Origin of the sequence: Vallitalea maricola, from assembly GCF_036985595.1 — a bacterium.
Classification (GTDB): Bacteria; Bacillota; Clostridia; order Lachnospirales; family Vallitaleaceae; genus Vallitalea; species Vallitalea maricola.
Genome location: NZ_BTPU01000055.1, coordinates 1 through 57671 on the forward strand (window position 1 = coordinate 1; position 57671 = coordinate 57671).

General features: G+C 29.6%; 50 protein-coding genes and 1 other annotated feature (1 of these 51 running past the window's edge). Of the genes, 16 read left to right on the top strand and 34 right to left on the bottom strand.

Going from position 1 to position 57671, the window contains the following annotated elements:
• Window positions 1-68 precede the first annotated feature (68 nt).
• The 3 genes from AACQ14_RS15655 (at window position 69) to AACQ14_RS15665 (ending at window position 4823) form a co-directional block, all read left to right on the top strand.
• Window positions 69-1421: a uroporphyrinogen decarboxylase family protein gene (locus AACQ14_RS15655; RefSeq protein WP_339364527.1), complete on the top strand. Its 1353-nt coding sequence runs from the start codon at window positions 69-71 to the stop codon at window positions 1419-1421.
• A gap of 101 nt (window positions 1422-1522) precedes the next feature.
• Window positions 1523-3862: an ASKHA domain-containing protein gene (locus AACQ14_RS15660; protein WP_339364528.1), complete on the top strand. Its 2340-nt coding sequence runs from the start codon at window positions 1523-1525 to the stop codon at window positions 3860-3862.
• Window positions 3863-3899: 37 nt separating this feature from the next.
• A complete protein-coding gene (locus tag AACQ14_RS15665; protein ID WP_339364529.1) occupies window positions 3900-4823 on the top strand; it encodes a GTP-binding protein in 924 nt (307 codons plus the stop codon).
• A gap of 225 nt (window positions 4824-5048) precedes the next feature.
• Here AACQ14_RS15665 and AACQ14_RS15670 read toward each other — a convergent pair whose 3' ends face one another.
• Window positions 5049-6284, bottom strand: a complete 1236-nt coding sequence (locus AACQ14_RS15670) for an LL-diaminopimelate aminotransferase (RefSeq protein ID WP_339364530.1) — start codon at window positions 6282-6284, stop codon at window positions 5049-5051.
• Between the two features lie 29 nt (window positions 6285-6313).
• Window positions 6314-7147: a diaminopimelate epimerase gene (gene dapF, locus AACQ14_RS15675; RefSeq protein ID WP_339364531.1), complete on the bottom strand. Its 834-nt coding sequence runs from the start codon at window positions 7145-7147 to the stop codon at window positions 6314-6316.
• A 232-nt stretch (window positions 7148-7379) separates the two neighbouring features.
• Here dapF and AACQ14_RS15680 point away from each other — a divergent pair, with 232 nt between their 5' ends.
• The gene (locus AACQ14_RS15680) at window positions 7380-7901 is read left to right on the top strand and encodes a peroxiredoxin (RefSeq protein ID WP_339364532.1); all 522 of its coding nucleotides are present in this window, start codon (window positions 7380-7382) and stop codon (window positions 7899-7901) included.
• Between the two features lie 132 nt (window positions 7902-8033).
• Here the strand turns inward: AACQ14_RS15680 and yunB are convergent, their stop codons facing one another.
• Window positions 8034-8735: a sporulation protein YunB gene (yunB, locus tag AACQ14_RS15685; RefSeq protein WP_339364533.1), complete on the bottom strand. Its 702-nt coding sequence runs from the start codon at window positions 8733-8735 to the stop codon at window positions 8034-8036.
• 364 nt (window positions 8736-9099) lie between these two features.
• On the opposite strand from yunB, the gene AACQ14_RS15690 reads away from it, so the two are divergent.
• Window positions 9100-11790 (top strand): transglycosylase domain-containing protein, encoded by a 2691-nt coding sequence (locus tag AACQ14_RS15690; RefSeq protein WP_339364534.1) that lies wholly within the window; start codon window positions 9100-9102, stop codon window positions 11788-11790.
• A 138-nt stretch (window positions 11791-11928) separates the two neighbouring features.
• On the opposite strand, the gene AACQ14_RS15695 is transcribed toward AACQ14_RS15690, so the two are convergent.
• The gene (locus tag AACQ14_RS15695; RefSeq protein ID WP_339364535.1) at window positions 11929-12354 is read right to left on the bottom strand and encodes a hypothetical protein; all 426 of its coding nucleotides are present in this window, start codon (window positions 12352-12354) and stop codon (window positions 11929-11931) included.
• A gap of 345 nt (window positions 12355-12699) precedes the next feature.
• On the opposite strand from AACQ14_RS15695, the gene AACQ14_RS15700 reads away from it, so the two are divergent.
• Entirely contained in the window at window positions 12700-15435 is a 2736-nt protein-coding gene (locus AACQ14_RS15700) for a transglycosylase domain-containing protein (RefSeq protein WP_339364536.1), read from the top strand.
• Between the two features lie 111 nt (window positions 15436-15546).
• On the opposite strand, the gene spoVAE is transcribed toward AACQ14_RS15700, so the two are convergent.
• The 12 genes from spoVAE to AACQ14_RS15760 all read right to left on the bottom strand — a co-directional run bounded on the left by spoVAE (window position 15547) and on the right by AACQ14_RS15760 (window position 23741).
• Window positions 15547-15903: a stage V sporulation protein AE gene (spoVAE, locus tag AACQ14_RS15705; RefSeq protein ID WP_339364585.1), complete on the bottom strand. Its 357-nt coding sequence runs from the start codon at window positions 15901-15903 to the stop codon at window positions 15547-15549.
• A 21-nt stretch (window positions 15904-15924) separates the two neighbouring features.
• Window positions 15925-16941 (bottom strand): stage V sporulation protein AD, encoded by a 1017-nt coding sequence (gene spoVAD / locus AACQ14_RS15710; RefSeq protein WP_339364537.1) that lies wholly within the window; start codon window positions 16939-16941, stop codon window positions 15925-15927.
• Window positions 16942-16992: 51 nt separating this feature from the next.
• Window positions 16993-17448, bottom strand: coding sequence for a stage V sporulation protein AC (gene spoVAC, locus AACQ14_RS15715; protein ID WP_339364538.1), 456 nt, complete (start codon window positions 17446-17448; stop codon window positions 16993-16995).
• A gap of 23 nt (window positions 17449-17471) precedes the next feature.
• Window positions 17472-17897 (bottom strand): stage V sporulation protein AB, encoded by a 426-nt coding sequence (locus AACQ14_RS15720; RefSeq protein ID WP_423247998.1) that lies wholly within the window; start codon window positions 17895-17897, stop codon window positions 17472-17474.
• A gap of 5 nt (window positions 17898-17902) precedes the next feature.
• Window positions 17903-18526, bottom strand: coding sequence for a stage V sporulation protein AA (locus AACQ14_RS15725; protein WP_339364540.1), 624 nt, complete (start codon window positions 18524-18526; stop codon window positions 17903-17905).
• A 4-nt stretch (window positions 18527-18530) separates the two neighbouring features.
• Entirely contained in the window at window positions 18531-18674 is a 144-nt protein-coding gene (locus AACQ14_RS15730) for a hypothetical protein (RefSeq protein ID WP_339364541.1), read from the bottom strand.
• 236 nt (window positions 18675-18910) lie between these two features.
• Window positions 18911-19627 carry an RNA polymerase sporulation sigma factor SigF gene (gene sigF / locus AACQ14_RS15735; RefSeq protein WP_113671976.1) on the bottom strand — a complete coding sequence of 239 codons (717 nt, stop codon included), beginning with the start codon at window positions 19625-19627 and terminating at the stop codon, window positions 18911-18913.
• 13 nt (window positions 19628-19640) lie between these two features.
• Complete coding sequence (gene spoIIAB / locus AACQ14_RS15740) at window positions 19641-20078, bottom strand: anti-sigma F factor (RefSeq protein WP_339364542.1); 438 nt, start codon at window positions 20076-20078, stop codon at window positions 19641-19643.
• Window positions 20079-20260: 182 nt separating this feature from the next.
• A complete protein-coding gene (gene spoIIAA / locus AACQ14_RS15745; protein ID WP_273325476.1) occupies window positions 20261-20608 on the bottom strand; it encodes an anti-sigma F factor antagonist in 348 nt (115 codons plus the stop codon).
• Between the two features lie 258 nt (window positions 20609-20866).
• The gene (locus AACQ14_RS15750; protein ID WP_339364544.1) at window positions 20867-22279 is read right to left on the bottom strand and encodes a tetratricopeptide repeat protein; all 1413 of its coding nucleotides are present in this window, start codon (window positions 22277-22279) and stop codon (window positions 20867-20869) included.
• Between the two features lie 15 nt (window positions 22280-22294).
• On the bottom strand, window positions 22295-22441 hold the full coding sequence (locus AACQ14_RS15755) for a hypothetical protein (protein WP_193774394.1): 147 nt from the start codon (window positions 22439-22441) through the stop codon (window positions 22295-22297).
• Window positions 22434-23741, bottom strand: coding sequence for a bifunctional folylpolyglutamate synthase/dihydrofolate synthase (locus AACQ14_RS15760; RefSeq protein WP_339364545.1), 1308 nt, complete (start codon window positions 23739-23741; stop codon window positions 22434-22436). Before AACQ14_RS15760 ends, AACQ14_RS15755 begins: the two co-directional genes overlap by 8 nt.
• A gap of 471 nt (window positions 23742-24212) precedes the next feature.
• Here AACQ14_RS15760 and AACQ14_RS15765 point away from each other — a divergent pair, with 471 nt between their 5' ends.
• Both AACQ14_RS15765 and AACQ14_RS15770 read left to right on the top strand, forming a co-directional pair.
• A complete protein-coding gene (locus AACQ14_RS15765) occupies window positions 24213-24416 on the top strand; it encodes a helix-turn-helix transcriptional regulator (RefSeq protein ID WP_339364546.1) in 204 nt (67 codons plus the stop codon).
• Window positions 24417-24437: 21 nt separating this feature from the next.
• Window positions 24438-24845 carry a DUF443 family protein gene (locus AACQ14_RS15770; RefSeq protein ID WP_339364547.1) on the top strand — a complete coding sequence of 136 codons (408 nt, stop codon included), beginning with the start codon at window positions 24438-24440 and terminating at the stop codon, window positions 24843-24845.
• A gap of 185 nt (window positions 24846-25030) precedes the next feature.
• On the opposite strand, the gene AACQ14_RS15775 is transcribed toward AACQ14_RS15770, so the two are convergent.
• From AACQ14_RS15775 to AACQ14_RS15785, 3 genes are all read right to left on the bottom strand, one after another.
• Window positions 25031-27676, bottom strand: coding sequence for a valine--tRNA ligase (locus tag AACQ14_RS15775; protein WP_339364548.1), 2646 nt, complete (start codon window positions 27674-27676; stop codon window positions 25031-25033).
• An 84-nt stretch (window positions 27677-27760) separates the two neighbouring features.
• Window positions 27761-27979, bottom strand: a complete 219-nt coding sequence (locus AACQ14_RS15780; RefSeq protein ID WP_339364549.1) for a hypothetical protein — start codon at window positions 27977-27979, stop codon at window positions 27761-27763.
• A gap of 54 nt (window positions 27980-28033) precedes the next feature.
• Window positions 28034-28283, bottom strand: a binding site (T-box leader).
• A 224-nt stretch (window positions 28284-28507) separates the two neighbouring features.
• On the bottom strand, window positions 28508-29656 hold the full coding sequence (locus AACQ14_RS15785) for a hypothetical protein (RefSeq protein WP_339364550.1): 1149 nt from the start codon (window positions 29654-29656) through the stop codon (window positions 28508-28510).
• Between the two features lie 258 nt (window positions 29657-29914).
• Between AACQ14_RS15785 and AACQ14_RS15790 the strand changes: the two genes are divergently transcribed.
• The 6 genes from AACQ14_RS15790 to AACQ14_RS15815 all read left to right on the top strand — a co-directional run bounded on the left by AACQ14_RS15790 (window position 29915) and on the right by AACQ14_RS15815 (window position 37295).
• Window positions 29915-31039: a Ger(x)C family spore germination protein gene (locus tag AACQ14_RS15790; protein ID WP_339364551.1), complete on the top strand. Its 1125-nt coding sequence runs from the start codon at window positions 29915-29917 to the stop codon at window positions 31037-31039.
• 5 nt (window positions 31040-31044) lie between these two features.
• Complete coding sequence (locus AACQ14_RS15795) at window positions 31045-32178, top strand: GerAB/ArcD/ProY family transporter (protein WP_339364552.1); 1134 nt, start codon at window positions 31045-31047, stop codon at window positions 32176-32178.
• Window positions 32168-33592, top strand: a complete 1425-nt coding sequence (locus AACQ14_RS15800) for a spore germination protein (protein WP_339364553.1) — start codon at window positions 32168-32170, stop codon at window positions 33590-33592. Before AACQ14_RS15795 ends, AACQ14_RS15800 begins: the two co-directional genes overlap by 11 nt.
• Window positions 33593-33689: 97 nt before the next feature.
• Window positions 33690-34814, top strand: a complete 1125-nt coding sequence (locus AACQ14_RS15805) for a Ger(x)C family spore germination protein (RefSeq protein ID WP_339364554.1) — start codon at window positions 33690-33692, stop codon at window positions 34812-34814.
• A gap of 5 nt (window positions 34815-34819) precedes the next feature.
• Complete coding sequence (locus tag AACQ14_RS15810) at window positions 34820-35944, top strand: GerAB/ArcD/ProY family transporter (protein ID WP_339364555.1); 1125 nt, start codon at window positions 34820-34822, stop codon at window positions 35942-35944.
• A gap of 220 nt (window positions 35945-36164) precedes the next feature.
• On the top strand, window positions 36165-37295 hold the full coding sequence (locus AACQ14_RS15815) for a pyridoxal phosphate-dependent aminotransferase (protein ID WP_423247999.1): 1131 nt from the start codon (window positions 36165-36167) through the stop codon (window positions 37293-37295).
• A gap of 41 nt (window positions 37296-37336) precedes the next feature.
• On the opposite strand, the gene deoC is transcribed toward AACQ14_RS15815, so the two are convergent.
• Window positions 37337-37987 carry a deoxyribose-phosphate aldolase gene (deoC, locus tag AACQ14_RS15820; protein ID WP_339364557.1) on the bottom strand — a complete coding sequence of 217 codons (651 nt, stop codon included), beginning with the start codon at window positions 37985-37987 and terminating at the stop codon, window positions 37337-37339.
• 556 nt (window positions 37988-38543) lie between these two features.
• On the opposite strand from deoC, the gene AACQ14_RS15825 reads away from it, so the two are divergent.
• Window positions 38544-39824, top strand: coding sequence for a peptidoglycan-binding domain-containing protein (locus AACQ14_RS15825; protein ID WP_339364558.1), 1281 nt, complete (start codon window positions 38544-38546; stop codon window positions 39822-39824).
• A 31-nt stretch (window positions 39825-39855) separates the two neighbouring features.
• Here AACQ14_RS15825 and AACQ14_RS15830 read toward each other — a convergent pair whose 3' ends face one another.
• The 11 genes from AACQ14_RS15830 to AACQ14_RS15880 all read right to left on the bottom strand — a co-directional run bounded on the left by AACQ14_RS15830 (window position 39856) and on the right by AACQ14_RS15880 (window position 54099).
• Complete coding sequence (locus tag AACQ14_RS15830; protein WP_339364559.1) at window positions 39856-39978, bottom strand: hypothetical protein; 123 nt, start codon at window positions 39976-39978, stop codon at window positions 39856-39858.
• Between the two features lie 52 nt (window positions 39979-40030).
• Window positions 40031-43357: an NPCBM/NEW2 domain-containing protein gene (locus AACQ14_RS15835; RefSeq protein WP_339364560.1), complete on the bottom strand. Its 3327-nt coding sequence runs from the start codon at window positions 43355-43357 to the stop codon at window positions 40031-40033.
• A gap of 230 nt (window positions 43358-43587) precedes the next feature.
• Window positions 43588-45342 carry a M3 family metallopeptidase gene (locus tag AACQ14_RS15840; protein ID WP_339364561.1) on the bottom strand — a complete coding sequence of 585 codons (1755 nt, stop codon included), beginning with the start codon at window positions 45340-45342 and terminating at the stop codon, window positions 43588-43590.
• A gap of 36 nt (window positions 45343-45378) precedes the next feature.
• On the bottom strand, window positions 45379-47136 hold the full coding sequence (locus AACQ14_RS15845; RefSeq protein ID WP_339364563.1) for a B12-binding domain-containing radical SAM protein: 1758 nt from the start codon (window positions 47134-47136) through the stop codon (window positions 45379-45381).
• Window positions 47133-47642 carry a hypothetical protein gene (locus tag AACQ14_RS15850; RefSeq protein WP_339364564.1) on the bottom strand — a complete coding sequence of 170 codons (510 nt, stop codon included), beginning with the start codon at window positions 47640-47642 and terminating at the stop codon, window positions 47133-47135. The genes AACQ14_RS15845 and AACQ14_RS15850 overlap by 4 nt, the downstream gene beginning before the upstream one ends.
• Before the next feature lie 34 nt (window positions 47643-47676).
• Window positions 47677-48948, bottom strand: a complete 1272-nt coding sequence (locus AACQ14_RS15855) for a M16 family metallopeptidase (RefSeq protein ID WP_339364565.1) — start codon at window positions 48946-48948, stop codon at window positions 47677-47679.
• Entirely contained in the window at window positions 48938-50053 is a 1116-nt protein-coding gene (locus AACQ14_RS15860) for an aminopeptidase (protein ID WP_339364567.1), read from the bottom strand. The genes AACQ14_RS15855 and AACQ14_RS15860 overlap by 11 nt, the downstream gene beginning before the upstream one ends.
• Window positions 50043-51272 carry an MFS transporter gene (locus AACQ14_RS15865; RefSeq protein ID WP_339364568.1) on the bottom strand — a complete coding sequence of 410 codons (1230 nt, stop codon included), beginning with the start codon at window positions 51270-51272 and terminating at the stop codon, window positions 50043-50045. Before AACQ14_RS15865 ends, AACQ14_RS15860 begins: the two co-directional genes overlap by 11 nt.
• 3 nt (window positions 51273-51275) lie before the next feature.
• Entirely contained in the window at window positions 51276-52400 is a 1125-nt protein-coding gene (locus AACQ14_RS15870) for an aminotransferase class V-fold PLP-dependent enzyme (protein WP_339364569.1), read from the bottom strand.
• Window positions 52401-52428: 28 nt separating this feature from the next.
• Window positions 52429-53685 carry a radical SAM/SPASM domain-containing protein gene (locus tag AACQ14_RS15875; RefSeq protein WP_339364570.1) on the bottom strand — a complete coding sequence of 419 codons (1257 nt, stop codon included), beginning with the start codon at window positions 53683-53685 and terminating at the stop codon, window positions 52429-52431.
• Window positions 53686-53976: 291 nt separating this feature from the next.
• Entirely contained in the window at window positions 53977-54099 is a 123-nt protein-coding gene (locus AACQ14_RS15880; protein ID WP_339364571.1) for a hypothetical protein, read from the bottom strand.
• 266 nt (window positions 54100-54365) lie between these two features.
• Here AACQ14_RS15880 and AACQ14_RS15885 point away from each other — a divergent pair, with 266 nt between their 5' ends.
• Window positions 54366-55277 (top strand): helix-turn-helix domain-containing protein, encoded by a 912-nt coding sequence (locus AACQ14_RS15885; protein WP_339364572.1) that lies wholly within the window; start codon window positions 54366-54368, stop codon window positions 55275-55277.
• Window positions 55278-55393: 116 nt separating this feature from the next.
• Here the strand turns inward: AACQ14_RS15885 and pyrE are convergent, their stop codons facing one another.
• From pyrE to AACQ14_RS15900, 3 genes are all read right to left on the bottom strand, one after another.
• Window positions 55394-56068: an orotate phosphoribosyltransferase gene (pyrE, locus tag AACQ14_RS15890; protein WP_339364573.1), complete on the bottom strand. Its 675-nt coding sequence runs from the start codon at window positions 56066-56068 to the stop codon at window positions 55394-55396.
• A gap of 389 nt (window positions 56069-56457) precedes the next feature.
• Window positions 56458-57360 carry a dihydroorotate dehydrogenase gene (locus AACQ14_RS15895; protein ID WP_339364574.1) on the bottom strand — a complete coding sequence of 301 codons (903 nt, stop codon included), beginning with the start codon at window positions 57358-57360 and terminating at the stop codon, window positions 56458-56460.
• Window positions 57360-57671: the final stretch of a dihydroorotate dehydrogenase electron transfer subunit gene (locus AACQ14_RS15900; RefSeq protein ID WP_339364575.1), read on the bottom strand. Its footprint extends 465 nt past the window's final position; only the last 312 of its 777 coding nucleotides appear in the window; its start codon lies beyond the right edge, outside the window; it ends in the stop codon at window positions 57360-57362. Before AACQ14_RS15900 ends, AACQ14_RS15895 begins: the two co-directional genes overlap by 1 nt.

Below are 57671 nucleotides of genomic sequence, written 5' to 3' on the forward strand. Positions count from 1 at the left end.
GCTTCAGCTGCAGAAGTTGCTAAAGAACTAATATTAAACTAAAACTTAAGAGAGGTTAGGGTGTTAATATGACAGGAAAAGAGCGTGTACTTAATATATTAGAACATCAATCCACAGATAAAATACCTTGGGTTCCGTTTGTTGGCGTTCATGCAGGTTCAATAAAAGGTTATACTGCAGAAGAAGTATTAAAAGACGGTAATAAATTATATGAATCATTAATGGAAGCTCATAAATTATACCAACCAGATGGTATTCCTGTAATTTTTGATCTACAAGTAGAAGCTGAAATACTTGGATGTGAACTTGTATGGTCTGATGATTGTCCACCATCTGTAAAAACACATCCTTGTGAAGAAGAAGCAAAAATTCCATGTAAATGTAAACTTCCAACAAAAGAAAGCGGTAGAATTCCTCTTATTCTTGATGTAATGAATAGAATGAAGGAATCAGTTGGTGATACTACTGCATTATATGGTTTGATATGTGGTCCTTTTACACTAGCATCACATTTAAGAGGAAACAATCTCTTTATGGATATGATATTGGATGAGAACTATGTAAAACAGTTAATGGAATATTGTACAGAAGTTTCACTAAAAATGATAGATTTCTATACTGAAGCCGGCATGGATATAATAGCTGTGGTTGACCCACTAGTTTCTCAAATATCACCTGAACATTTTACTACTTTATGTCATGATTCATTTAGTACCATCTTTGATTATATAGAAGTAAAGAATACCAAATCTTCTTTCTTTGTATGTGGTAATGCTACTAGACAAATTGAAGTAATGTGTAAAACTAGTCCAGATTCAATATCTATAGATGAAAATGTTGATATAAAATCAGCAAAAGAAATAACAGATAAGTATAACATAACTATTGGCGGTAATATTCCATTAACAACATTGATGTTACATGGAACTCAACAGGATAATATGAAATATGTTGTTAAAATGATAGATACATTGACACATGATAACTTAATTATCTCTCCTGGTTGTGATATGCCATATGCTGTACCTACTGAAAATATAATAGCCATAGGTCAAACTATTAAAGATACTGATGCAATTCGTGAAATGGTTAAGAACTATGAATCAAAAGATGAGGATATAAATGTTGAGATACCTGATTACAAGAATCTAGAAAAACCATTTGTAGAAGTATTTACTCTTGACTCTGCATCATGTGCAGCTTGTACTTACATGATGGATGCTGCTAATGTAGCTAAAGAACATTTTGGCGATAAAATAGATTTAATTGAATATAAATTCACAGAAAAAATCAATATAGCTAGATGTAAGAAAATGGGAGTTACCAATTTACCTTGTATATATATTAATGGTGAACTTAAATGGTCTTCCATTATACCTAGCAAAGAAGAATTATTCAGTGTTATAGAATCATATCTGTAGAATTCCTTGAGAGTTAAAATATAAAGAGTTATAATGTATAATTATAATCGTATTTTAACTCTCTAACTTTATGTCTAATCGCTTATGGAGGTGATTATTGAATGGAAATTGAATTCAGTAAAATATTGAATAAAAAAGAAGTACTTAATACTATGCAGTGCTATGAGGATAGTACTAATTATAGTGAATACTGCAAAATATATGAAGAAGTAGTTGATAATTCCGTTAAGAACATTACACCAAAAGGATACTATATCATAACAGATAACGATAATTATATTGACAATAATTGTGAACAAGTGATTTTTTGTTTAGTTACTCTAGGTAGTTTTATTGATGAAGAGATAAAACGTTATTTTGATAACAATGATTATCTAAAAGGTATGATGTTGAATACTATAGGTGACCAAATGTTATTTGACATAAGTAATTCTCTATTCAAATTACTGCAAAAAGAGCAAAGTGACAATGGTATCAATCTGACATCAAGAATAGAACCTGGCTCTAGTGAATCAAGTATCAAATTCCAAAAGACTATACTGGATATGATTAATGAAAAAGAATCCACTGACATTACTATAACATCAGGATATATGTTCTCTCCTACTAAGACTTTATCTTACTATTATGGAGCCTCAGCAAATATACCTCCTACTACAGTAGACCACGATTGTAGTAAATGCAGTAATTTGACCTGCCCTTTCAGAAAATATAATTTAATAATAAAACAAGGAACAAAGTCACATAGATATCAAGTGAAAAAAGGTGAAAATCTTTTAAACGTAATTAGACATTATAACTTCCCTATTGAAGCATATTGTGGTGGTAAAAAAGTATGTGGTAAATGTAAAGTAAAACTTTTAAAAGGTAATATAGAATTATCAGATGAAGAAAGAAGATTCCTTACAGATAGTGAGATTGAGGAAGGAATAATTCTATCTTGTTTCCATAGTATTGATAATGATATAACTATAGAATTAAAAGAAGAAGCTGCTACATCAAAAATACAGACTGACTATAAAATTGGTAATATCAAAAACCCAAAATATAAATTACTTAAAATTGATGGGATAATAGAAAGCCCAGATAATAATAAGAGTGCCATAGAACTAATTAATGAGAAGTTAGTGGCAAATTATAAATATTCTCTAAATGCAGTGAAAGGACTATCTAATATAGATAATCTAAAAAAAGATATCTATCTGTTATCTAAAAACAATAAAGAAATACTTAAAGCTGCTGATAATGAAATTACTGCATATGGTGTAGGTATTGATATTGGTACTACTACTATTGTAATTACACTTATAGACCTACTGAAAAATAAAGAAATAGGTATCTATAAAAATGTTAATCCTCAAAAGGCTTATGGCGCAGATGTAATAAGCAGGATTAATTACGCTATAAAAGATAATCAAAACATTCAGACCGAATTGATATGTAATGAAATCAGTTCTGGCATAAAAGCTATTGTTGATAAATATGAATTAAATGAAAAAGATATACTGGAAATTACTATAAGTGGAAATACGACCATGCAGTATCTGTTGACTGGTATAAACCCTTATAAATTATCCATAAGTCCTTTTACAACAATGGACTTATCTCTTAATGAATATTTGTACAGTCAACTATTCGGAGATAATCTGCTTGATTGTACTGTTACTCTATTACCTGGAGTTTCCGCTTACATTGGCTCTGATATAACTGCAGGTTTTTATTATAGTGATCTTATCAACCAAGAAGGAAACATTCTTTTTATTGATATAGGTACCAATGGAGAAATAGCATTGAAGACAAAGGATGATTCTATTATCTGTGCTGCAACTGCAGCAGGACCTGCTTTTGAAGGTGCTAATATTAAATGTGGTATGGGAAGTATTGATGGAGCCATATGCAATATTAGCTTGGTTGATGATAAATTCAAATATGATGTTATTGGTAACAGTACTCCAAAAGGTATCTGTGGTTCAGCCCTTGTAGATATAACTGCCCAGTTGCTTGATACTGATGTAATAGATAATACAGGAAAACTAAATATTGATGAAGTTATACTATACCAAGATAAGCAAACTGAAATAGGATTATATCAAGAAGATATCAGACAGCTCCAACTTGCCAAATCTGCTATTTCAGCAGGAATAAGTGTATTGATAGATGAAGCTTCTATATCCTTTGATGATGTTGATAAAGTTTTTCTAGCTGGAGGCTTTGGCAGCAATCTTAATATTGCTAATGCTATAACAATAGGACTACTTCAAAAAGAATTAAAAGATAAAGTTGAAATTCTCGGTAATAGTTCATTAGGTGGTTGTGTCAAGTATCTCCTAGATGATAACAGTTCCAATAATTTTGATGAAATAAAATCAAAATGTAAATATATCGAATTGTCAACTAATATGAAATTCAACGAAGAATATATTATGAACATGTATTTCTGATATAACAATTACTTTTATATTATAAAGGATGATTTTCATGACAAAAATATATCTCATTACAGGATTTTTAGGTTCTGGTAAAACAAGTTTTCTGCAAAATGTTTTAGATTCCGAAGAAGCTAAATCAGGTGTTTTAATGAATGAATTCGGTTCTATTAGTATAGACAGCTCTGTAGTAAGCAGAAAAGATATGGATATGATAGAGCTTACTAACGGTTCTATTTTTTGTAGTTGCCTAAAAGATAATTTTATAGAAAGTCTTCGAGCTCTTTTAGAAAAAAAACTGGACAATATCTATATTGAAAGCTCTGGGTTAGCGGATCCTGCCAATATGTTAGCTATAATTGACCTATTAAAAAAACAATGTAGTAATGATTTTTCCTATGAAGGAGCTATTTGCATAGTAGATGGCTTGCATTTCATGAAAGAAATAGATATGATGGTCAGCGTAGAAAATCAAATCAAACATAGTAAAATCATTTTAATTAATAAAATGGACTTGATAAATACTGAAAGAGCTGCTGAAATAAAAAATAGGATACGTTCAATTAATGACCAAGCTTCAATCTATGAAATAACTCATGGTAAAATTGATTTTGAATTACTGAAATTTTCATCTGTCATTAATAATCAAATTGGTGAAACTTCAAATACAACTGAAAACAAACCTAAGACCATAATAATAAAGTTGAAAGATAACAATATAGAACTTGAAGCAATAATCAAAGTTCTTAATACTCTAAAAGAATTCTGTTACCGTATTAAAGGATTTGTAACTGTTAAAGATATTACGTATAAGATTGATACGGTAAATGAAAAATTAGATGTTATTCAATATGAATCAAAGGGGTTAGTTGACCAGACATTAGTGTTCATATCAAAAATTGGTGTTGGTATTGTTTCTAAAATACTGAAATCTACTAAAGAAACTCTGAAAGATAAGATTGAAATTATTTCTTAACAATAGGTGTTCCATCAAGGAACGCCTATTATTAATTGTAATCTTATGTATAAGAATATCACTTTTTTATAATATATGTATCGATGTAGGTCAATTATAAAGAAACTGAAAACAATTAATAAATAAGGACGTCACTTTATAGGAACGTCCTCTTATTTATAAATTTTTATAATTAATAGCAAGAATTATTATTTCAATTACACATTTAATTTAATTCAATTCTAATCAAAAAACAAATTCTACATCAGATAACCTACTGTATATTTCATCAATTACTTTCTTCTCTTCTTTCTCTGTATCTGCTATAAATGTAACAGAGAATCTTACAAATGCTCCTGCATCATCCCATGGTACAGTCGATATTAATCTTTCTCTTATTAAGAATTGCGAAAAATCTTCGGCACATTCAAAAGCAATTCCACCTTTTACACCTTTAGGAATCTCAACATATAAATAGAAAGAACCACTTGGTTTTTTTGCATTGAACCCAATCTTATTAAGAACTTCAACAAGCATGTTGTGTCTTCTTGAATACTTCGCTGCAGTCTTTTCAGTAATCTCTGGATGTTCAAGAGCATAGATACCAGCTTTTTGGATAGCTTTGAATTGTCCGGAATCATTATTATCCTTTACAGCCGCAAAAGCACTCACTATTTTTTCATTACCTGCTACAAAAGCAATTCTCCAACCAGTCATATTATAAGCTTTAGATAGTGAATGAATTTCTATTCCTACCTCTTTAGCTCCATCTACACTTAAGAAACTTAATGGTTTGTTTCCATCAAATGTCAAAGCCGCATATGCTGCGTCATGTACAACAATCAAATCATTTTCTTTTGCAAACTTAATAACTTCTTTAAAAAATTCCTCAGTTGCAATTGCTCCTGTTGGATTATTTGGATAGTTTAAATATAGTAGCTTAGCCCTTTTTAATATATCCTTAGGTATGGAATTTAAATCAGGTAAGAAGTTGTTTTCTTGAAGCAGACTTAGATTGAAAACTTCTCCACCAAGCCATTTTGTCATAGTTCCCATTATTGGGTAACCAGGTACAGTCATCAAAGTAACATCTCCCGGATTGATAAATGCCTGAGCCATCATAGCAAGTGCTGGTTTTGAACCTATGGCATGATTAACCTCTGTCTCACAGTTGATATCTTTTACTTGATAAACATCTTCTAAGTACTTTGCAGCGGCTGATTTGAATTCTGGAACTCCATTATCAGCATAATTTCTATTTTCCCACTTGGATGCTTCTTCTGACAATACCTTAACAACACCTTGGTCTGCCATTGAATCCGGTTCACCAACACCCATATCAATGATTTCCATATCTGGATGTTCGCTTATTGCAGCAGCTTTAGCTCTTTTTATTTTTTCAAATTTGTATATTACAGTACTCTTTCCAAATTGATTTCCACCTATTCTGTCTGCTATTAATTCTTGTATATAAGTCTCCATTTAGTTTTCCTCCCGTTTAATTACTATTACTATAATAACCATTCTCCTTCAAATGTAGTTACTGCTTCACCTGACATATAGATATGATTACTCTCTTTATCCCATTCTATTAATAAATCTCCACCTATTAATTTAACAACAGCTTTTCTATCAGTTAAATTATTAAGTACTGATGCTACTAGAGTAGCACAAGCTCCAGTTCCACATGCTAAAGTTTCTCCAGACCCTCTCTCCCATACACGCATCTTAATAGTTTTATTGTCTATTATTTGTGCAAATTCCACATTTACTTTCTTAGGGAATTTTTCATCTATTTCAACTAACTTACCTATATCCTCTACTTCAAAAGTATCTGTATCATCAACATAAGTTATAGCATGAGGATTACCCATGGAAACACAAGTAAATTCAAATGTTTTACCATTAACATCTATCTCTTCCCCAATTACAGGATATTTATCACTAATTACAGGAATATCTTCAGCCTTTAATATTGGTTCTCCCATATCAACTTTTGCATATGTGACCTTTTCATCAACAACTGTCATATCTAGTATCTTGATACCAGCTAGTGTTTCAATTGTTATACTAGTCTTTTCTGTCATCTTATTATCATAAACATACTTTCCTACACATCTGATAGCATTTCCACACATCTCAGCTTCTGAACCATCTGCATTAAACATTCTCATTCTAAAATCAGCTTTGTCTGAAGGCAATATAAGTACTATTCCATCAGAACCTACTCCAAAATGTCTATTGCTCATTTTAATGGATAGTTCAGTAGGATTATCTACTTCTACTTGGAAACCATTAATGTAAATATAGTCATTTCCACAACCATGCATTTTAGTAAATTTCATATTAACACCTCGCTATAATTTATTTTGATTTCTTAATATATTTCGCTTTCATAAAAATAGTGGTTCTAATTACAAATACTATTTTATTATAGCATAAATAATTTTATAAAATCAAGGCTAAATAAGGATTAAATTACTGTACAACTATCTTATGCATTAATAATAGAATAATATTCCCCTAAAAATGTAATACTCTTATAAAAGGTTAAAAATTATCATGAGGAGGAATTATATGGATAGGATAGTTGGCAAAAAAGCTCCTTGCTTTGAAATGGCAACAGCCCTAGGTGATGGAAGTGACTTTGGTAAAGCAAAGCTGGAAGATTATAAAGGTAAATGGTTAGTATTATTTTTTTACCCCTTAGACTTTACATTTGTTTGTCCTACTGAAATTACAGGTTATAGTAAGAAAATAGAAGAGTTCAAGAAACTTGGAGCAGAAGTTTTAGGTGTAAGTGTGGATAGCGAACACTCTCACAAAGCTTGGATAAATGGTGATCTTGGTAAAATTAATTTTCCTATAGCTTCTGATATGACAAAATCAGTTTCAAGGGACTATGGTGTATTACTTGAAGATGAAGGGATAGCCTTAAGAGGATTATTCATTATTGATACAGAAGGTGTGGTAAAATATAGCGTTATACATGATCTTAATGTAGGACGTTCTGTAGATGAAACCCTACGGGTTTTGCAAGCTTTACAAGCAGGTGGTCTATGTCCAGTTGATTGGGCTCCTGGAGAAGATATGTTGTAAATGTACTATAGACTTTGTTTATCAATTAACCCAAGTCCATGGACAGCTTAGTCCAGGTCTTTATATCTAAACAAAGTCTATTTTTCTAAAAGCTATATATAAGATATTGAACAATATTGGATTAATTCTTATTTAATCTCCTGGTGCTACATCCAATATGTTACTTTCTGGAACATTTACATAATTAGGAGGTACTGTTCCGCTTAAGATTCTATCTACTAGAGTTACCTGTTGACATACTGTTACTTTTTCAGATGCAAGAGGAACAACAACCTGCATAGTGGTTTCTATATTAAGCCATACTCTATGATTTATTTGATTTATCCCTGTTGATCTAAATTCCCTATCATAATTTATAGTGGCTGTACCAAAAGGAAGTATTTCTACCTCTATATTAGGACCTGTATTTGCAAATATATTAGACCCTATGAGATTACCAGATGGTATCGGTATAGTTTCATCTGTATATTTATCCACTTCTTCAGATATCTTATTGATAACATCAGCACATATTTCATTTATGGTTATAGTATCAACACTACAAGATACTATCTCCCCTTCTTCATTATAGAAATACGTAACTAACTCATCCGTATTTATCTGTTTCTCTTCTAATGTTTTTCTAACTGCATCATTTATGGACTGTGTAGCTATTGTTTTGATTTTCAACTGTGACATAGCTACTACAATAGGTAATATCTGTTTATCTAAATATGTATATACAAAAATAAAACTAAGACTTATTACTGCTATAAGTATACATATATATGCACCAAAACGTTTTTTCTTACTTCTACTCTTTCTCGGTTTTCTGCCTTTTATATTCCTTCTCATATCTCCTCCTATGTCTATTGTTACATTAACAGCATTTCTTAATCCTTACATAAAGTATATGATAAGCAATAATATTTTGTGTATGTCTACCCATATAAGTTGAACTTATTCAAATGGGTGTATAGATGTCTAAGCTCAATATAATGCAATTTGATATACAGGAAATTTATGTTAATAATATTTCAAGAAAGCTATTGTTAATCCCTATAACCATATTTAATAAAGCCTTTGCAGAATAATTACAAACACAATACAATTTATGAATAATCTGTTAATAAATATTAAATTTATGCCAAAATATATATTTTGCTTTCTATATCTAGTTATATTTGATATAATATCATCTGTATGAAGGAGGAAAATTATGAATTTTAGTAAGGATTCCAACGAGAAAAAGAAAAAAGAACTTGATTCAAAATCAAGTAAAGCCACGAAAAGTGTAAGCACATCTTTTATTAAGATTTTAGTTTTTGCATTTTTGTTACTAATCATTGTAGGTGTTTGTGCTGGTTTAGGGTTCGTTAAATCCATCATTGACTCTGCACCTGATATTAACGTAGAAGATATTGTTCCAAAAGGATACACTTCATTTATATATGATCAAGATGGTAACGAAATCGTTCAATTACATGGGTCTAATGCTAATAGAATATTTGTAGAACTTGATGAAATACCTACTTATCTTCAAGACTCTTTTATTGCTATAGAAGATGAACGTTTTTGGCAACATAATGGAATTGATGTAAAAGGTATTTTTAGAGCTATTTTTACTAACATAAAAGAAAAAAGTTTCAGTGAAGGTGCCAGTACCATCACTCAGCAGCTTATTAAAAATAATATATTATCAACAGAAACAACGCTTCAAAGAAAAATACAAGAACAATATTTAGCAGTACAGCTTGAAAAGAAATCCGACAAGAAAACTATATTAGAGAACTATCTAAACACTGTTGCCCTTGGTAGAGGAACCAATGGTGTACAAGCAGCCGCTAATAAATATTTTAATAAAGATGTAAGTGAATTAACAATTGCTGAATCAGCAGTTATCGCTTCAATAACTAAGAACCCTAGTTTTTATGATCCTGTTACTTATCCTGAGAATAACAAAAGAAGACAAACAAGAATTCTCAAAAAACTCATAGAACAGGAAAAAATAACACAAGCACAATATGATGAAGCACTAAAAGAAGATGTATATAATAATATTCAAATAGTAAACAAAACTTATGCTGGTAATTCAAGTTATTCTTATTACGTTGATGAAGTTATTTCAAGAGTAAAAAATGACCTTATGGTTAAAAAAGGATATACTGAAACCCAAGCATTTAACTTAATCTATCGTGGTGGATTAAGCATTTATATTAATCAAGATACTGATATACAAAAAATAGTAGATGAAACTTACACTAATGAAGACTTTTTTCCTAAGAAAAATGTTGATTACAGTGTTATACTAGATTATTCAGTAACAGTGAAAGATAAAGATGGTAACAAAAAAGACATTAATAAAAACAAAACCTTTGAAACGGACCAAGAAGCTAATGATTATATTGAACAATTAAAGAAAGAATTAACTGGTGAAGGCTATGAGATAGTTGCTGAAAAACCTACATATATACCACAACCTCAATCAGCAATGGTAATCATTGATCAACACACAGGTTATGTAAAAGCTCTTTCGGGTGGTAGAGGTGAAAAAGTAGGAAACCTCACATTTAACCGTGCTACGACTTCTACTCGTTCCCCAGGTTCAACATTTAAAATACTTGCAGCTTATTTACCTGCTCTTGACACAGCTGGTTATACATTAGCTACAGTCATTGATGATGTCCCTACTCAATTTCCAAATGAACCTAAAGGTTGGCCTAAGAACTATGATTATAAGTTTAGAGGTCTTACAACTGTTAGAGAAGGTATATTATATTCAATGAATATACTTGCTGTTAAGACCCTAAATGATATAGGTGTACAAACAGGCTTTGATTATTTACTTAAATTAGGTTTTACAACATTAGTTGATAAGGAAACTGTAAATGGAAAAAGTTTCACTGATAAAGGTCTATCTCTTACACTTGGAGGTTTAACAAAAGGTGTTACCGTATTAGAACTTACTGGTGCATATGCAGCTATTGCAAATAACGGTGTATATATAGAACCTACATTCTATTCAAGAGTACTTGACCATGATGGTAAACTACTTATGCAAAAGGAACCTGTTACAAGAACTGTAATGAAAGAAACAACTGCATTTTTATTAACAGATGCTATGGTAGATGTTGTAAGACTCAAAGCAGGTACTGGTCATAAAGTTCAGTTTTCTGGTATGCCAATTGCAGGTAAAACAGGTACATCCACAGGTGACAAAGACTTAGTATTTGCTGGATTCACTCCATATTATACAGCTGTTGTATGGAAAGGTTATGATATTCAAAAAGAGCAAAGATACTTAAATTATCACAAAAAAATATGGAAAGAAGTAATGCAGAGAATACATGAAGGACTACCTAGAAAAGAATTTGATAAACCTTCAGGTATTGTAACTAAAAAGATATGTACAGAGTCAGGTAAATTAGCTGTTCCTGGATTATGTGATAAAGACCAAAGAGGTTCTACTGTCAGAACGGAATATTTTGCTAAAGGAACGGAACCCACAGAACCATGTGATGTTCATATAAAAGCAACAATATGTAAAGACTCTGGATTATTTGCTACAGAATATTGTCCTGAATCAAGTAAAGTAGAAAAAGTATACATTCAACGACTTGTTCCATTCGTACCAGAAGAATGGGATCCAAGAAGACCACCGACAATTCAGGATAGACAATATGAACTTCCACCTTCAATGATTGGTGAATATTGTAATATTCATGGTCCAGAACCAGAAGTACCAGATATTCTACCACCAGTTTATATAGACCCTAATGGTAATAATAATGACAATACTAACGATAATAGCAATACTAATGATGTTAATTCTGATTTATTTACACCATTTTTACCTAAGGAACATAATAACGACCCAAATAGTGATAACAATACTAATGCAAATCCTTAAAATAAATAGCAGGTAATTTATATATAAATTACCTGCTATTTTTATTAAATTATCAATAAGCTTGCTTTCTTATTAACATATTTATTTACTAATAAGAAATATTATTTTATGTACTAATCAATTTTCATTTCTATAATTTTATTCTAATATAATAGTATTAGAAGCACTATCTCCATTTTTATATACTTTATACCATCCTTTTATCTTATAAACATCATAATTTTCTCTAATATTTATATAGGATTCAGGTAACTCATAAAAAGTGTAACCATCTGTTACAGTTTGATTACCAAAATTTTTAGTATATGTATTACCATTATCATCTTTATACCATATGCGTACTGCAAGTTCTGCTTTATCATATGGTATTTCATTAACTACATCTGAAACATTTAATTCTATAACATAACCATATGCGTAAAGCTGACCATGGAATTCTACACCATCCACTATTACAGAATTACTCTCTATACCTTGAATATCACGTGCAAATACCAAAGAACATGTACCAATATTCATTGTTATAACTAATAATAATAAAATAATTTTTTTACTATGCTTCATAATTTATCCTCCTTCATAATTTGATTAGTACTTATATATAATAGCATTCATAAGCTAAATATTATGTTGAAATTTGTATATAAAATTCGCATAATTTGACATTTAATAAATTAATTAATAAAATTTTGTTTCATTCACTATTCATTATATTACAATTCGGAATATATTTAATAGAACTTCTATTAATTCATATTACTTTTTGCAGTGATATCTAATATAATATTTCTTCATAAAAAACTGTAAGTTTTCCCTTAAATTGTGAATAATAGACTCCCAAAAAAGACAACCTTATAATATAAGAAAAATACCAGAAAACAGTTAAAATGCATTATAAGGAGCTATTATATGAATTATAGCAATCACTCAAAAAGTAAAAGGGAAAAAGAATTAGAATCAAAATCGAATAAAGTAAAAAAATCAATCAGTACATCATTCATACGAATCTTAGTATTAACTCTTTTAATAACCTTTGGCCTCATAATAATAGCTGGGCTTGGTATAACTAAAGCAATCATTGATGCAGCACCAGAAATAGATTATGATAAGGATATTATGCCAAAAGGATATAGAACTTTTATATATGATCAACTTGGAAATGAAATAACCACACTTCATGGAACTGATGCTAATAGAATATATGCATCACTAGACCAAATGCCTGAACACCTGAGGGACGCTTTTATTGCAATTGAAGATGAACGTTTCTACCAACACCAAGGTATTGACCTAAAAGGTATTCTAAGAGCCATCATAAATAATATAAAATCAAAAGATCTAACAGGTGAAGGTGCAAGTACAATAACCCAACAGGTTATCAAAAATAATGTCTTATCAGCTACCCAGACATTTCAACGAAAAATTCAAGAACAATATCTAGCCATAGAACTTGAAAAAAGGGTTGATAAAGATATCATACTGGAAAGTTATTTGAACACAGTTGCTCTTGGGCGTGGTACTAATGGAGTCCAAGCAGCTTCCAATAGATATTTTAACAAAGATGTTTCAGACCTTACTCTTGCAGAATCAGCAGTTATGGCAAGCATAACCAAGTACCCAACTAGATATGACCCAATAGCTAATCCTGAAAATAATCATTCACGTCAACTTATAGTTCTACAGAAAATGCTAGAGCAAGATAAGATTACTGAAAATGAATATAAACAAGCCATAGAAGAAGATGTATATTCCAAGATTGAATTAACTAACAAAAGTACTAATAAGAATTCCCATTATTCTTATTTTGTGGATGAAGTCATTCTTCGTGTAAAAGATGACTTAGTCATTAAGAAAGGTTATACAGAAAAACAAGCCTACGATCTTATATACACAGGTGGACTTAATATATATGTTACTCAAGACATCAATATACAGAACATAGTAGATAAAGAATTCCTTGATGAATCCAACTATCCTCCTAAGAAAGAAGATTACTCTGTTAAGATTATGTATAGTCTTTCAGTAGATAAAAAGGATTCTGGGATAAAACATTATTATAAAGAGAAAGAATTTGATACAGATAAAGAAGCACTGGCATATGCAGAAAAATTAAAAGCTTCATGGATTTCTGAAGGAGATGAAGTAATATCGGAATCAAGCATTCTAGTACCTCAGCCACAAGCCGCTATGGTAATACTTGATTATCACACCGGGCATGTAAAAGCTATCGCAGGGGGTCGAGGTAAAAAACTAGGAAACCAACTATTAAATAGAGCTACACAGACCTATCGTCATCCTGGTTCAACTTTTAAGATATTAGCTGCCTATCTACCAGCCATTGATACTGGTAGATATACATTAGCTACAGTACTGGATGATGTTCCATTTTCATATTCTTTTTCAAAAAATTCTGTACCATGGGAAGTACACAATTGGTATGACAGCAGTGAATACAAATATAATTATAAAGGATTATCAACTGTAAGAGATAGTATTACCTACTCTATCAACATTCATGCAGTAAAGACATTAATGGATATAGGAATAGAAACAAGCTTTAACTATTTATTGAATCTTGGATTTACATCATTGGTAGAAAAGGAAACCATAAATGGGAAAATATACTCTGATAAAAACTATTCTCTAGCTCTAGGAGGCGTTACTAAAGGTGTTAGTTTATTAGAGCTGACAGCAGCTTATGGTGCTATAGCCAATAACGGTGAATATGTTAAACCTATATTTTATACAAAAGTACTAGATCATGATAATAACCTAATCCTTACCAATGAACAACCAAAGCCTGTTAGGGTCATGAAAGAGACAACATCATTTTTATTGACTAATGCTATGACAGATGTAGTAAAAAAAGGTACTGGAACAATTGTAAAGTTCAATAGCGTTAGTATGCCCATTGCTGGTAAAACAGGAACCTCTTCTGAAAAGAAAGACCTTGTTTTTACAGGATATACTCCTTATTATGTTGCCAGTATATGGCAAGGTTATGACACACCGAAAGAACAAGTTTATAAAAGAAGCTATCATAAGATACTCTGGCGAAAAATTATGGAAGGAATTCATAAAGGTTTACCTAGAAAAGAGTTCTATAAACCTAATAATATTGTAACAGCTAAGATATGTACAGAATCTGGTAAATTAGCTAAGTTAGGATTGTGTAATAAAGACCCACGTGGTTCTACCATCATGACTGAATTCTTTGAAGAGGGTACAGTTCCAACTGAGACTTGTGATGTTCATGTGAAGCAAACTATTTGTTCTGTTTCTGGACTTCCTGCTAATAAATATTGTCCTAGCAATAGTAAGTACACAAAAGTATTCATAAAAAGACCCGAACCTCTTGTTCCTTCTAATTGGGACCCTAAACATCCGCCAAGGATACAAGATAGGAAATATGAATTACTGTACAGCACTATCGGTGAATATTGCAATGTACATGGACCTCATGTTAAAAAACCAAAAGTTAAATTACCCACAGATTATATTGATGGTGACCTTGATGATAAAATTAACGAAGACGAAGAATTCATAGCACCAGAAGATAAACCTATTGAAATTGAAGATAAAAATAAAAAGCCATATCTTGATGACGATTACTACTCTCCACCACCATTCATATATCAAGAATAAAAATAGGCTGTCACATAATACATTTTCAGTAATCTGCTTCCATAAGATAGATTTTATTTAACTATCTTAGGAAAAAAATATATTATGTGACAGCCCTTATATTATTTTGTTTTATTTTGTATCTTTTGGCTTAAATAGTACAGCTGCAAGATAACCAAATAATAAAGCCGCTGTTATTCCTCCAGCAGTTGCTGTCATTCCTCCCGTAAAAACTCCTAAAAAACCTGATGTCTTTACCTCTTCTATTACTCCTTTACCTAACGAATAACCAAATCCTATTAAAGGTACAGTTGCTCCTGCTCCACCAAATTCTACAACATATTCATATATACCTAGTCCAGTTAGAAATGTTCCAAGTGAAACATATATAACTAATATTCTAGCAGGCATGAGCCTGGTTTTATCCATTAATATCTGTGCTATTACACATATAACTCCACCTGTAATGAAAACTTTTATATAATCAATCATAATGTCCCTTCTTTCCCCTTACTGCCCTTTATTTTCTATTACAACAGCATGAGCAATACCTGGTATACTCTCACCTTGATAACTACTGCTAGGACTCATCAATGCACCTGTAGGTATAAATAAAATCCTATTAAAAGTACCTTTCGCCATTTCCTTTAGAATATAACCTGTTAGTGTAACTGCAGAACAGCCACAACCACTGCCACCTGCGTGTGTATCCTGTTTTTGTTCATCAAATATTTCAATACCACAATCAGTATAATTCTCTGATAAATCATACCCCTCTTTTTGAACCAACTCTTGCATTAATTTCTTGCCAACTATACCAAGATCTCCTGTTGCAATCAAATCATAATCAGCTGCACATCTGCCAGTATCTTTAAAATGAGTAATTATAGTATCAGCGGCAGCTGGTGCCATAGCTGCTCCCATATTCATTGCATCTTTTACACCAAGATCAACTATCTTTCCAGGTGTAACATGTGTAACTTTTGGACCATTTCCAGTATTACCGACCACAACAGCTCCACTACCAGTTACTGTATAAGTCGCAGTTAATGGCCTTTGATTACCAAATTCCAAAGGATATCTAAATTGTTTTTCTGCTCCACAAAAATGACTGGATGTAGCTGCTACACAATAATTAGCAAAACCACCTTCTACAGCCATAGAAGCCAATATCAGAGATTCTCCCATTGTTGAACAAGCACCATATAATCCGAAAAAGGCTTTTTTCAAGTCTCTAACTGCAAAAGTGCTAGCGGTTAGCTGATTTAATAAATCACCAGCAAAAATGTACCTAATATCATTTTTCGCTATATTAGCTTTATCAACTGCTAAGTTAATTGCTGCATTAAGGATTTTACTCTCAGCCTTTTCCCAAGTTTCTTCTCCCCATAAGGTATCTTCTAATATTTGGTCGAAATATTCTCTTAATAATCCATCTCCCTCTTTAGGTCCTACAATATTGCCATATCCTATAATAGTAGGTGGATTATTAAAAGCTATAGTTTGCTCTCCTACCTGACTACCCATGCTATAATCATCCTTTCAAAATTAAATACTGTAAATTGTACTAAATGTATCTTATCCTACACCCACCATATAATAAACCAATCCTACTATCACTGAAGAAAGCATACCATATAAAATAACTGGTCCAGCTATAGTAAAAATCTTAGCTCCAACTCCAAACACATAACCTTCATTTTTATATTCAATAGCTGGAGATACAATAGAGTTAGCAAATCCTGTAATAGGAACTATAGAACCTGCTCCTGCTCTTTTTCCGATACTATCATATATATCGAGACCTGTTAATAATGCCCCAATAAAAACTAGAATAATACTCGTAAAAGTAGATGCTGTATCTTTGGGAAGTTTTGCTCCATACATTAATAAATCTGTAATTCCCTGACCTATACAGCATATAATACCACCTACGACAAAAGCCCATATACAATTTTTTAACAAACTAGCTTTTGGAGAAGTTTTATCAACTAATTTCTGAAACTCTTTTTGCTTCTCATTAATATTTTCCATAATAAATATCCTTTCCTACCTTTCTACTTTAGCTTATAAAATCCCGGTATGATAAAGTATAGTAATGAACCAATTAATTTACCTATTGCTAATGATACTATAAAATATGCCATCCCTAATTTTATATTAAACCGCCTAGTTAAAATAGGTATTACATCTAATACTTCTGCTAAAGAAACCGCTAAACACCCTATAAATATACCAGTAAAAAATCCATATATTATCCCTCCAGCATTCCCTATGAGTAATTCAAAATCCAAAATCATAACTAATGTTCCAAACATTCCACCAAACATAATGGAATCTTCATACATCCAGATATATTTTTGTGTTGCTGTTTTCTGTGCTAATCTAGGAACAATTCCAATAATAGCTATAAAAGCAAAGACTCCACCTGCTATAACTACCCCGCCGCCAAATCCAATTATTATTAATAATAGATATTGCAAAAACATTATTCCTTATTCCCTTCATCACTAAGATTTTCTATTATACAATCTTCAACATCTCTTTCATACAATCTCATCTCTACTTCTATTGGGGTAGGATCATCTGTTAATTTTTTTGAAGAGAAATGATTAAAAAATACAATTATTCCTACTGCCAAACCTATTGAATATGGTATCTCAATAATTAGAGGGTTAAGATTTTCTTCACCCAAGAATAAACTATATAATCTCACAAAAACATCTGGTACAGCTGCATCTGTATGAAAAGTCATTATTGCAATACCACCACCAGTAAACAGGATAATACAAACAAATATAACCTTGAAGATGTTAATTATGTTCTTATATTTACAATCTTTCTTTTTAGGTCTATAGGATATTATAATATCTTCTTCGCCTACATTGTGGATTAGTATATTTTCGAACACTTTTTGTATTTCTGTAATTACTGTAATTATTGATAACAAGTAATTCTTTTTTTCATCAGAATCTATAGTAAAGACTATTATATTTTTTATCTTATCGATAACATCTTTTCTACCTTCAATATCAGCAATATCATTAATGATAATATCTTTTTTACCTTCAATACTTACCTTTTTACTAGCTTTAATATATACGTTATTCATCTAATCACCCTTTTTTATTAAAGGTACGATTAACAAATGTTCCCTGATATGTTATATCTGTTTCTTTATTTAAGTACATATAAGTCATAACAGATACTAATACTAATACAAGCATAATAGCGATTATCAATATCCTTTTATACTTCATTAAATCACCTCTTTATAATTTTATACATTACTAATATTTTTTGAAGTATTAACCATAACTATTCTGGTAATTACAAGAAAAGTAACTTTTTTCATTATAGAATTCCAAAAAAAACCTATGATCTAAAATCATAGGTTTGGATAAGATAAACTTATATTTTATCTTCCTTAATGGGAATGAAAAATACAAATAAACAAATATATGATAAGGGTAATTCTTCAAATAATTACTCTATTTTACGATAATTTTTCACGAATCTGAGTTAAAATCTTTTTTTCTAACCTAGAAACTTGTACTTGAGATATACCAATCTTCTCTGCTATTTCTGTCTGAGTTTTATCTTTATAATATCTTAGTATAATCAACTCCATTTCTTTTGGAGATAATTGACTAATTACCTGACGTAAAGCTATTTTATCTATCATCACTGTGTTTTCATCTGTGTTTTTTTCAAGTTTATCTATTAGGAAAATAGGATGACCATCTCCTTGATGAATGGTTTTATAGAGAGATTCTACTTCTGCATTAGATTCAAGAGCCATTACGATCTCTTCAACTGATGTACCTATCTCATGGGATATTTCTTCTATAGTAGGTTCTCTACCTAATTTCTTATTTAATAGATCTTTATTTATACGTACTCTATTAGCTACTTCTTTTAATGATCTACTAACTTTAATCATCCCGTCATCTCTCATAAATCTTTTTATTTCTCCCATTATCATAGGAACTGCATAAGTTGAGAATTTTACATTATAAGATAAATCAAATTTATCAATTGCCTTTAACAATCCAATGCTACCTATTTGAAATAAATCGTCCAAATCGTACCCTCTATTAGAAAATCTTTTTACAATACTCCAGATCAATCCAATGTTTTCTTCTACTATCTGTTCTCTTGCGTTTTGATTTCCCTGCTGAGATTTTTTTATAAGTTCTAGTGTTTTATCCATATTCAACACCTTCTCAAAGCTTTTCTAGACTCTCTAGCTTTTTCCTCATAATTATTTTTGATCCAACACCCACTTTAGACTCTACTTCCACTTCATCCATAAAAGTTTCCATGACTGTAAATCCCATTCCCGAACGTTCTAATTCAGGTTTTGAAGTAAACAGGGGTTCACGTGCTTTATCAATATCACCAATACCTTTTCCAAAATCTTTTATTTCTATATATACTTTATTATCCGTAATTTTGCAATACATATAAACTTTTCCATCATATTCTTCATAGCCATGTATAATTGCATTGGTTACAGCTTCTGAAACAGCTGTCTTAATATCCGATAATTCTTCAAGTGTTGGGTCCAGTTGAGCCACAAAAGATGCAATTACCACTCTTGCAAAAGACTCATTTTGTGATTTACTACTAAACTCTATTTTCATTTCATTTTCGTACTTCATAATATCCCCCTTTATTATTACCATTATTTGTTATTTTTATATATTGCACTTAAACATTTATACACCAATTTTAATAAGTTCAATATATTTCCCTTAATTATTTAAGTCGAAAATAATCGTTGGCTCTATAACAATTATTTAATTCAACTTATTTATATTAAACATATAATCAAATATATCATTCAGCTAATATTAGAAATATTTTTTAGTGCTTGGTCTACACTATCATAACTATTGATTATTCTATATAAACCTGATAATTTAAAGATTCTATCCATTCTAGTATTTACGTTGGTAACAACAACATTACCTCCCATATTTTTAATGTTCTTATACCGCCCCATTATAACCCCTATTCCCGAACTATCCATAAACTTGGTATTGGAGAAATCAAATATGACACACTTAATATTATGCTTTATTATAAGCTTATCAATCTTATCTCTGATTATTTCTGCATTATGGTGATCGAGTTCTTCTGAAACATTTACAATTAAGTTTCTCTTTACAATTTTACATTGGGTAGACACTAGATTACCTCCTCCTGTAAATATTTTACATATTTTTATAAATTCTCCATTTATTTCCAATTTCCTTTTTTTATTTGTAATTTTTTTTAAAATAAGGAATATATTATATTTTGTTTTGACTATTATCTTTTTAACCCAATATATTATTGTATAAAAAAACTGTTCCATAATATTTTTTAATAATCAATTGATAGATTAATACTCCATCGAAATGTTTACCATAAAAATTATTATGAAACAGCTCCTTATTTTATATTTTTAATTTTTTAATTGATTTAAATAATTATTTGACCAAGTCTTGAAGCTTGATTTTGGATATTGATCAAGCAATTTCTGGAATAAATCAATTGCCTCTTTGTTATTACCCAATAATTGATGACATCGTGCCTCATAATAAAGCAAATCATCTGCAAAATAATCATCACTACTTGCAAATTTTGTAGCAGTTTTAAAATAATCAACAGCCTCATTGAGATTTTTTTCTACTACAGGGCTTTTACCTCTGCTATATAATCTTGAGCCCTCAGTAAATGCATTTTTTGCTATGGCAGGATATATCTCCTGTCTTAACTTATTATATAGTTGTTTTGAAGTAGACGTCAAATTCTCTAGTTTAACAACATATAATTTATTAGCTGCTGCTACTTTATCATTGTCTAGATAGAATGCCACTGCATTTTGAAGATTTTCCAACGCTTCATAGTTAGCTGCTTTTTCTTCATATTGTTTAGCAAGCTCATTTTTCTCATCTAAATCTAATTGTAATTTTTCCTTATCACTATTAAGAGAATCTAATAAAGTATCATATTCATTTTGCTTAGTTAATATCTCTTTTCTTAGGTTATCAGCTTCTTTTGTTTTGTTTTTTACTTTTCCTGGTACAATTAAAAATACTGCAACTAGAAGTCCAATGACAACACCAAAAATTACATAGCCGAACTGCAATACTGATGGATTAATCCTGCTTTCCCTTTTAGGTTTAGCCTTAATTGAAAAGCTTTCTGGTTTTTTATCAATTGCATATATCTTATCTTTTTCTTTCGATTCTTCTGGATCTTGTGATGTTATTTCTTCATAATACTTTAATGCTACATAATTACTTTTATCAATAGATAAAACTTTTAATAATATTTTTTTTGCCTTTGCTAAATTATTGTCATGTATGTAACAAAGTGCTAACAAACAATAAGCTTTTACAAAATTAGGATTAAGACTTATTACTTTTTTAAGTTGTATAACTGCTAAATCTTCACTTTTCTGTTCAATGTATTTCAATGCCTGATTATATTTTTTAACAGCAGAATTGATTGTATCTAATTTGTGTTGATTGTGATGAATTTTTTCAATATAATAATCAGCAATATTATTATCTTTTTGTATGTTTTTACTTATTACCCACTGTTGCAGTGCAGATACAACTTCACCGATCTCAAAATATATAAGTCCTAATAAATTACGGGCATCTATATTGTTTTTATCTAATTTTAAACTTCTTTTCAGTAAGCTGATAGCACCAGTAAGATCTCTAAGCTTAGCAACTTGCAGACCTTGATTATATAGTAATTTTGAAGTATTCTGAATTTTTTCATATATATCAATTTTCAATCCACAATTAGTACATGTATACTCATCATTTAATTCACTACCGCATTTTAGGCATAATCTACTCATTATTATCTCACCACTCTACTTATCATCATTTTTTATTTCTCTAATCATTTCTTGTAAAATATCGGACACATCTTTTGAATCATAAGCATATATTGATTCTTCTGCTTGCTCAATTTCCAGGCATGGTTTAAATCTTTTAATTTCTTCTTCAAAATTAATCATATTGGTCCTCCTCTTTGATTTTACTTTTAATATAGCCAACCAGATATAATGAACCGATACAACATACCATTCTACCTTCCCTACTTAATTGCATTGCATAATTAACTGCATCATCTATGTTAGCTATTGGACAAATATTATCGTAACCTAACTTTTCACAGGATTCCTTAAGTAGATTAACGTCTGTTGCTCTATCACTATCTATCTGAGTCAAAATCATCTTATTTATATTATTACATTTTTTCAGTTCACTAATCATTTCATTATAAGGTTTATCTTTTAAACTAGCATATAAAACGTTGATTTCTGTATTATTATATAAATTATTAATATTATTTACAAACATGCTGATACCCTGGGCATTATGTGCTCCGTCAATTAGCATATTGTCCATTACATATTCCATTCTACCTGGCCACTTGAATTTTTTTAGACCCTTTAATATAGATTCTGTGTTTAGATTCATACCTTCATCAATTAACACTTCAACAGCGGTAAGTGCAATGGAAACATTAATAATTTGGTAATTTGCTATAGTATTTAAAAAAACTTCTTCATAATTATAATACTTGTTATTTATAGAAAAATCAATGTTTTTCTTGGTTCTTTTTAAAATACTATAGTGAAAATCATTGTAACTATAAAGTTTCGATTTTTTATTTACACATTCGACATTTATTGTGTCAAATATCTCTTTTTTATCATAATATAAAACTGTAGGTCTACCTTGTTTAATTATACCTGCTTTTTCTTTTGCAATTTCTTCTATAGTATTTCCAAGAATAGAGACATGGTCAAGTCCTATTGATGTTATTATAGTTAGTATAGGATTTTCAATTACATTGGTTGAATCTAGTCTGCCTCCTAAGCCTGTTTCTAGGATTACATAGTCTACGTTATTATTGTTATAATATACTAATGCTATGGCTACTAATACTTCAAAAAAAGTTGGATGGTTGAAACCGTTTTCTACCATATAATCTATTTTTTCTTTAATTAGGGTTAATATGTTTGTTAGGTCGTCGTTGCTTATGTTAGTGTTGTTTATTTTTATTCTTTCGATTATTTCTATAAGGTGTGGTGATGTGAATAATCCAGTTTTGTAGCCATGTTCGCATAGTATGTATGAGAGCATGGTACATACAGAACCTTTTCCATTTGTTCCTGCTACGTGTATGAATTTTAGGTTATTTTGGGGGTTATCTAATAGTTTCAAGAGAGTTTTTATGTTGTCGAGTCCTGATTTTACTCCGAATTTTGGTATATCAAGTATATATTGTACAGCTTCATTATAGTTCAAGGGTTAATACCTCCAGGGATTTATATTAAAATACATAAGTTCGATGTATATAGTTGTATTTTTCGACTTATTTTTATGATTAAATTCTATATAAATGTATCATATAAGGTTGGGAGTTTCAATAGTAAAATGAGTGGGTTAATTTAGTATGTGGGGGCAGGTGGTATAGGACTCGTTTTACTTGCCTTACTCCAAGGAACGGTCTGCGTAAAACGAGTCCTATACCACCTTTTTATTATGTACGTCAATTCAAATATTTCATTGTAATTAGTTTTTAGGAGTTCTTAGTAACCTCCCTATTCTATTTGTGATGTGTATCTTAATGGGAATTGTGTATAATGTTGCTGAATTAAAATACAGTGTAAAGTTTACTTGACATCAAATGTAAAGCGTGCTATACTTTTGGTGTGGTAAAGTTCACTTTACATTTATTAAGAGGTAAGTATTATTTTTTACTAAAGGAGGTATTGAATGGAGAATCGGATAAGGGAGTTGAGAGAAGAGTATAAGATGACTCAGCAAGAGTTGGCTAAAAAGGTGGGGGTATCAAGACAAACTATAATTTCTTTGGAGAATGGTAGGTATAACCCATCTATTAATCTGGCTTTTAAGGTTTCTAAGGCCTTTGATAAATTGATAGAAGATATTTTTATTTATAATGAGGAAGAAGATTAATTAGTTGAAGGGAGATATTTTATGAATAAATATGTTAAGAATGAGATTAAAAAGTCATTTGCTTTTATTTTAGGTGGTATCATCATTGGTGTGCTTGGTTATTTCCAAGATGGTAAGGATCAAAAAAGTTTGTATGCTCTTTGTTTAGCATTTACAATTATTGGAATTGCTCAAATAGCAATTTATCTATCGGTTAGAAATAAACCTGAATACGTTGATAGAATTAAAGCTGAAAAAGAAGAACGAAGTGTTTTTATACGTGATAAGGCAGGCAAATCTGCTTTTTGGATTACATTTGGTGCAATAGCCATATCTAGTAATCTTAGCTATTTTACAAAATTGACTGTTGGTGAGTATGGAAATATTATCCTGATTTTAATGTGTATCGTTTATTTTTCATTTTTCTTTTATAATCTAAAGAAATATTAGAACTTCTACTGGCTCAAGAGTGGCATATAAGTAAGAAGGGGCTGTCTGATAATACATTTTTCAACGTCAATATCAAGGAAGCTAAACCTAGTCTATCTTCCAAAGCTTTTAGCCATCTCCAAAAAATGTATTATCAGACAGCCCCTTTATTGCACAGCCGTTGTCTGTTTTACTTACTTTTTTATTTATTTGGCAATCAAGTTATTTAATCTTTCTTTTACTTGTTCCATCATACTTGAATATTTTTCAAGCTTCGCTTTTTCTTCGGCAACTACTTTTTCAGGTGCTTTGCTAACAAATCGTTCATTAGCTAATTTTTTATTTACACGGTCTAATTCACTTTCAAGTTTCTTTTCTTCAGCTTTCAATCTTTCTATCTCTTTTTCAATATCTACAAGTTCAGCGAAAGGCATAAATATAGTTGCATCTTCTATAACAGTCGATACTGCGTCATTATCAATACCGTCTTTGTTGTTTTGAATAACTACTTCGTTAGCATATCCAAGTGTTGCAAAGAATACTTTTCCTTTTTGGAATGTATTTCTTACTTCTTCTTTATCGGATACAACAAAAACTTTTGCTTTCTTTGATGGTGGTACGTTCATCCCCGCTCTTACATTTCTAATACTTCTTACAGCTTGTTTAATCAATTCGATTTCTGATTCTTCTGCTGTAAAATTCCATTCTTCTTTAAATTCTGGCCATTCAGAAACCATAATGGATTCTTCTTTATCTTGAATGAAAGTAAATATTTCTTCAGTAATGAATGGCATATATGGGTGTAATAGCTTAAGTGATGTTATTAATACATTTTTAAGTGTCCATAATGCGGCTGCTTTGGTATCGTCATCATCATTGTATAATCTAGGTTTTACCATTTCAATATACCAATCACAGAATTCTTCCCAGATAAAGTCGTATAATTTTGCTACAGCAATACCCAACTCATATTTTTCCATGTTTTCTGTAACATCTTTTACTAAAGTATTGGCTTTAGATAGTATCCATCTATCTGCTGGTGTCAATTCATCTAATGCTACTTCTCTTTCTTCTATATTTTCAAGATTCATTAATATAAATCTAGATGCATTCCATATTTTGTTGGCAAAGTTTCTACTTGCTTCAACTTTTTCATCGTAATAACGCATATCATTTCCAGGTGCGTTACCAGTCATTAATGTCAATCTTAGAGCATCTGCTCCGTATTGCTTAACTACTTCTAATGGATCAATACCATTTCCAAGGGATTTACTCATTTTTCTACCTTGTGAATCTCTCACAAGACCATGTATAAGTACTGTATCAAAAGGTACTTCACCCATGAATTCCATTGAAGAGAATACCATTCTAACTACCCAGAAGAAAATGATATCATATCCTGTTACCAATACATTAGTTGGGAAGAAATATCCTAATTCATCAGTATTCTCAGGCCAGCCAAGTGTTGAGAAAGGCCATAATGCTGAACTGAACCATGTATCAAGTGAATCTTCATCTTGATGGAACTTGGTACCAGAACATTTAGTACATTTTTCAGGTGCTTCTTTACTTACAATGATTTCTCCACAATCTTCACAATAGTAAGCTGGGATACGATGTCCCCACCATAACTGTCTTGATATACACCAGTCTCTAATATTTTCTAACCAATGTAGATATATCTTACCATATCTCTCTGGCACGAATTTTAAATCACCAGATTTTAGAGCTCTGATTGCAGGTTTTGCCAATTCTTCCATCTTAACAAACCATTGTTGTTTTATCATTGGTTCAATAACGCTTTTACATCTATCATGCATCCCTACATTATGTGTATGTTCTTTAACCTTTACAAGTAATCCTTGTTCATCTAGGTCTTTTACCATTTGTTTTCTTGCTTCGTATCTATCTAATCCTTGATATTTTCCACCATTTTTATTGATGGAACCGTCATCATTCATTATATTTATCTGTTCTAGATTATGTCTGAGTCCAACTTCAAAGTCATTAGGGTCATGAGCTGGTGTAATCTTAACTACTCCTGTTCCAAATTCCTTATCTACATACTTATCTGCTACTACAGGTATTTCTTTATTAACTAATGGTAGAATTACTTTTTTACCAATAAGATCGCTATAACGTTCATCGTCAGGATGTACAGCTACTGCAGTATCTCCTAGCATAGTTTCTGGTCTTGTTGTTGCAATCTCAACAAAATCATCTGAACCTACTATGGGATATTTAATATGCCAAAAATGTCCATTTTTTTCTTCATGTTCAACTTCTGCCTCTGATATTGTAGTTTGACAAACTGGACACCAGTTAACTAACTTGGAACCTTTGTAGATATAACCTTTGTTGTAATACTTGATGAATACTTCTTCAACAGCCTCAGATAATCCTTCATCTAGAGTAAATCTCTCTCTGTCCCAATCACAAGATGAACCTAATTTCTTAAGCTGATCAACTATTACTCCACCGTATTCTTCTTTCCACTGCCAAGCTCGTTCTAGAAATTTTTCTCTTCCGATATCTTCTTTAGTAATTCCTTCTTCAGCCATTTTCTTAACAATTTTTACTTCTGTAGCAATACTTGCATGGTCTGTTCCTGGTTGCCATAAGGCACTATGACCCTGCATTCTTTTGAACCTAATAAGAATATCCTGCATAGTATTATCAAGAGCATGCCCCATATGTAGCTGCCCTGTAATGTTTGGTGGTGGAATCACAATGGAAAATGGTTTCTTAGTTCTGTCTACTTCTGCATGAAAATATTTCTTGTCCATCCATTTCTGATATAATCTTCCTTCTACCTTAGAAGGATCGTAAGTTTTATCTAAATTTTTAGCCATAACTTGCCTCCTATATATTTTTTAAAATTATTTTTAGTCCCTTTGATAAAGATTGCATGATTATCTATAGTGGTAAAATTAAATTTAACTAAATAGTACAATTATTATTACACCAACTACTACTAATAATGCTCCAATTATTCTAGTAACAATAGTTCCGTTATTCAACAACGCTAAGAATTCCTCATTATCGTTCCTATTAGGATTATAATCTAATTTCTTCTTATTCCTTTTATACATAAGCTTTGCACCATAAAAAATAATTGCGCCAACTACTACTAAAATAATGCCTATTATTTTCATTTAATCACCTCATCAAAAATAGTTTCCTAAAAATAAAAAAATCCCATCATCCCCTATAAGGACGATAAGACCGTGGTACCACCTTAATTCTTAAATGTATCAGCATAGCTAATACCAAATAAGCACTTAATAACCATTAACGGAGTCATCCGATCTATCCTACTGTAGTTTCAGATAAATTGCTAAAAAGCTACCTTCTGTTTGTCATATCATAGAAAATTTCTCAGCTACCTGAACTAAGTTCAAAGTAATTTTCCTCTCTGTAAGCCGTATCAAACATACTCCTCTTTCTCACTGCATTTATACTATCTATTACTAATTATATTATATGGTATTATAATATTTTTTGTTTGTCAAGGCTATTTTATTTTTATCTTTTCCTAACATATATAATAAAATTTCAAAACAATCAATTTTGCTACTAAGAAGAAAAAAAGTTTTGTGAATATACCACAATTGCTATAAAGCAAAACTCTTTTTCTGACTTGCTTGCATCAATGTAATAATCTTAAAATAATAAATTTATAATTATATAATTACATCATCAATAATCTTAGTTATATCCTTTTCATTAGTAGTATCATTATTCTTGACATCAATCAGTATTTTGGTTATAAGCTGTATTTCATTATTATATTGTTCCAAAGTATTTTTTAGAGTTTTTTTATCCTGCTTTATCTTTTCCATGCCAGTGTGTCTATTCTCTTTATTATAATATATATCAATGTTATCCAAGATATAGTTAATTGATTGGATACCATGTTTTTTAAGTACTCTTTCAATATCATCTTCCAAAATAATTATATTGCCTGATATTTTATGTATATTACTTTTATCTTTTTTATTTTGCTGAAATTGTTTCCATCTATCTTCTAACATATCTCCACTTTTAACGTTATATTTATTATATTCATAAGCAAGGAACTGTTCATTATTAACATATTTCAGTTTAACTTTATTCAGAAGCTCAACTGCCCTATGCATCAATAAATTATTTTTCTTAATTTCATGTATGACATATCTTCTGAAAATATATATCCACAAACTAAAAAATCCGATAATAACAATCATAATTATTGAAGGAATAAAAATATCAACATCATTATTAATATACATAAAACTTAATATCAATGTAGAAAAAGCAAAAATGGTTAATAACCCAATCATCAATATCTTAACAAATTTCTGTGCCTTAATTAATCTATCTTTACCATAGAGCAAATCACCTTTTTCTCCCTCAATATATGTAATATCATTTTTGACATCTCGTTGTCGTTGTTCAACACTTTTTATGTTCTTAATTACATCATTTATATTTTCCTCATAATCCTGAAGATAATCAAATTGTTGTCCTGCCCCCTTTATTCTATCCACATATTCTACTTTATCATTTTTAATAGCAATATAATTATTAGAACAATTCTCAAATTCTGCTAATTGCTTTTTATTCATTTTTTCAATCTGCTGAATACTGGTGTGAATCTTATTCAATCTATCATATTCTGCTATTACCTGTTCTTTATCCTTATACGTATTTTTCAGTTTGTTACACAATTCATTTGTATTTTCTACATCATTATAAATATTATTGATATCGACTCCAAGATAATTTCTTTCATCAATATCAGCAATAACTTTTTTGGTAAATATGTTCTTTAAGTTTGCTATTAGTCCCATTTAGTTACCTCTTTCATTTTCGGCATTATGATTAACAGTAAATCAGATAATTGCATAATAACTAAATGTAATTATGCAGTTATCTAAAATAAATATTATTTTAATCCTCTATATATTTATTATATTGTTCACCTAATTAAGTGTCAAGAATAGTGTCAATTAATGTTTATTATTTCAGATATTGGTAATACTAATTTTTATTGGTAATACTAATTTTATTAATAGGTAATATTAAATAATTGATTAAAAGGTGGAATTATGTATAAAAAAATAATTTGTATTTTTCTTATACCTATAATATTAACTACAGGTTGTTGGGATTCAAAGGATATTAATGATAAAGCAATAATTATTTCAGTAGGTGTTGACTATGTAAACAATCTCATAGAGTTTACTGGTGAAATTGTAAAACTTACTAAGACATCACAAGATACTGAAACTAGATATGAAACTCCGGGTGTATATAATATGTTAGCATATGGTAAAAACTTTGAAGAAGCTAGAGTGAATCTTGATTCAATAAATCCTTTTGATCCCTTCCTAGGAGCATGTCGAATTGTTATGTTTAGTAAAAATTATGCAAAACTTGGCATAGAATCCTACTTAAATAGAGTCGATAGTCTATATGATTATAGGAAAACAGTACTTACTGTAGTTACTCGTGAACCACCTCAAGAAATATTCAATATTAAGACAGATAAAGCCATAGCTATTGGTTTTCTCGTAGATAATTTACTAGTACAATTAGAAAAAAAAGGAAAATGTATATGTCCTGATGTAGGTGATTTACTATCTGATATTGCTTTTGGATCATTAGGATACATCATGCCATATATTGGTAAAGAGTTTAATGATATTAAGTACTTAGGATTCGCAGTATTAAAAGATTCTAAATTAATTGATATTATTGATATTGCTGATACGAACCCACTATTATATATATTAGCCAAAAATCCTATATTAGTAGAACTAATACCTAACCCCATAGATAATAAAAATAACTATTCATTTCGAACTAGTATTGGTAAAAGAAAGATTTCAACAACTTATAAAAATGATACTGTTATTATTAATATTAAGCTTAATTTAGAAGCCGAGTTAAGGTATCAATATCATATTAAGAAAATAACAAATAACATGATCAGAGACTTAGAAAATAAAATATCCTCAAAGGTCAGTAATGAAATTTTTAATATGATTACTAAAGCCCAGAAAGAATTTCAATGTGATATCTTTGATTTTGGCAAAAAATTTAAATCTGAGCATTATCATCAATTCAAAAAAATAAATTGGGAAGATGCCTTTTTAACTGCCAAAATAAATGTTACCACTAACACCAAAATAATTAACAAGAACTTAAAAAGTGGTGAGAAAAAGGAGTGAAATTATTGAAAGATACACTTACTAACAAACAAATAGCCTTTATTGTTTTTGGGGCTACTGCAGGATATGCTATTATTTCACTTCCTAAAAGTATTGGAGAAACAGCAGGGACTGGCGGTTGGATTTTCATTGTTATTGGTATTTGTACGATGATTATATCCAGTTATGTCATTGTTTATTTAGGACATAGCTTTCCGAATAAAACAATCTTTGAATATATGCCCCTTCTTACCGGAAAGATCATCTCCTCTTTAATAATAATCATCATTATTATATATGAAATTATAGCATACTCCTTTATCATTCGATTAACAAGCGAAACAATAAAACTTACCATGTTAATTCAAACACCTGTATGGGCATTAGCTGTATTAATCGGAAGCGTTGCATTTTATACGCTAACAAAAAGTTTAATAACTCTAGGGAGAATTGCAGAAATATTTGGATTAATTGTTATTATATGGGCAATAGCTATTACTATAACTATTTTTACACAAGGAAATCTAACCAATATTAAGCCCATTTTTGAATTCAGAGATATCGACTATATTGAGGGTCTGTCAGTTGCTGCATTTTCCATGGTAGGAATAGATTTAATAACTGTCATACCCATCAATAAGGCAAACAAAAAACTTTTTCGGCATGTACTAATTATTTTATTAATCGTATGTTTAATATATGTACTGATTATTGAAAGCTGTATCTCTATTATGGGAATTGAAAATATTGTACACTATGATGAAACTCTTTATGCTACAGTTAGAAGAATTGAACTGGCTGATTTACAATTTTTAAAAAGATTAGATAGCGTTTTTATAATCGTATGGCTTATGGCTGTATATTGTTCCATACTATATGAGGCTTATATAGCAACTACCCTTTTTTCCAAATTAGTTAAAGGTAAAAAGAACAATATACTTTTGCTTACATTATTTTTATCTTTAATCGTATGCCTTGCACCACCAAGTATCGAAATAACGAAAAATATTCTACGCTATGCCAGTTACGTAGGTGTATTTATTAATGTGATTTTACCGTTTATATTATTAATATTACTGATTATTAAAAAACATCGAAAAAAAATTTCTACAGAGATTAGTAAAAAATATTATAAGGGATGTCATATAAATGAAACTTAACAAATATAATCATATACTTAATCCAGAAAAATTAAAAGAAGTAAATATCACCTCAAGATATCTTTCTGTGAATAATACCACGGTTATTATACTCTATATTCAGCAACTCACTGATAGAGCTGAACTTACATCAAATATTATTAAGCCTTTATTACTAAATAGTAGTCGAAATATCACCATTGCTAAGATTATAAGCTCAGTTATTTATATGGATGACGTTATGACAGACAATAATGAGAATAAAATAATTGACTATATTCTAAAAGGTCAGTCTGTTATTATAATTCCTAGTGACGAAAAATATATCGTTGCAAATACTTTGAAAATTGAAAAACGACAGGTACAGGATCCTAACATTGAAAGTACGATAAAAGGTGCAAGAGATGCATTTACTGAAAATTATAATGATAATCTCTCTTTAATTCGTTACCGGTTAAAAGATCCACAGCTTAGAATTGATGAATTTACTGTTGGGCAAAGAACCCATACAACTGTTGCTGTCATCTATATTAAAGACATTGCTAACGATCAATTAGTTCATTCAGTTAAAACCAAAATTTCCAAAATAAATATTGATGGTATATTAGAATCGGGCTATATTCAAAAGTTCATTATAAATAAAGCTTATAATTTTTTTCCCCAATGTGGAATTGTTGAACGTTCTGATACTGCATGTGCCAATATTCTTGAAGGTAGGGTAATTATTCTTGTAGAAGGTGGAAATCTGGCATTAGTTGTACCCAAAACTTTTATTGAATTTATTGATGCTGGTGATGATCACTATGACAATATTTATGTTAGTATGTTTTCAAAATTTATACGTATTTTGTGTTTTAGTATTTCCATATTTCTAACCTCATTATATGTGGCAGTAGTCAGCTTTCATCCAGATAGTCTACCGCCTCTATATATTATAAGTCTAGCTAGTTCAAGAGCTGCTGTACCTTTTAATGCCGCTTTGGAAGCATTTTTAATGGAATTAGTGGCAGAAATTCTTAGAGAGGCTAGTATAAGACTACCTAAGCAAATAGGTCCAGCTATTGGTATAGTAGGAACTATCGTTATTGGTCAAGCTTCAGTTAGTGCAGGTTTAATTAGTCCCTTATTAGTTATCATTGTATCTCTGTCTGTAATGGGGTCATTTGCGACTTCTGATTATTCCATTACCAATATTATAAGGATTCTAAAGTTTACGATGATTATTATAACTAGTATTTATGGATTAGTTGGTTTTACAATGGGAATGATTCTAATAGCTGTTAACATTATTTCTATTGATATATTTGGTGTATCCTATGTTGCGCCTTTATCACCATTAAACTTAAAATCTTTAAAAGACTTATTCCTTAGTGATTTAAGTCTATCAAAAAAAAGACCTGAACATGTAAAATCCAAAGATAGTACAAAGCAATAATCACTGAATGGTGTCAATTAATGTTTATTCTTTCATTTATTGGTAATACTAATTTTATTAATAAGCAACATGAATAAATTGATTAAAAGGTGGAATTATGTATAAAAAAATAATTTGTATTTTTCTTATACCTATGATATTAACTACAGGTTGTTGGGATTCAAAGGATATTAATGAGAAAGCAATTACTATCTCAGTAGGTATTAACTCTGTAAACAATCTTATACAATTTACTGGTGAAATTGTAAAACTTACTAAGACCTCACAAGAAACTCAAACTAGATATAATACACCGGGTATATATAATGTGTATGCATATGGTAAAACTTTTGAAGAAGTTAGGAGGAAACTTGAATCAATGAATCCTTTTGATGTCTTTCAAGGAGCATGTCGAATTGTTATGTTTAGTGCAAGTTATGGAAAACTTGGTATAGAACCCTACTTAAATAGAATTGATAGTCTATATGATTATAGGAAAACTGTACTTCTTGTAATAACTCGTGAACCCCCTGAAGAGCTATTCAATGTTAAAACAGATAAAGCCATAGCTATTGGTTTTCTAGTAGATAATTTACTATCACAATTAAAAGAAAAAGGTAAATCTATTTGTCCCAATGTAGGTGAATTACTATCTGATATTGCTTTTGGATCATTAGGTTACGTTATGCCGTATATTGGTAAAGAATTTGGCGATATTAAGTATCTAGGATTAGCAGTATTAAAAAATTCTAAATTAATTGATATTATTGATATTACTGATACGAAACCTATATTATATATATTAGCTAAGGATCCTACATTAATTGAACTTATATCCAATCCTATAGATGCTGAAAATAAATATTCATTTCGAATTAGTATTGATAAAAGAAAAATCTCAACAGCTTATAAAAATGATACTGTTATTATTAACATAGATCTTAATTTAGATGCTGAGCTACGATATCAATATCATATTCAGAAAATAACAAATGATATGATCAAATACTTAGAAAAAGAAATATCTTCAAAAATAAGTAATGATATTTTTAATATGATTAGGAAAGCTCAAAAAGAATTTGAATGTGATATTTTCTCTTTTGGAAGATATTTTAAAGCTTACCATTATAAACAATTTAGAAAAATGAATTGGGAAGATGCCTTTTTAACTGCCAAAATAAATGTTAACGTTAATACTAAAATAGTTAATAAGAACTTAAAAAGTTTTGAGGAAAAGGAATGATGTAATTGAAGGAAACCCTCACTAACAAACAAATAGCCTTTATTCTTTTTGGAGCTACTCTAGGTTTTGCAGTTATTTCACTTCCTAGATCCATTGCAGAAAAGGGAGGAACTAGCGGTTGGATTTTTATCGTTATTGGTACTATGACCATGATTGTGTTTGGCTATGTAGTTGTTTATTTCGGACATACCTTTCCGAATAAAACAATTACTGAATATATGCCTATTCTTACTGGGAAATTCATCTCTAATGTGATAATAATCATGATTATTATATATGAAATTACTTCACTCTCCTTTATCACTCGATTGACAAGTGAAACAATGAAACTGACAATGTTACTTGAAACACCTATATGGGCATTATCTTTAATATTGTTAATCGTTGCATTTTACACCCTTACAAAAAGTTTAATAACTCTAGGGAGAATTGCTGAAATATTTGGAGTGATTATTATTATATGGGGGTTAGCTATTACGCTAACTATTTTTACGCAAGGCAGGCTAATCAATGTTAAGCCCATTTTTGAATTCAGTGATATGGATCTTATTGGCGGTCTGTCAGTTATTAGCTTTTCCATCATAGGAATTGAGACATTAACCGTCATACCTATAAATAAAAAAAACAAAAAACTTTTTAGATATATAGTATCTATTCTATTGATTATTAGTCTATTATATATACTTATGTGCGAAAGCTGTATATCCGTTATGGGTGTTGAAGGTGTTGTACACTATAAAGAAACTGTATATGCTACAATTCGAAGAATTGAACTCCCCGAGTTACAATTTTTAAAAAGATTAGATGGTGGTTTTATTATAGTATGGCTTATGGGTATATACTGCTCGATACTATATGAGGCTTATGTAACAACTTACCTTATATCCAAGTTAGTTAAAGTTAAGAAAAACAAAATACTATTGATTACTTTATTTTTATCTTTGATTATATGCCTTACACCTCCAACTCGACAAATAACGGAAAATTTACTAGAATATGTTGGTTACTTAGGGGTATTTATTAATATTGTTATACCTTCTTATTTATTAATACTGCTGCTCATTAGTAAATATGGAAAAAATTCAGAAAAAAGGTCATTAAATAATGAAACTGAACAAAATAATTATTGATAATACTATAAGCTCAATCTATATGGATGATATTATGTTAGATACCTATGAGAATAACTAATAAAATAGTGCAGGTATAGGTTAATTGTTTTTATTACTAGAAAATAATTGTAATTTAATTATTAGTTATTCTAATCTATTTTTATTAAAATTAATTATGATAAATTCATAAATTGTTGTTACATACTAATTATCAATATTACTTGCATTTTTAATGTTAATGGGTATAATAATACATATAAAGGAAGTGATTAAAGTGTCGAATAAAAGTCATTTTCATGGTAGTGATCTAGAAAAAATAGAATCTATATATAAAATAAATAAATATGATATTATTAATTTCAGTGGTAATGTTAATCCACTAGGTGTCTCAAGAAATCTAATAGATCTACTATCGAAAAATGTTCATGTTATAGGAATGTATCCTGACAGAGAATATACTAGGTTAAGAAAACAATTGGAAAAATACATAGGTGTTAATTATGAAAATATCATAGTTGGTAACGGGTCAACTGAACTTATTTCCATATTCATTAATATCATCAAACCAACAAAAGCTCTTATTGTGGGTCCTACATATTCAGAATATGAAAGAGAAATCTCAATAGGTGGTGGTTTTTCTAATTATTATTCTTTGAAAGAAGAACTTGATTTCAAGATAGATATTAAAGATTTATTATCAAATATTACTGATGATATGGATTTACTGGTTATATGTAATCCTAATAACCCTACATCAACATCAATTTATTCTGAAGACATAAAATGCATATTAGAATATTGTCATGAAAAAAATATTTATGTTATGGTAGATGAAACATATATAGAATTCACAAAAGAAATGGATAAAATTACTTCTGTTGGACTTACATATTCATATGATAATTTGTTTATAACTAGAGGAGTTTCAAAATTCTATGCTTCACCTGGATTAAGATTAGGATACGGTATCTGTGGTAATAAATCCATTATGGAAAAGATTAATAGTCTAAAGAATCCTTGGACAATCAACTCTTTAGCAAGTTTTGCTGGTGAAGTTATGTTTGAAGATGAAGGATATATCAAACTTACTAAAGATTTCATTGAACAAGAACGTAATAGAATATACACCGAATTAAATAGCTGGAAAGATATTAAAGTTTTTCCACCAACAGCTAATTTTATTTTAATTAAGATATTAAGAGATGATATTGATTCACATGAATTATTTGAAACATTAATAAAGAAAAAAATTATGATTAGAGATGCTTCTACATTTCCATTTCTCAACTCACAATTTTTCCGCTTTTGTTTTATGAATAAAGAACAAAATGATTTAATACTAGATGAATTATCTAGAATATTTAATTAGGCAAGCCATAAGGCTTGCCTATAATATACTGATAGTTAAATTTATTTTGAACCTTCAACAATTGCAATACCTGCACTTGCACCTATTCTATCAGCTCCAGCATCTATAACAGCTTTAGCCTTTTCATAATCTCTGACACCACCAGAAGCTTTTACATTTGCTTTTTCTTTAACTGTTTTCTTCATTAGTGAAACATCTTCTACGGTTGCTCCACCTTTACTAAATCCAGTTGATGTCTTAACAAATTCTGCTCCTGCTTTAACAGATAATTCACAAACCTTAATTTTTTCATCTTGTGTCAATAAAAATGTTTCAATAATTACTTTAACCAACGCTTTATTTTTACAAGCCTCAACAACACCTTTGATATCTTCATAAACATAGTCATAATCCTTGTCCTTCAATGCACCAATATTAATAACCATATCTATTTCATTAGCGCCATGGCCAATAGCTAATTTAGTTTCAAAAACCTTTACTTCGGTTGGCACAGCACCCAGTGGAAATCCTACTACTGTACACACTTTTACATCAGAACCTTGTAAATGTTCTTTCACTAATTTGGTTCTAAATGCATTTACGCATACTGAAGCAAAATTATATTGTTTTGCCTCTTCACATATTTTAATGACTTGTTCTTTTGTTGCATCCGGTTTAAGTATTGTGTGGTCTATGTAACTAGCTATATTCATATTTAATCCCTCCTATAAAAAATTGTATTATTCCACAAAAGCAAAATGTCTAATACTCTATACTAAATTACTTTTTGTGGATTAATCATAATTGTTATTATGTCATAAAAATCAAGTTTAATTATAGTTTACCTTTACATATTACTATAGTCAATAAATATCTAATTTCAACTAAAATTAGTGAATATTTTAGTTAAAATTTTTAGACTATGATTGAATATAAAAAAATATATTTGGATATACTTATTACTACAGGGATACCAAATAACGATTCATTGTATGGAAGCTTTTTTATGGATAATAAATTAGCCTTTATATAAGGATCAAACAACCTTATTCTGGTCTTTATATAAAGGCTAGTGTATAAATTGGTTGTATCAGGTTACTCAGTATCCCTGTTTACAATATGTTCTCCCCCACATAAGAATACTACGCAAGTAGTATTCTCTTTTTTATTATTTACTGCTAAAAATATTCAACTTATTTTTTAGCAATAATACCTGTCTTCTCATATACTAAAAGTAAGTAAAATCATGCCCAAATTAGAAGGAGAATTATGAGAAAAAGGATTTATCCAGCCGAAACATCTACTCAATCTTTTGGTCAATTATCAGTGAATACAGTCACTCAATTAGGTTTTAAGCCTATTAATTCTGCAAAAGTAACCATAAGAAAAACTACTCCTGGTAATGAAATCGTTGAAGAATTGACTACCACTAATCTTGGTAGAACAGTAACTATAGACTTAGATGCTCCACCACTTGAATATAGTCTTGAACCTAATAATCCAAAACCTTATTCAGAATATAATCTTGAAATAACTGCACCAGAATTTGAGACAGTAAAAATAGAGGGATGTCAGATATTACCAAATGAATTAGCCCTACAAGATGTAGGAATGATTCCATTAGTAGAAACATCTTCAAAAATAAAAAATCAACAACAAGAAGTTTTAGTTATTGGTCCACATACTTTATATGCAGAATATCCACCTAAAATTCCAGAAAGTGAAGTAAAGGATGACGTTGAAGATAGTTTTATTGTATTAAACAAGCCTGTTGTACCAAGTATTATTATTGTTCATGATGGATCACCTGACGATGCAAGTGCACCAAATTATTTTGTTCCATTTACTAATTACATTAAAAACGTAGCTTCATCTGAAATCTATTCCACTTGGCCACAAAGCACTATACAAGCAAATATACTTGCTATACTTTCCTTTACACTAAATAGAATATATACTGAATGGTATCGAGCAAAAGGGAAAAATTTTAATATTACATCTTCTACAGCATTTGATCATAAGTTTATATATGGTCGAAATATATATAGAAATATTTCAGATATCGTTGATCAACTTTTTGTTAATTACCTATCAAGACCTGGAATTGTTCAACCTATACTTACTCAATATTGTGATGGTGTAAGAGTTCAATGTGAAAATTGGATGACTCAATGGGGAAGTAAATACAGAGGTGACTTAGGAGAAGATGCCATAAAAATTCTTCGCTACTTCTATGGTAGTGATATGTATATTAATACTGCAGAAAAAGTCAGCGGAATACCTTCATCATTTCCGGGTTATAATCTGCAGCAAGGTTCAACTGGAGAACCTGTCAGAGTCATACAGCGTCAGCTTAATGCTATATCCAAAAATTATCCTGCTATTCCAACTTTAAAAGTGGATGGAGTTTTTGGTCCCAAAACCAAAGAAGCTGTAGAAATATTCCAAAAAGCGTTTTTACTTCCAGTTAATGGAATAGTTGATTACCCAACATGGTATAAAATTTCTGACATATTTGTAGCTGTTACCAGATTAGCTGAACTAGTATGAAAAACTCAACACAAATGGCTGTATACAGATATCATAGATTATTACTATTGTTACCTAAAAAACGTAATAACCTAAAAATATCTAATGCAGCCTTTGTATTGGTACTATTTATTATTCTTTTTTTATCTGTATTAAGGTAACCATCTTTCTTCATAACTAGCATTTCAACTTCTCAGTTAGTGATTTTTTGAAATCTCCCTCTAACTCTAATTACTGAATTCAAACCAATCGAAGTTGCCTACACCATAATAATCTTTGAAAACAACATAGATATCATGTATGCCGCTAGCCCCTTCTATATTTATAGATTGTTCTTCATATACATCAAATGCACCTGTAGCTTGAATTGTAAAAGTTCCTATTAATGTACCTGTAGTACTATCAAGCCTTACTTCAACTCTAGATCCTGCATATTGAGCTGGTACTGCAACATTTGTTGTTAGAAGATTATACCCTGTACTAAGGTCTATATTACTGTAACATACCCAATCACCATCATCACAACTTCCGATCATATCACCACCATTGCTTATACCACTCATACTACTGTAATTTTCTGCTTGTATTATAATAGGCTGAGTAGAAGGTGTTCCTCCGTTACCACCTTCAAGTCTAGCATTAGCCCAGTTAGCATGGTCATAATGGATATCATCACCTGCATCTTTTACTTCTAATTTTAATTCATTACCACTAGTTATATCAATATCAACATATTTTGCAGCACTAGAACCTGTCATTACATCACTATCATATTTTATAACATTATCAACATAGACTTTGAAAACAATAGTTCCATTATCATTAACATCATCATCTACCCCAATATCACTTAAAAATCTAGTATAATTACCGTTTAAGTTATATATGATAGTAGAATTTGCATGAGTACCGATTCCTTTAGCATATGTTTGTCCATTGATATTTAATGTATCTCCATCTCTATCTACATCTTTATTTGGTTCTTGATAGCCACTCCAAGAGGTCCAGTTCATATCACTTAAAAATGTACTTCCTGATGTTTCACCTGTAGTGAATTGTAAGATACCATTTGTATTGTCCTTTTCTACTCCTGATAAACAATTAGCATTGGATAATGCTACTACTTTCCAATAATATGTAGTATTAGGAGTTAATCCGTCTATTGATCTCTTAGTAGTTTCTATATTTTCATCGAAAACAATATTAGTAAAATTAGAATCTGACGCAACTAAAACGTTATAATAATCTGCACCCTCACATGGTGTCCATTCTAGTTCAACACCTGCTGCATTTAAGTCAGTATCATTATTTTGTGGGGAAACAGCAGTAAAATCGCTAAAAGCAGTATTTAAGTCAGTACGATATGCATCAACTTTTAATCCCATGTTATCAAAATCAATAGCTTGGAAATTAGGTAATTGCTGATAAATCATGGAATCTGACCTTAATTCAAAGTTGTTATTAGCTTCATCCACAAAACCTGGATTATCACTAGCGCTTAGAGTTAGATTATTATTTATAGTACCATATTGAGAAGCTTTACTAGCTATACTCATTGCTCCACTTTTATATATTACATTATTGGTGACAACATTGCCTTTTGGAATGGCTGCACTATCTTCCCATATATTAACTAACTTTGGATATAGGCTACTCCAAGGGGCTTGCTTATATGGCATAGCAATTAATCTTTTATATTGTATTCCATCAGGAGCTTGAGCAGATTCTGATGCCCAATTAAGTAATCTTTCATCAATAAATACGGACTGCCCGCAATCAATCATAACATTATTATTTATAATATTATCTCTACCACCACCAATTAAAAATGCTTTGCTACTTATGTTATAGAAGACATTACCTGTAACTTCTGCACTACTCATAGCATCATCTAAATATATACCATGAGAACCAAGACCACCTATAGTTGGTATATTATAAATATAATTATCTCTAATAATGTTACCTCTATAAGTCCAATCACGCCCTGTATAAATAGCACCTGCATCACTAGTTTCATTAACAACATCATATAATTCATTATTCTCAATTATATGATTATTACCGTAAAAATCTATCGCAAAGTGAGGTGCATTATGGATAAGATTATGACTCGCTCTATTACCAACTCCTTTTAATGAAATAGCTGGTGTATAAGTTCTGATAATACGAGCAAAATCATAGAAATGATTATTCTCTACGAAATTATTTCCTGATGTAAGAGATATTCTGTCTCCACCTGCTATGAAAACTCCTCCAGCTCCTGTTTCATAGATTTCACACCCTACAATACCATTGTTAGTTCCTCCATCAGGTACAGTAGCTGGATCAATAGTTGAATGACCTATTGATGAAGGATCTCCAATTACAACCGCTCTTTGTCCTAACCTTCTAAATGTACATTTTGCAATTAGGTTGTTAGCTGCATTAGTCATATGAATTCCATCACTACGTGATAATTCAAATGTAATATCTTCGATTGTCACATAGGAAGTTCCATCCATTTTAATTAATGGTGTATCTAGAGTTGACAGCTGTATTTTACTACTAGCTAGATTGTCCTTTGGATACAAGTACAAAATACCACTTGTCCTGTCAAGATACCATTCACCCGGAATATCAATTTCTGATAATAAATTATACGCAAAATAACGCTTACCACTACTAATACCATAGAAACTTGGATGATCAGCTTCTATCTGCTTAGAGGAAGTATTAAGATTTTTTATTTTGAGGTTATCATCTGCCCAATCCCATTTCCAATAACCGAATAACCATATTTCACCTTCATCAGCCCATCTTGAAGCTCGGGTATCAGAATATGAAAAAATAGGTCCCTGTTGATTAATATACTGGTCAGGTGATACATAACCAGAATCAGAAGGATCATCATCAACATGATTTCTTGGAATAAAACCTTGTGTACTTATACTTCCTGTAGTCATATAACCTTGGTTTGGATATCTAGCCAAAGTCATAGTTTTATTGTTAATGAATAACTCTGGTGCTGGTGGTAACTTAGGCCATCCAAAACCAGCTTTAGATATTTCTCCATATTGACTAATACCTTGTGTATTTAGATCAATCTGTAATACCTTATCCCTTGATTCTGCTGGTAGTCTATTAAGAATAGTCTGGTCTGTAACCCCTACAAAACCAGTAGAATCAATATCGTATCCCCCCATAATCCTTACATCTTCACCATTATATGCTTTGTAAATAATAGGAGAACTTTCAGTTCCTGAATCCTCAGCTGTCAATTCAAAAGAACTGCTCATATTATAGGTACCTTCTCTCAAATAAACAGTTACACCACCTGCTGGTAATGAAGAACTGCTCTTAAGAGTACGAATAGCATTTCTTGCTCCTTCTAGTGTACCAAAGGGTTCTTGCTGTGTCCCTGAATTCTGGTCGTTTCCCTCTGGTGATACATAGTAACTAATTGAAGTGTTAGCAAATACATTACTGCTAGTTAAAACTGGTGCTGCAAATACACTTAATAACGTAATAATACATAATAATGACATCAATTTGTTAATGCTTTTGTTACCCATACAAACTCCTCCAACTCTAATATTTTATTATTGATAAGTGTTATTACTTATCAAAGGTAAAGATTTATTAAGTAATACTCAAAGCATGTTTACCTAATTTTATTATAAAATATTTGGAATAATATGGAAGTGTAAATAATTGATATTAAGTACAAAATATTAACTAAATTGCACTCCATAATTAACAGTCATACATCTATATTTACGTTATTTAATTAAATTCCTATAATTCAATTAAAACTAATTAGCTGATTTATATACTTTCTTAAATCATCAAATCCTTTTTGCCAATAATCTTTATCATAGATATTTATTCCCATTTCAGTTAGTAAATAGTTTGGTGTTTTACTACATCCACTTTCAAGTAATCTTTTAAATTTATCTACAAAGACTTTACTATCATTTTTATATTTTGCATACATAGATAAAGCTAATAGATTAGAAAAACTATAGACATAAGCATAAAAAGGAGTCTTCAATATATGTGGAATCATTAACCATGTATATTTATCGTATTCTTCTATACATAAACTATCTTTATATAATAGATTTAATTCATTCAAATAAATTGAACTCATTTTATCAAATTCACAATACCCATGTTTATTAACATAATCATGAATATTCATCTCAAATTTTGTTATAACATTCATATTAAAAATTATATATAATATTGATTCTATACGTTTAGACAACAGTAATCTCTTTCTCATAACATCATTTTCTTGCTCCAACATTGATTGAAATACTAATATTTCCCCAAAAAGAGAGGCTACTTCACCTAATATAAGAGAAGGAGAATAATTTAAATAATTCTGTTTAGAGGCTAATGTTTTATGCACACCATGTCCAATCTCATGAGCTAGTGTCAATACATCTTCTAGCTTACCTCCATAATTCATCAGAATATGTGGTTTATAATCTGGTACATACGCCAAACATCTTGCACCAGAAATTTTCCCATCTTTGGACCTATAATCTATTCTTTGGTCTTTAATAATATCTATTACTATTTTACCTACTTCAAAATCAAAGTCCTGATAAGATTCCAATGTGATTTGTTTTCCATATTCCCAAGGATATTCTATACTTTCTTTATATATAGGCTCCTTAATATTTGATAGTGACAATTGTAGATTCAATTGTTTTGATTTCCACTTATAGTAATTTGATACTATATCACTATTTTCATCTATTAAATTACTTAATAACAAAATCACATCACCATCTATTTGATTCTCTTTATGATTTAATTCAATAGATGAATTACAGTTGTAGAATTTTGCTTTCAATGAGTATTGCTTAATCCTTGAATTATAAATAGATTCCAAAAGTTCTTTGTCATTTAAGTATCTCAAGAAATAAGATTGCCTAGCCTTTTTTCGTTTTTCTAACTTATCACTTAATAATAACGGAATTAATTGATGAAATTTCAGTTGTTGTTCTTTTTTATCTACTAAAATTGAAAATCTATAATTGCCTATCATTGTATCATATAAATTTATAATGGTATTCTCCCATTGCATAATGGAATCATATAATAAGGCTTCATCATTTAGACCTGATAGATTTTTATCCTCTAATTGTTTTTGCAAAAAATAATTATATGTAGTTAATTCTTTACTGTTAATAAGTTTTAGGATATCCACTTTATTAAGTTTTAGTAACTCTTTCTCCCAAAAACATAGTATATTCATTATTCTAATGCAATAATCATCTGTAACTTGTTTTATCTGTTTATTAAAGCTATTTCTTTGATTTAGATATAATTGCCAATTTGCATCTTGGACGATCTTCTTTAAAACTAAATTAATACCTTCATACTGTTCTAAAAAATTTTTCCATATATTAGGGTCTATTTCTTGGCTGACCAACTTATCTATATAATGTTCTCTTACATTTAGGGCATTACTTTCTAATTCATCTAGGTTTAAAACTAAATTATTATATTCTTCATTTGACTCCCCTAAAATTTCTGAACTCATAAAATACTATCCCCCCCTTACAATAGCACTGAATTATTAAGTAACTTTTTTAAGAACTAATTTTTCATTTTTATATTCAAACTTAACATCTATTGGCTCCATATTCAATCTATCTTTATTAGGATATTTCTTTATCTGTAATACGTTATTGCTATATCTTTTTTGTTTAGTTTTTTTATCTTTTGCAACGTATAAAAAATTATATATATCTTTCTCAAATTCAAAAATGCTCTTAATTTTATTATCCAAATTTTTCTTCTCAATAAATTCCTTTACTAATTCAATAATGTTACGATAATCAAATTTTATTTCATTATATTCTTTATCAAATAATTTTACTGTGAAATCTGGAATAGCATTTATAAATTCTTTATAAAACTTTAATAGATCTCCTTTGTAATAACTTAAAATTGTAGTATATGTTGATTTCAAAATTTGATTTCCCTTTGATATTACATAAGTAATAAATTTATCTAAATATCTCAATTCATTCCTTACATAGGTATTAAAATTATAAAATTGCGGAAATATAGTAGGGTGATTTCTTATCAGATTTAGACTTCCTTCATAATTAACCCCTTGTGCTATAGTTGTAACATAATCATCCAAGATCAATTCTTCTTTATATTGTTCATATAACTCTGTTCCTACTAAAGGAGTAAAAAGATGTAATTGTACACTTATAATCCCTTCATTATATATATTACTAATCAACTTAAGTGTTTCCTCCACATCTTTAATAGTCTCTTGTGGGAAACCATATATAAAGGATAGGGTAATATCAAAACTGTATTTTTTTAGAAGTTTTAATTGATCCATTACATCATTAACAACCAAGTTCTTATTTATAAGTTTCTGCATTCTTTGAGAACCTGTTTCTATACCTAAAAAAATTTTTTTACATCCAGCTTCATGCATCAACTGCATTACTTCTTCGTTTAGAGTATCCAATCTTGAACTACAACACCATCTGATTTTTAAATCCTCTTTGATTACTTCTTTGCAAAATTCCATTACTAATTTTTTGTTTGCTGTAAATAAATCGTGAATAAAATTAAAGTTTCTTTTATCATATTTATAATAGAAATATTTTATTTCTTCAATAAGTCTTTCTGTACTTTTCAATCTAAATTTCCGTTTCCAAAAAGTTTTTGTAGAACAATAAGTACAACTGAAGGGACAGCCTCTCCCAACTTCAATAGGCATTTCTTCTATTTCGTTAATAAAAGTCATTAAAGTATCATCATAGAATGGTAATTCATCTACATCAATTAACTCTTCCCTGATTTTAGTTTTAATCACTTTATTATTTTCCCTAAAATAAATATTCGGTACATTATTTAGATTATATTCACCAAGTAGACCTTTGACAATATTAGTTATTGTCATTTCTCCTTCTCCTATTGATATCAAATCAAAGAATTCAAAAAATTTCATTGATTCTTCAGCACACATTGATGCCTGTGGTCCACCTAGCATTATTTTAATATTATTATCTGTTTCCTTTATTAACTTACTTATCTGAATAACATTATGATATGAATTACACATAGTGTAAAACCCTATTATATCTGGTTTTTTATCTATCAAATAATGGCTTAATAATTGATAGTTGACTAAAGGATCTTTATCTTTTTTAATTGATTCTTTATTCATCAAATAATTAAAATCTACTATTTCTACATCTAAGTCATTTTCTTTTAGAATTGACGCTAGATAAATGCTTCCTAGAGAAATGGTTAAATTTCCATCGGTATTAATAGAATTAACTAATAAAATTTTTGCTTTTTTCATATGCTTTCACTTTCCTTACTTAAATCATCTCGTTTAGCTAATAACATTACCAAGCTATATTTTTCATCATCTACTTCTTGTGAATGCTCACTTTTTTGTAAGAAATGTGTAAGATCTTTCAGCTTTTCTATCAATTCATTAATCTCATTCTTATTTAATTTAACCGTACTTATACGAATCATATTTACATCATTCTTATTTTGAATTATCAGCTGGCTGATTTTTTGTAATTCATGTTTGATATAACTGATTTTTTCATCTACTTCAAAATCAATTTCATTATCAAGCTTGTCTTTATATGACGGATTGATATAATAATAGTTATCCATATAATTTTCGGTTATTTTTACAGTTTTTTGAGCCAAATAACCTTTTTTCATTAATCCAATCAACAGACTAGAGAGCTTTATTTTTGACATATTAACAACTTTTGATAAATCTGATAATCTAAGATTATTATCTTCTAAACTGGTTAGGATAATTAATTCATCACTATTCAAATCCATTTTAAAACCTCCTTATTCTATTTCATATCAAAACCTATAAATCACTTTCTAATAACTGAATTAATACTTCTTGATTAATGTCACCTATTGAAGAAAAAGCTACATTATCTAAGATAAATATTTCATTAAAGATTGTATATATATCCTTTGGTTTGATGCTTTGTATTTGTCTAATATGTTCATAATATGAATAGATTTTACCTAATGTAAAATAGCGGCTAATAAATAGTAGCAGTGAATTGGGATTTTCAAGTTGTACACTTAATTTAGTTATGAATTTTGACTTACATTGATTTAATTCATTCTCGGATATTAATTCCACCTTTAATCTGTTTAATTCTTTTAATGTTCCTTTAATTATTTCTTCGAAATTATCATTATTAAATAACATACATATGGTAAATGCTCCTGCATAATTAAATGAATAATTAGAGCTTTGTATAGAATATAATAATTTTTTTTCGGTTCTTAATTTTTTATATAACCTAGAACATACACCACTAGTCAACAGTACACTAGATAGTTCAAGAACTCTTGCATAAGAATTATTAAACTTTACTCCATTAAATGCTAATGTAAAAGCTGAGTTTTGTTTATCTCCCTTTTTTGTAATGATTCTTGGTCCATTCTTTACTATTATTTCATCTCTGAATAAACAATCAATATTGTAATCTTTCCAATCATCAAAGTATTCATTGATGATGTCTATAATATTAGTATTAAGATTAAGATTTCCTAAAATAACGAGAAAAGCATTCCCTGGATTCACCCTATTCTCTTTTAATTTTTCCATTTCTTCAAAAGTGAATTTGTTTATGTTTTCCTCTTTTCCTAACACTGATAATCCTATAGAGTGTTCATCCCAAAGAGCATAAAAACAATTATTAATAACCCTGTTCTTATGATTTAAGTGAGTCTTTATTTCATTTAACACTATTTTTTTTTCTTTATTAAAGCTCTCTTTTGAAAAAGGTTGTCTAACCATTTGAGACAGTGTATTTAACCCTAATTTGAATTTATCAATTGAATTCATAGTAGTCACGGAAAAGTACATAAATTCTTTTGTAGTAGCAGCATTATATTTTGCACCACAATTGTTTAACTCATTCATTATACATTCAGTTTCATTGTTTCTAGTCAAATCAAAAAGTAAATGTTCTAATAAATGGCTAATACCATTATTATCTTTAGTTTCATTCTGTGAACCTTGATTAATCCATAATGATGAAGTGATAGTTTTCATATAAGGAATATCATGCCTAATTATTTTCAAACCATTTTCTAAAATTGTTATATTATAATCCATAAAATTTCTCACCACGTTTATTATAAATTTTACGATTCTTTATGAAGAGTTTATCATCAATATAAACTTCCCCTTGATTAATAGTATCATAAATCATATCAATATGAATACTTGATACATTTAATTCTCCACATTCAGGGTAGCTTGCCCCTAACGCAAGATGTATTGTTCCTCCAATCTTCTCATCAAATATGATATTTCCAATAAATTCCTGATGAGAATAATTAGTTCCAATTCCTATTTCTCCTACATAGCCAGCCCCTTCGTCAATTGCTAATAAATTATGAAAAGCTTCATTATTAGATGTACTATAATTTATTACTTTACCTTCTAGAAACTCTAATTGTATGTCATTTATTTCGATACCATTATAAATAATTGGATATGTAAATGCTATTTTACCATTTACTGATTTTTTAATTGGAGCAGTGAAAACTTCTCCATCAGGCAAATTAATTTTGCCACATCCATTTATCCACCTTCTCCCCTCTACACTAAATCTTAAATCAGTATTTTTACCAATAATCCTAAAATTCTTTATTATATCTAATTCAGAGATAATATCTTCATTAAATTTTTTCATGTTATTGTAATATTCAATAATATTATCATTATCTAACTGATTTACTTTAGAAAACAAATCCTGAAACTGCACTGTTGATAAACAACACTTTTGAGCATATGCATTTGTTGGGTATAATACTGTAGATACAAACAATCTGTTTTCTTCAATCAGTGCACTATATTCTCTAAGGTATTCACTGACTCCTTTATAGAAACTATCCATTTTATCACTATTCATATTTCTAAAATATAGATTGGTTTCTGACATAAGGTTCAATATCTTGTCAAACTCTTTTAATCTATGTATTTTGTAATTAAAAAACTTATTAATTTGTTCTAATGAACCATAATGATATAACATCTCATCTATCATATTGTCTTTTATATCTACATCAACAAAGGCACCTTGATTTAATAGTATGGGTATAAGTTCTAATAATAATGGTTTTATCTCTGTAGTCCCCATAATTAACACATGGTCATTCTTCTTTACATTAAGAGAAAAATAGGCTATTAGATTAGAAAAATTTCTATAATTCATTTTTCAGAATAACCTCCCCTTTATTCCTCTTATTAAATGCTTTTCCAATAGCATTTAGTATATTAGGTATAAGAATGATAACTATACATATAAGTAAAGTTAACCTAAAGTGTTTACCTAATATTGCACCTAGCGCACTTAACGAAACTGTTATGCCACCATAAGTTATGAATAAAAATGCACCACTTACTCTACCAACATATTTTTCGTCTGTAATAACCATAAAACTACCTTCAATATACGTCTGCAAGAATATACTAACACCACCAACGACACCAATAGCAATAAGAGCTATATAGAAGTTAGGTGCCAAAATAAGCAGAGCAAATCCAGCAGTAAAAACAATTGCACCATAGACCATATATTTATTACAATATTCTTTTGCTTTTATCCTTCCAGTCAACCATGCTCCTACAATAGAACCTACACCAATACTAGCAAATACAAAACCAACTCCATTTTCGCCAAAATTAAATCTATCTAAAGCTATTATGGCAGGTAAAACATTCAATATTCCTCCTGATATAGTATAAAATACTTTATATGCAGCGATTTCCTTAAGTATTTTATTAGAAAAAATATACTTAAAACCTTGTTTTTGCATTTGAATAAAGCTTATATCCTCTTCTTCTTCTGCTACACTTTCTTTACTACTTTCAAATTTAATTAATAATACAAAAAAGAGAGCTATCACAAATGAAGCTGAATTAATTATTACTACTGTATAAAATCCTAGAAGAGATAAGATCATTCCACCAAACATAGAACCAAAAATAACAGTAAGTTCATAGTACATTCTAAGTTTTGAAATGACTTTTCTCAGTTTTTCACCTTTATATAATCTTTGAATAATAACATTTTTAGAAATTGTATGAAGTGCTCCACATATGGAATTAATGAATGCTACTATATAAACAATATAAAGTGTACTAGACGAATTAAAAAACAACACAAACAATATACTAACTGTCCTTATTGCATCCATTAAAATCAATGTTTTTTTCGCATTAAAACGATCACTTAATCCTCCTCCAACAAATGAAAAAATAGCTGATGGTAATAGACTAAAAATAATTGTAAAAGATAATGCTAACGATGATTTAGTGATAATGAAAACCATAGCACTTAATGCAGCAGTATAAAACCAATTTCCTAAATCAGATGTTATTTGAGCTAATACTAAATATGTAAATCCATTTTTGTTTAATTTTTGTGACATTTTTTATTCCTCCCTATAATTAATTAGATTATTAACTAGTACATCTATTTGTTCTTTAGTATTATAAATGTGGAAACAAAATCTCAATTTATTAGTATCTGGTATTGTTCTAGCGTAAATATTATTATTCTCAAGTTCTTCAATCAACTTATTACTACACCTTTCCTCATTCAACTCAATGAAAGCCATTCCATTTTTATAATAACAGTCATTAATAAACACTAAATCTTTGGATTTAAGCTGTGAAATAAAATAAGATGCTGATGTTCTAATATGCTCATAAATGTTTTCTAATCCAATTTTATTAAATAACATAATATTATTTAAAATCGTTGCAAACAGCCAAAAATTAAATGATGAATTTTCAATTAATCTAGCATCTTTCCTTAATACTCTTTTATTTTCATCAGTATAATCTAACCCTAATGTACTTAATATTATTGGTTTTAGTGACTCTGTACTTTTAATATAAATCATACCTGTCCCCATTGGCCCTAGCATCCACTTATGGAATGGAAACACATAAAAATCTACTGAATCCAATTGTACATTAACTTGACCTACAGCTTGAGCTCCATCAACAAGAATTTTAGTATTTTTTCCAATATTTATTGATTCTCTGATTTTCTTCAAATCATGCATTACACCTGTGTTATATTCTATATGACTAAAAAAGATCAGCTTAACTTTTTCATCCATATTTTTATTTATCTCATCAATAAGATTTTCTGAATTAAGTTCAATAATATCCACACCAAATTTTAATTTCAAAGCGTAAAACGGTAATATTCCATCAGAATATTCATTATCTCCAATTAAAATTTTATCCCCCTTATTCCAAGTAAATGCTGTTAATAATGTACCTATACCAATATTTGTACTTTGAGTATAAGCTAAATTACTATCATTAACTCCAAGCAAATTACTCATTTCAATTTTAAGCTTATAATATGTATTTCTCAATCTTTCAGTATTATACTGATTAGTTGGACATCTTATTTCATCTTGCAAATATTGATTTAATAAATTGGCACTTGATTTAGGCATCCTACCTAAAGAACCACAATTCAAATAAATAATATCATTCTCAAAATTAAACTCATTAATTAATATATTCTTATCTATCATATTTACTACCCCTTAATGAAATTAATACTTAGCTAATTTTATATTTTGATTTCAAATAATATTGTAAACCAGTTAATTTATTCTGATAATCACAGACTTTTTTATTAATATTCCCTTTAGAGACTAATGCTTCATATCTACACCCTCCTGCACAAATAGCTACTAGGGGGCATTTAATACAATTTTCCCATACTTTTAGATTATCAAACACTAGCTTTTTTTCGTTATATTCTAGTTCATTTATATTTCCTATAACAAAGTTTTTATTACCCGCAAACATAAAGCATCTATAAATATCACCAAAACAATCAATGTACTCACTATTATTAGAATGTATTCTACACTTATCACATATTGAACCTTCTAAAATATTAAACCCTTTGTTGAATCCGTATTGAAATATTTTCCCGATTATAGTATTTGAATTTTTATTTCGTGAGTATGAGTAATTGTTTGTATCCATGATATTCCTAAATTTTAATGATATGTTCTTCTTATAATCACCCATATTATGATCTAAATAGTCAATCCATTCAAGTAATATATTCTCTTCACCATAATGATAATTTGTTCGTATAGCAAAAGGAATAACCTTAGCATATTTCTCTATACTATTAATTATTTTGTCGAATGAACTTGTACCATCTTTTGATGGTCTTAAACCATCATGCCTACTTTTTATGCCATCTACTGTTACTTGAACACCTTTCAAATTATATTTTTTTAGCTGATTAACAATATAATCATTTAATAATGTACCATTAGTTATTAAGGAGATATTATATATAATTTTATCATATTTAACTAATAACTTAGTTAACAACAATAAAAAATTTTCAATAATATCAAAATTCAAAAGAGGTTCTCCTCCAGTAAAAGCAATATTCAACTTCTCTATTTTATCATTAACTATTTTATTTTCTATACGTTCAATAACTTTCTTACCTACTGTAATATCCATATAAGCTAGACTACTAGTAGTGTTTTCTTCAAAACAGTAAGGACACATCATATTACAATCATATGTTGTTATGAGTGTTAAATTATAAGTTGGTTTGAACCTTGTAAGTGCTTTATATGTTATTTTGTCCTCATCACAATTATCTTCAATAATGAATCCTTTATCTTTCAAAAATTCTAACTGTGATATACATTTTCCATTTTTTATTCTACTTAGCTGATTCTCATTAACAAACATTTTAGCACCAGTCAATGTATTATAAAAAATTTCCCCTTTTCTATCTCCTTCATTTTGAACTCTTATAATATAGTTAGGTACTTTCACCCCTTATCACACCCACCTTTCAACTATGAGAACTTAATAAAGGGATAAACATTAATTTTCTGTTTAATCCCTTTATTAATAAAAGTATATTCAAGCAATTATTAAATAATACTTTATGTATTATCTTATATAATTAAATATGAACATGAATACAAGTTTCTTCCTCTGCATTACCTTTATCAATTTCAATTTCTTCATTTAATTCTTTTTCATCATTTTCTTGTTCTTGAAGGTTTAAATCTTTTTCGCTCATGTTTTTCCCCTTTCATCATTTTTTTAGTAATCCATAGATTATGTTAGATGAACATGAACACAACTCTCTTCTTCTGCATTACCTTTATCGATTTCTAGTTCTTCATTTAGGTCTTTTTCATCATTTTCTTGTTCTTGAAGGTTTAAATCTTTTTCACTCATTACTCTCCCACCTTTCTTATTAAATATTTATTAGTTAAGCCTTATTAATCCTTAACAAATGTTTAAAATATAAAGCTTACTAATCAGTTATACTTATCTGTTTTAAATAATGTATGTAATTTATTGTTTTATTTTAAGTATACCTTGTGTTAATTTTTTCGTTAATATATAATATATTTATAAATTGTCTTTTTAATATTTACATTATATCATTTTCATTATTTTTTTTGAAGAGTATAATATTTCTCAATACAGGAGTTGGATTTATGAATTTGTACAAATATGGAGAAGAATTTAGAAAAATAAGATGTTCTAAGAATATTTCTCAACAACAACTTGCAGATTTGGCAATGTGCAGCAGAAAATATATAAGCTTGATAGAGACAGGAAATGTAGCACCATCCTCTACTATGTTAGTCAGAATATCTAATATCCTAGGAAATTCAATAATTGATCTATTAAAATATTGTAACTGCAATGAAACATATTTTACTACTGAAACCAAAAAACAAATAGAAGTGTTAAAGAGCTCTTGTAATTATAAAGATTTGAATAATCTGCTGAGTACCATAGAACAACATGAGGATTACCAAGATAATCAAAACAAACAATATATATTGTGGCACAAGGCCATATGTGAAATGGAATTGAATCATAATTTTTTTAAAGCTATCAATCTCATAAAACAATCATTATCTGTAGAGAAATACGATGACCTATTTATTTATATAAATAAACCGGAATTAAATATGCAAGAAATTTCTATTTATAATAGCCTAGCAATTCTTTTAAATTACATGAATGCCAATAATTATAGTATTAGAATTTTAGAATCTTTAATAGGATGTAATTATGCTAATTTTCCTGACTCCATAAAAGTTAAAATATACAATAACTTAGCCAGTAATTATTTATCTATGAACAAGTATGCAAATGCTCTTAATACAATTAATAAAGCTATATCTCTAAATCAAATTTATAAGAATCCATCACTAATAGGTATATTATATTATAATAAAGCCCAAATATTATCTAAATGCAAACAGATAGAAAAGAGTACAGAATTTTTTGTTATGACATATTATCATTATAAAAATAGCAAAAATGCTCTCTATATGAATAAAGTAATCGAATCAGCTAATAAATGTTCTATCAACATTAAACCCTATATAATATAAATATATATTTATAATAAGGACTGTCTATAATACATTTTTATGTCTCCTATAAGCTATTTCTGTTTTAGCTTTCTTACTGACATAAAATATATTACGTGACAGCCCTTTTGCAATATTTAGTTTCCTCTATAAATACTATAATAAGAATCTATCATGCCTTTCATCTTATCATCAATCAATACTTTACCATTAATCTCTTTATTATATAAATGCTCTACAACCTCATCCATAGTTACTATAGCGCAAGTTTTCATGTTAAACTTCTTAGATAATTCATTAAGAGCACTTTCATCTCCCTGCCCTTTTTCCATTCTATCTACAGATATGATCAATCCTTTTACATCCACATCACCATTAGCTTTAATTATTGGCATAGTCTCATAGATTGATGTCCCGGCAGTTGTAACATCCTCAATAATGATAACCTTATCACCATCTTGTAATTTACTTCCAAGCAAAATTCCTTTATCACCATGATCTTTTATTTCTTTTCTATTAGAGCAGTAAGCCACTTCTTTATCATAATTATTGCTCAGTGCCACTGCTGTAGTTACACTAAGAGGTATTCCCTTATAAGCTGGTCCAAACAACACATCAAAATCAGCATCAAAATTATCCATAATAGCCTTAGCATAAAACTCACTAAGTCTACTTAACTGACTCCCAGTTCTATAATTCCCCGTATTCACAAAAAATGGAGTCTTTCTCCCACTCTTAGTAATAAAATCACCAAAAGTCAATACTCCACACTCAACCATAAACTCAATAAAATCTCTTTTATACTGTTCCATACTATAAATTCCTCCTAATTCGTATTTCTGTATTTTAAATTAACTATTATGTGTTTTAACTAACAGTCGTTCCGATAGTATAGGGGAATATTCCGTCAGCCCTTAAACGTCCATGTTTAAAGGGCTGAGTTCGCCATCCGTGGCTCACTGCTCCATATTCCCCTATACTATCTCCACTCGATATTTTAATCATACCTTGAGTACATATAATTTCCCCGCTTAACAAAACTTACTATACATCACTCTCTTAGTCTTCCCACCAAACTTAATCAATCACGACCGAGGGGAGTAAAGGGGTATGTGGAGTAGCGAGCCATGGACGGCGAGCCCGGCAATTTATACAGGACGTATAACCTGCCGGCGTAACATACCCCTTTACTCCCCGACCGTTACCTAACACTACCAATCAATTCCCCAACATCCTTAACTCCCATACTCTCCATATATCTCTCAATTCCTTCAATAACTTCAACCGTTGCCCTAGGATTCATAAAATTAGCGGTCCCTACAGCAACTCCCGTAGCTCCAGCCAACATGAACTCAATAGCATCTTCCCCATTACATATACCTCCAAGACCTATAATAGGCAATTTGATACTGTTATATACCTGATTCACCATTCTTACTGCAACAGGTTTTATAGCAGGTCCCGAGAATCCTCCAACTCTATTAGCAAGTACAGGTTTCTTCTTATAAATATCTATCTTCATACCTAGCAAAGTATTAATTAATGAAACACAGTCCGCTCCGCCTGCTTCTACTGCCCTAGCTATTTCTGTAATATCTGTTACATTAGGACTCAACTTCACTATCAATGGTTGTTTGGCATGTTTCTTGACCTGAGATGTAACATACTCAGCCATTTTAGGGTCGGTCCCAAATGCTACACCACCCTCTTTAACATTAGGACAAGATATATTAAGTTCTATCATATCTATATCTGCATCTTGAAGTTTCTTAGCCACTTCTACATACTCATCCACTGTTTTTCCAGCTATATTAACAATAATTTTGGTATCATACTTTCTAAGAAAAGGAATATCTTCCTCTATAAAAACATCTACACCAGGATTTTGCAAACCAACTGCATTAAGCATTCCACCATAAGTCTCTGCAATTCTTGGCACTGGATTACCTAACCATTCATTACTTGCAACTCCCTTAACAACTACTCCTCCAAGTCTATTCAGGTCTACAAATTCCGAGTACTCTTTCCCAGACCCAAAAGTTCCAGAAGCAGTCATCACCGGATTCTTAAAATCAATCCCTGCTATATTTACTGAAGTATTCATTAAAATATTACCTCCTTAGCATCAAAAACAGGTCCATCCTTACAGACTTTCTTATGAACATATCCTAGTTCATTATCTGCTTTAATCTTACATATACATCCTACACAAGCCCCTATACCACAGCCCATTCTTTCTTCTAATGATATCTGAGCATCTACTTCTAATCTCTCAGCCATATCTTTGACAGCGGCCAACATAGGTTTTGGTCCACAAGAGTATATCATACTCCCCTTTACTCCTACTTTTTCCATTAGCTCAACTACATTTCCTTTTTCTCCAACTGAACCATCATCAGTCGCAATATGAACTTC

Coding starts and splice junctions, on each gene's coding strand:
- AACQ14_RS15655 (WP_339364527.1), top strand. CDS start 69: ATGACAGGAAAAGAGCGTGTACTTAATATATTAGAACATCAATCCACA.
- AACQ14_RS15660 (WP_339364528.1), top strand. CDS start 1,523: ATGGAAATTGAATTCAGTAAAATATTGAATAAAAAAGAAGTACTTAAT.
- AACQ14_RS15665 (WP_339364529.1), top strand. CDS start 3,900: ATGACAAAAATATATCTCATTACAGGATTTTTAGGTTCTGGTAAAACA.
- AACQ14_RS15670 (WP_339364530.1), bottom strand. CDS start 6,284: ATGGAGACTTATATACAAGAATTAATAGCAGACAGAATAGGTGGAAAT.
- dapF (WP_339364531.1), bottom strand. CDS start 7,147: ATGAAATTTACTAAAATGCATGGTTGTGGAAATGACTATATTTACATT.
- AACQ14_RS15680 (WP_339364532.1), top strand. CDS start 7,380: ATGGATAGGATAGTTGGCAAAAAAGCTCCTTGCTTTGAAATGGCAACA.
- yunB (WP_339364533.1), bottom strand. CDS start 8,735: ATGAGAAGGAATATAAAAGGCAGAAAACCGAGAAAGAGTAGAAGTAAG.
- AACQ14_RS15690 (WP_339364534.1), top strand. CDS start 9,100: ATGAATTTTAGTAAGGATTCCAACGAGAAAAAGAAAAAAGAACTTGAT.
- AACQ14_RS15695 (WP_339364535.1), bottom strand. CDS start 12,354: ATGAAGCATAGTAAAAAAATTATTTTATTATTATTAGTTATAACAATG.
- AACQ14_RS15700 (WP_339364536.1), top strand. CDS start 12,700: ATGAATTATAGCAATCACTCAAAAAGTAAAAGGGAAAAAGAATTAGAA.
- spoVAD (WP_339364537.1), bottom strand. CDS start 16,941: ATGGGTAGTCAGGTAGGAGAGCAAACTATAGCTTTTAATAATCCACCT.
- spoVAC (WP_339364538.1), bottom strand. CDS start 17,448: ATGGAAAATATTAATGAGAAGCAAAAAGAGTTTCAGAAATTAGTTGAT.
- AACQ14_RS15725 (WP_339364540.1), bottom strand. CDS start 18,526: ATGAATAACGTATATATTAAAGCTAGTAAAAAGGTAAGTATTGAAGGT.
- AACQ14_RS15730 (WP_339364541.1), bottom strand. CDS start 18,674: ATGAAGTATAAAAGGATATTGATAATCGCTATTATGCTTGTATTAGTA.
- sigF (WP_113671976.1), bottom strand. CDS start 19,627: ATGGATAAAACACTAGAACTTATAAAAAAATCTCAGCAGGGAAATCAA.
- spoIIAB (WP_339364542.1), bottom strand. CDS start 20,078: ATGAAGTACGAAAATGAAATGAAAATAGAGTTTAGTAGTAAATCACAA.
- AACQ14_RS15750 (WP_339364544.1), bottom strand. CDS start 22,279: ATGAGTAGATTATGCCTAAAATGCGGTAGTGAATTAAATGATGAGTAT.
- AACQ14_RS15755 (WP_193774394.1), bottom strand. CDS start 22,441: ATGATTAATTTTGAAGAAGAAATTAAAAGATTTAAACCATGCCTGGAA.
- AACQ14_RS15765 (WP_339364546.1), top strand. CDS start 24,213: ATGGAGAATCGGATAAGGGAGTTGAGAGAAGAGTATAAGATGACTCAG.
- AACQ14_RS15770 (WP_339364547.1), top strand. CDS start 24,438: ATGAATAAATATGTTAAGAATGAGATTAAAAAGTCATTTGCTTTTATT.
- AACQ14_RS15775 (WP_339364548.1), bottom strand. CDS start 27,676: ATGGCTAAAAATTTAGATAAAACTTACGATCCTTCTAAGGTAGAAGGA.
- AACQ14_RS15780 (WP_339364549.1), bottom strand. CDS start 27,979: ATGAAAATAATAGGCATTATTTTAGTAGTAGTTGGCGCAATTATTTTT.
- AACQ14_RS15785 (WP_339364550.1), bottom strand. CDS start 29,656: ATGGGACTAATAGCAAACTTAAAGAACATATTTACCAAAAAAGTTATT.
- AACQ14_RS15790 (WP_339364551.1), top strand. CDS start 29,915: ATGTATAAAAAAATAATTTGTATTTTTCTTATACCTATAATATTAACT.
- AACQ14_RS15800 (WP_339364553.1), top strand. CDS start 32,168: ATGAAACTTAACAAATATAATCATATACTTAATCCAGAAAAATTAAAA.
- AACQ14_RS15805 (WP_339364554.1), top strand. CDS start 33,690: ATGTATAAAAAAATAATTTGTATTTTTCTTATACCTATGATATTAACT.
- AACQ14_RS15815 (WP_423247999.1), top strand. CDS start 36,165: ATGGGTATAATAATACATATAAAGGAAGTGATTAAAGTGTCGAATAAA.
- deoC (WP_339364557.1), bottom strand. CDS start 37,987: ATGAATATAGCTAGTTACATAGACCACACAATACTTAAACCGGATGCA.
- AACQ14_RS15825 (WP_339364558.1), top strand. CDS start 38,544: ATGAGAAAAAGGATTTATCCAGCCGAAACATCTACTCAATCTTTTGGT.
- AACQ14_RS15830 (WP_339364559.1), bottom strand. CDS start 39,978: ATGAAGAAAGATGGTTACCTTAATACAGATAAAAAAAGAATAATAAAT.
- AACQ14_RS15835 (WP_339364560.1), bottom strand. CDS start 43,357: ATGGGTAACAAAAGCATTAACAAATTGATGTCATTATTATGTATTATT.
- AACQ14_RS15840 (WP_339364561.1), bottom strand. CDS start 45,342: ATGAGTTCAGAAATTTTAGGGGAGTCAAATGAAGAATATAATAATTTA.
- AACQ14_RS15845 (WP_339364563.1), bottom strand. CDS start 47,136: ATGAAAAAAGCAAAAATTTTATTAGTTAATTCTATTAATACCGATGGA.
- AACQ14_RS15850 (WP_339364564.1), bottom strand. CDS start 47,642: ATGGATTTGAATAGTGATGAATTAATTATCCTAACCAGTTTAGAAGAT.
- AACQ14_RS15855 (WP_339364565.1), bottom strand. CDS start 48,948: ATGGATTATAATATAACAATTTTAGAAAATGGTTTGAAAATAATTAGG.
- AACQ14_RS15860 (WP_339364567.1), bottom strand. CDS start 50,053: ATGAATTATAGAAATTTTTCTAATCTAATAGCCTATTTTTCTCTTAAT.
- AACQ14_RS15865 (WP_339364568.1), bottom strand. CDS start 51,272: ATGTCACAAAAATTAAACAAAAATGGATTTACATATTTAGTATTAGCT.
- AACQ14_RS15870 (WP_339364569.1), bottom strand. CDS start 52,400: ATGATAGATAAGAATATATTAATTAATGAGTTTAATTTTGAGAATGAT.
- AACQ14_RS15880 (WP_339364571.1), bottom strand. CDS start 54,099: ATGAGTGAAAAAGATTTAAACCTTCAAGAACAAGAAAATGATGAAAAA.
- AACQ14_RS15885 (WP_339364572.1), top strand. CDS start 54,366: ATGAATTTGTACAAATATGGAGAAGAATTTAGAAAAATAAGATGTTCT.
- pyrE (WP_339364573.1), bottom strand. CDS start 56,068: ATGGAACAGTATAAAAGAGATTTTATTGAGTTTATGGTTGAGTGTGGA.
- AACQ14_RS15895 (WP_339364574.1), bottom strand. CDS start 57,360: ATGAATACTTCAGTAAATATAGCAGGGATTGATTTTAAGAATCCGGTG.